This window comes from Siphonobacter sp. BAB-5405, assembly GCF_002872335.1.
Lineage (GTDB): Bacteria > Bacteroidota > Bacteroidia > Cytophagales > Spirosomataceae > Siphonobacter.
Map to the genome: position 1 here is coordinate 461,371 of NZ_NJAG01000007.1, position 57,671 is coordinate 519,041.

Here is a 57,671-nt window from a genome sequence, read left to right on the forward strand (position 1 = left end):
CGCAAAAGCGGGATGCGTAAGCCCCGATTCCACGATGTCCTTCAGGGCATAGGGCTTGGCAATGGTTCCTCCCCGCATGCCCGCTCCCGGAGCCACCTCGTAGCCGTGTCGCTCAGAGCCTTTATATTTTTTGTTAATGTCCAGATCGCCCTCTTCCCGTAGCCAGGCCACGTAGCGATCGACATCTTCTTTCGACATTTCTAAATCCAGTGCCTGTTGGTCGATGGCTTTCGCCACCAGTTCCGTCAGGTAGCCCCGCATATCCGCGTGAATTTCGCGGGCTCGTACTCGTTTGTTGGCCAGGGCTCCGCGGTTACTCTCCGAATACTGGAACCCGGCTTCGTTGAGATTACCGAAGATTTCAACGGGTATTTTCAATTCCCGGCAATATTGAACCGTGAGGTGGTGATGGTGAGGAATGCGGGCCGCACCGGCATTGAGGTAGTACCCTTCGTCGAACTGGCAGATTTGTTTTTCACCCCCTAGTTCAGTCTCGGTGGTTCCTTTCCGGATGGTCCAGATTCGGCCCCCTACCCGTTCGCGGGCTTCCAGTACGACACAGTCGTAGCCCAGCTTTCCCAGTTCATAAGCGGAAGCGAGTCCAGCCAGTCCGGCTCCGAGGATAATAACTTTTTTACCGTTCGGCTTTTCATTGCGGGCTAAGTCAAACGTCTTGGCCGGGGCTTCCGGAAAAAAACCCAAAGCCATCATCGCCAGGTAACTGTTACCCGACTTTTCAATAAAATTTCTTCTGGTCATAGGGGAAAGAAAGGTTAGGACTTGAAAATAGTATCCGCCCGGTACGCAGCCCATGATCAAAATCAGCGTTTGCGTTGATCCAATCGTTTAAACGTACCGGGCGATAAGTCCCTACCAGGGTCAGGACACTACTTTAGTGAATGAATCCGTAAAGGCTTTCATTTCGTCCATGGTTCCGATCGAAACCCGGCACCAGTGCTGTCCGTCGAAGAACCAGTTTCGTACCATTACGCCTTCCTGCATGAGTTTTCCGGTCAGTTCCGTACCCTTCATATTAACCGGGAAGAGCATAAAGTTGGCGTACGAAGGAATGACCTTGTAGCCAGCTTTCGTCAGGAAATCAGCCGTATACTTTTTCGATTCATTCGTTTTATCGAGCACCATTTTCGTATTCTCGGCATCCGAGAAAGCCGCCATAGCTCCCATGATCGTAGGTAGCGTGAGGCCAAAGCCGTTCATCGTATACTTGGAAATATCCTGTAACAGTTCGGGTTTACCCAGAGCATACCCTAAACGCATCCCGGCAAACGCATACAGTTTAGAGAGCGTCCGTAGCACGATTACGTTTTTACCTTCCTTGATTTTATCCACCATACAATCCGTTTTCGGATTGGTGGCGTAATCGATGTAGGCTTCATCCACCAGTACGGTAACCTTTGGTGAAACCTCGTCGATGAACTTCCGCAGCTTATCCGCAGGCAACATGTTACCCGTCGGGTTGTTGGGGTTACAGATGTAGACCAGGCTGTGTTTGGCGGGATCGATTTTCTTCGCCATCGCGTCCAGGTCGTACTGGTAATCCGCCGTGAGCTTTACCTTTTCCATGGGGTAACGCTCGTCATTACTCGAGATGTAGCAGGGATCGCCCACCATGATCGTACCCTTCTGAGCAAAGTGCATCAAGCTGGCATTCAGCAATTCCGTTGAACCACAGCCCAGTTTAATATAGCTTTTGGAAGCTCCACCCCAACCGCCGCCGCCGGCCGGACTTTGGGGCATGGGAATACCGTCTTTCTCAGAAATCGCTTTGTATAGATCCATCGTAGCTCGCATCGCATACCGGTTGGCTTCGGTTAGGGAGCTATTGACAGCCGTTTTCGTTTTTGCCGAAAGTCCCCAGGGGTTTTCGTTGGCACTCAGACGGGCTTTTACCGCTGCTGGCGGCATGGAGTCTGCTAGCAGGGCCGCCCGGAATTCGTGGGACAGGTCCATGTACAATTCATTCCGGGCTGCCGGATCTGCATAGGCCTTTTGCAGAAGAGCGGGTAATGCGGTTGCTCCTACCGTCATGGCAGCGGAGTTTTTGAGCCAGTTACGACGATTCATCTTTCGTAAGCGTTTGATGGTTTTGTGGTATGCGAGCGACCTGAATGGGACTTTAGAAAGAAGTAGTAGAAAATTTTACCATGCTTCTATTTTAATGAAAAAAATTTTCCCTTTCTGAGCATAAAATTAATTATTCTTTGGGAAGTATGCAACTAGCCACTGCTATCTATTTTCACTAATTTATGGTTTTTGTCGACCAAAACAGCCTTTTCACAAACCTATTATTCGCTATTTTCAAAAAATAAATCCCTAAAAACCCATTTTTAAAACCTTAAAACCAGAAAATCTACAAAATAGACATAGTAACCAGATTGAGTACCAAATCCCTACCTTTGCCGTCAGTATGAAGCCTATCTTAGTCATTAAATTTGGTACGGCCAGTCTCACCAAAGTAAACGGTGAGATCAATGAGGCCACAATTCTGGAAATTGCCCGTCAGGCCGCTCAGCTTCACGATCAGTATCGGATTGTACTGGTTTCTTCGGGAGCTGTGGGTGCCGGTAAAGCCTATCTGCAGAATTATCGGGGTGAACTCTCGCAACGTAAAGCGGCAGCCGCCATTGGCAATCCCCTCCTGTTGGGTTTGTACACGAAATACTTTGGGGCATTCGGGATTCCGGTCGCCCAAAGTCTGTGCGAACGAAGCCACTTTGCCAACCGCTCGCAGTTTCTGCAACTCAAGCAAACCTACGAGACCCTTTGGGAAAACGGGGTGATTCCAGTCGCTAACGAAAACGACGTAGTATCGGACCTGGAGTTAAAGTTCTCGGATAACGACGAGCTGGCGACTTTACTCGCTGCCGGACTCGGAGCCGATACGTTGCTATTCAGCACCTCCGTAGGCGGTTTACTCGATCACGACGGAGCCATCGTTCCCCGCGTCGAACGTATTGATGAAAGTATACTGGGACTGGCGGATACTTCCAAAACGGCCGTTGGTCTGGGCGGTATGGTTTCCAAACTCAGCTTCGCCAAACGGGCCGTACGCATGGGCATCCGGGTGGTCATTTTTGGAATCCATACACCAGAAGGCATTCTCAACGCTTTGAAGGAAGAAACGGGTACCGTTTTCACCCCCGAAAAGGTATCCCTGAAAGCCCGCCATAAATGGTTAGGCACCGGTAGTCTCATCGCCGGACAGCTACGTATTGACGCCGGAGCCGTAAAGGCCCTACGCGATCGGCGGAGTTTACTAGCCGTGGGTATTCAGGAGGTTACGGGAGAGTTTGATCGCGGCGAGGTCATTGAAATCCGGGATGAAGCGGCTCAGGTAATCGCCGTAGCTAAAGCCCGGGAATCTTCGCGGGTTGTGGCAGAGAACCTGAAAACCCAGAATTTTGAAGTCGCTCACGCTGACGATATTGTTTTACTGTAAGGAATCCTTTTGCTGATTCCTACGCCTTAAATCCTCATTTGCGATATGTCTGCCTCGGATTCCGAAATTCTTTCCATCGTTCCTCAACTGGCGGCTACGCACGCGGCGGCTCCGGCCCTGCGTCGACTGACGGACGCTCAGAAAGCCGCTCTGCTCCATCGGCTGGCGGAGGTTCTGCTTGCTCATACGGCTGCCATTCAAGCCGAGAATCAAAAGGACCTCGAACGCATGCCGCAAAGCGACCCGAAATGGGATCGGTTGCTACTGACGGAGAACAGAATCGAAAATCTGGCTCAAAGCGTACGGGATGTAGCCCAACTAGCCGATCCGACGAATCAGATTTTACTGGAACGTACCTTACCCAACGGACTGCACCTCAAGAAAATCGCGGTCCCGATGGGCGTAGTGGGCGTTATCTACGAATCACGCCCCAACGTAACGATTGATGTAACCGCTCTTTGCCTGCGTTCGGGGAATGCCGTAGTCCTTCGCGGGGGCAGCGATGCCTGGCATACGAACCAGTATTTGGTAGGGCTGGTACATCAGGTATTGCAGGAACAAGGCGTTCCGGTTGAAATCATTACGCTGTTACCCACCGATCGCGAACTGATGAAAGAACTGCTGACGGCCACCCGTTACGTGGACATCATCATTCCGCGGGGTTCGGAGCAACTCATTCAGTTTGTGCGTCAGCACTCGCTGGTACCAACCATCGAAACCGGAGCGGGCGTCGTTCATACCTATGTACACGAGGAAGCCGATCTGGAAAAGGCTCGCGACATTGTCGTAAACGCCCGCGTATCCCGTCCTTCGGTTTGTAACTCGCTCGATGGTTTACTCGTCGATCAGGGCATTGCTTCGGCCTTCTTACCGATGCTTTGTCAGGATTTCGAAAAATGGAATGTCGAGATCTACGCCGACCCGGCTGCGTATTACGTGCTGGAAAAAACGGGCTATCCGCAACTATACCACGCTCAGGACGAAGATTTTGGTAAAGAATGGCTCGATTATAAAATTACTATCAAGGTAGTAACGGGACTGGACGAAGCTCTGGAGCACATTCGCACGTACTCGTCGCGTCACTCGGAGGCCATTGTTTCGGAAAACCCGGACGTCTGCCGCCGTTTTCTGGAAGAGGTAGATGCTGCCGCCGTATACGCCAACGCCTCTACCCGCTTTACTGATGGGGGTGAATTTGGCCTGGGTGCTGAAATTGGCATCAGTACGCAGAAGCTGCACGCTCGCGGCCCCTTTGCTCTGGAAAAGCTGGTTACCGAAAAATGGATGATCGAAGGCACTGGGCAAGTTCGCTGGTAACACCTTCTTCTACCAAACGCGGCGGCTGGTTATGACCAGTCGCCGCGTTTCGTTTTCAGACAAAGGTTATATTTTTTGACTTGGGTATCAGAGAGCATCCAGATTGGAGCCTTCTTCCTCCTGCAGTTTGTCCCGGGTATCTTTATACGCTTCTTCGATGGAATGTGATTTGCGTAAGTCACTGGCTTTTCGCGTCAGATCGGCCAGTGTTTCGTAGTGCTTGCACAACACGTCGAGTTCATCCTGATTCAGACTTTCTACTCCTACCAGTCGGTTACTCGCTCCCTTGGTCGCGGCAATGAGTTCATTCAGTTTCAATTGGATCGATACTGAATCTTTATTTTGTGCTTTCTGGATGACGAACACCATCAGAAACGTGACAATCGTGGTAGAGGTATTAATGACCAGTTGCCAGGTTTCGGAGTAATGAAAAAATGGCCCGCTAATGGCCCAAACAAGGACAACACCCAGAGCAATTAGAAAAGCCCATACGCTACCCGTGGCTTTCGTTACCCAGGATGAAAATTTTTCAAATGGCGTTTGCTCGTGCGATAGCGGGAGCGGACTCAGGGCGGGGGATTGCTTTTTCATGACGTTTGGGGCTATCGAGGTCTTGAATTGATCTCGGTTGATAAGCTTCGTAAAAAAATAAGCCGCCTGAACGCAAAAGAGCCTCCTTCGATGAAAGGAGGCTCTTTTTTAATTTCGTTTTTATCTAAATGTTCAAATAGCGTAACAAAAGATCCAGTCGATCGCGGTCCGTCGTATCGAGTGCTTCCGTCGTAAAAACTGAATCAATGACGTAATTATACCGTTCAAAGGTAGCAATGACCGCTTTGATATCGCGGCGATTCAGCTTTAGCGTCAATTTACCCGGACGATCCGTCTCATAATCCCCACTGTGGAAATAACTACTCACTATTTTCACATCATTCGATTCAATCAGCCGACTCACTTCACTCATGGAGTAGTCCCGATCTTCCACTTGCAACACCAGTACCGCTCCCTCTTCCTGCGTACCTAGTTCGCTTGCAAACCGCCGTAGCAACTCATTCACCGAAATACTACCGGCAAATTGCTGTTCTTCGTCTACCACGGGTAACACTTCCAGCTGATACAATTGGGCAGTACGTAGCAAGTCGTACAAGTGTTGATAAGGTTGTACGGTTACCGTTGCGTATTCGGGTTCTAATTCAGCCAGTGAATCTTCTTCGTCAGCGTTCATTAAACGCTCTTCCGAAAGAATGCCAACGTACGTTTCCCCTTCGGCTAAGGCCAGCTGGGTTATACGGAATTCCTGCATCCAATCCAATGCTTTTCCCACGGTGTCCGTTGGCCGTAATGTCGGCAATAAGGGGTCAATCAGTTCTTCAGCAAGCATAAGGCCATGGGTTATTGACTAGTGAATGCGATGGTCCGGTTTACTCAATACGTTACTCGTTTAGATACGTCGACAGATGGAAGAGAGCAGTAATTAGTTTTCTACGAGTACCAGTTCCTTGGTACGCTTCAAAAATCCGGCCAGAATCTGGTTGAATTCTTCCGGGTGCTCCATCATCGGAGCATGACAGCATTTATCGATAAAGTACAACTCCGTATTTGGAATCAGACGATCAAATTCGTGAGCTACCGTTGGAGGCGTAATGGTATCATTTAATCCCCAGATGAGCAACGTCGGTACCTGAATCTGCGACAAATCTTTGCCCACGTTGTTGCGTTGAGCCGACTTGGCAATCTGTACGATACTCATACACTTGGGAATGCTGTTCGTAATCTCAAAACACTCCTCGATCAGTTCGGGTGTAGCCACGTTCGGATCGTAGAAGGTATAGGAAACCCGCTCGCGGATGTACTCGTAACTACCGCGTTTGGGATAACTACCACCCATTGCATTTTCAAACAATCCAGAGCTACCCGTCAGCACCAGCCGCTTCACATTCTCGGGATTTTTGATGGTATACAACAAAGCAATATGGCCCCCCAGAGAGTTTCCTACCAGCGTAAGGTCGGTAAGCTTACGATCCTGTACGAATTTTTCGACAAAGGCCGTTAATCCTTCCACACCGGCTTCCCGCGGGGGCATTTCATAAACAGGCATCAGCGGAATAATCACCCGATACTGATCTCTGAATGTATTAATGACCGCATCCCAGTTGGACAAGGCTCCGAACAGGCCATGAAGCATCATGACAATCTCGCCTTGCCCTTCGTCGATAAACTGATAGCCGTCTTCTTGTTTAATTGAATAGTTCATTTCACGGATTAAGACAATCGTTGAGGCAAAATAAAGCAATTTTTCTTTGAAAGATTCAAAACGAAGAAACTGCTTTTTTTCGTATTCTATCGAAAATAGCCAATTCGTCTGGGAATGACAAAAAGATTGAATCGTAGATTTGTTAAATTTTAGGGTAAAATTCTCCCTTTTCGCTTATGCAACTTCCTGATTCCCTGCTTTCCTCCTTAGAAGAAGAAAGCGGTTTTAATAAAAAAAAATTCCTGGAGGCTCACGAAAAGCCGGCTCCGGTCTCGATTCGTATTAATCCGGTAAAAAAAATAAGCCCTCCCGCTGGGGCCACGTCCGTACCCTGGACCGACCTGGGCTTTTACTTGCCCGAACGGCCCGTATTTACCCTCGATCCCCTGTTTCACGCCGGTACCTACTACGTTCAGGAAGCCAGCTCGATGTTTCTGGAAGCCTTCTTCCGGCAGGTCATGGAAGAAGAACCACTGCGGGTACTCGACCTGTGTGCGGCTCCGGGCGGCAAGAGTACACTCCTTTCCAGTCTGCTCAGCGACGATTCGCTACTGGTATCGAATGAAGTCATCCGGCCCCGTTCGGGCGTACTGGCCGATAACCTGACCAAATGGGGTCGCATTCATTCCTTTGTTACCAATAACGATCCCCGTGACTTCCAGCGTCTGCCGGGCTTCTTTGATATTGTCGTGGTAGATGCCCCCTGTTCGGGTTCGGGCCTGTTTCGCAAAGATGCGGCGGCTATTACCGAGTGGTCGGAAGAAAACGTGGCCCTGTGTTCGCAGCGTCAGCAACGTATTCTGGCCGACGTATGGCCCACGCTACGCGAAGGTGGGGTACTGATTTATTCCACCTGCTCCTACTCCAGCGAAGAAAACGAGCAGGTCCTCGACTGGCTCCGTTCGTCGTTTGCCTGTACTTCCATTCCCTTTGCGGAATCGTACGAGGGGATTGTCGAAGTACGTACCGAACAGGATAATTACGGCTATCGCTTCTGGCCTGACCGGGTGGAAGGCGAAGGGTTCTTTATCGCGGCCTTTCAGAAAACGGAAGATCAAGAGGACTATCCTTTTCGGAATTCTTCGGGTGGAAAGAATAAAAACCGCCGGACTGAAACGGCTGCCTTTACGCCCTGGGTGGACGATTTGTCCTCGTACGCATGGATCGAGAAAAACGGCGATTACTTTCTGATCAACCCCGAACATCGTCCGGAATTTGAAGTAATCAGTCAGAATCTGTACTTACGGAAGGCGGGCATACGTTTGGGCAAGCTGGCCGGACCGGACCTGATTCCGGATCACGAATTGGCCCTAAGTACTGTGCTTTCCTCCGACGTTCCACGACTTGAGGTATCACGGGAGGATGCTTTACGCTTTCTAAAACGCGAAGATTTTGCGTATGAAACGTCTCAGAAAGGCTGGCATCTGGTTTCATACCAGGGGCACGGCTTGGGCTGGGTGAAGGTATTGCCTAATCGGCTAAATAATTACCTGCCCAAGGACTGGCGAATTCTGATGGATATTCGGGAGAATTAAATCGACCTCTATCTCCACAAAAAATCCCGTCAGTTCGTAGCTGACGGGATTTTTGATTATAGTAAAAAGCTATACGCTTTGGCCCTTCTTCACGTACAGAGCCAGATGTCGGTAACGCACAAACAGCGTAACGGTCAGGAAAATCATCCCGTAGGTTCCTTTCCAGAACAGGACTTCCAGCATCACGCCCGCTACCAGAAAGACCATTGCCGCGATGAAATAGTACATCAGCCAGCGGGGTTTCCGCGAGAGTAACAGTAGAGCCGGAATATTGAACGGATTGGTAATGAACATGCTGTAGTTCCAGTCGGTAATGCCGTGTTGGGTACCGAACCAGAGCAGCGTATGGATAATGCCGAAAAGTCCCGTAATAAAGAGAAGTGTACGGTCGAACGTACCCCCGGCTTTGATTTGTTTCCGACGTAAGATCAGAATCAGCAAGGGCGACGCCATCACCAGCCAGAACGCCGCAATCCAGAGAAAACTGGTTGGTTGCGGTTCCGCCTTGAACAGCGTGTTGGTTTGCAGGACCAGCTTTTCCTTTTTGCCATCGGGCCGTACGATCTGGGCTCGGTCGAAAAGTCGTAATAAGTTGTTGGGAATGTACGCGGCCTGTTGCATCGTCGTAATGCGATCGATGGGATAACCCAAAGCCAGGTTTAATCCCACGCGGGACCAGGGGCTGTCGGTCAGGTAATCATTCATCCAGTCCCGGTACGATCGGCCTACTAAAAAGGCATCCGTCGAGTCGTAACGGATGGTTCCCTGAGCTGCTTCGTATACTTTATCCCGGGGCCGCGTCGAGCAGTTGTCGTAATAGGGTCGGTACTGGTAGGTTTTATTCTGGGGCAGAGCGTTGAACTCCATCAGTTCAAACAACCGCTGTTTCTGCTCAGGCGTGAAATTCATTACCTGTTCTATGACGCCCCGGTTTTCCGATTTCCAGTACTCCAGCTGGCTGTATCGCGGGTCGGGATAATCCAGCGGTCCGGACGACAGTTGGTACGGCAGGTTGCCCCGCAGGAAGTTCCAATAAAAACCAGACGCCCGGAAATCGAAGGTTCCGTAGTTATAGACCTGATCTAGGCCCAGGACCGGGTCATAAATCCAGATGGCGGTATGTCCGAAAAAGGTATAGATGTCGGTACCCGGACCAACCGTTAGCAAACTTACCTTCGCCTGTGGACTCAGTACCTGAGCCTTGGCCATGAACGAGAAACTAAGCAAACAAAAAAGAAGCAGACGACGCAAAACCATGGTACAGGATTTGGGGCAAAAGTATGAAAAGAACTTATTTTTCCAGTCCGGCCACAATCAGTACAAACTCGCCTTTCACACGGTCGGCATTCTGGGTGTAATGCTGGATGAGTTCGGTCAGAGTACCGCGTACGGTTTCTTCAAATACTTTGGTCAGTTCCCGGGAAATCGAAGCTTGACGCTCGGGTCCGAATGCCTCGGCCAGTTGTTCAAGCGTTTTGACAATTCGGTGTGGCGACTCGTAGAAGACCATCGTCCGCTCTTCTTCTACCAAGCTTTTAATTCGCGTCTGACGACCTTTTTTCTGAGGCAGAAAGCCTTCGAACGTAAACCGATCCGTGGGCAAACCGGAGTTGACCAGAGCCGGCACAAAAGCCGTTGCTCCGGGCAGGCATTCCACGTCAAGACCATTTTTGAGGCATTCACGCACCAATAAAAAGCCGGGATCCGAAATGCCGGGCGTACCCGCATCCGAAACCAGAGCCAGCGTTTTTCCGGATTGAATCATCTTCACTACGCCCCCCGCTGATGCGTGTTCATTGTGGGAATGGTGAGCCATTAGCGGCTTCTGGATGCCCAGGTGTTTGAGTAACTGTCCGGTCGTACGAGTATCTTCCGCCAGAATGGCGTCCACACTTTGCAGTACTTTCAACGACCGCAGTGTAATATCATCCAAATTGCCAATTGGCGTAGGAACCAGGTAAAGTTTCATGGAAAAGTTTTCCGTTTTCAATGTACTGTTTTTAGTCTGCTCGTTTGTTCACCCTCTCCATCTGAAGAGCATATTGTTCAATCCGTGAGGATGTAGTTAGCTTAACCCTCCTGCCTTTCAGGACGGTTTCACTCCTTTCACAACGAACCTGACTACCAACGCTTACAACAATTGATCAATTTCTTTCGCCATCTGGCGGTCTTTTTCCGTCACCACATGCCCTGCGTCGTGCGAAGTCAGTGCGATGGTCACCTGGTTGTAGGCGTTAGACCAGTCGGGATGGTGATTATGCTTTTCAGCAATGAACGCAACCCGGGTCATAAAGGCAAAGGCCTCAGAAAAATCGTTGAATTCGAAGCTTCGTTGCAGCTGATTTTCTTTTTCTTCCCACATGATTGACAAGTGATTTTAGGACAAACATACAGGCTCCCGACCGGGCTTTCCCAGCAAGGTGGCCTAATTTTTTAGACAGTCTGTTTCAGAAAATACATTTGCCAACCATCAACGCTTGAGTCAAAAGACGATCTGTAACCCTTTAAACTGTCAGTACCATGGATGAATACACCACCGAAACCGAGGCAATCAACGCATTAGCAGCCAAGGGTTATACGGAAAGCTTCAGTATTGAAAATGGAGCCCTGAACTATGCGTCATTAGGGATGGTTCTGCACCCCGAAGATTTTGAAGTCGTAGAAGCGTACCGTTTTGAAGGCATTACCGATCCAGGTGATATGTCAGCGGTATACGCGATTGAATCAAAAGATGGCAAAAAAGGTGTACTGGTCATGGCTTACGGTCCTTACTCAGAACCCCTTTCCGCCGATTTGATTCAAAAACTGGACATGCGAAAAGGAGCTCTGGGCGGCAGTGATGCCATTGGTCAATAATGACACCGTGCATATAAACGAAAAAGGAGCCTCATGAGGCTCCTTTTTTTGTTGCATAGCCTGGGGCTAAACGGGTAATTTTTCGGAGGAATGTAATTTCCGTAAATCCAGCTCTCCTTCCCATTTGGATACGACAGCCGTAGCCACGGCATTCCCAATCACGGAAGTAGCGGAGCGTCCCATATCCAGAATCTGATCGATTCCCAGCAGTAAGGCCAGCCCTTCGATGGGCAGGTCGAACATGGTCATGGTCCCGGCAATGATGACCAGCGAAGCACGGGGAACGCCCGCAATTCCTTTACTACTCAACATCAAAGTAGCCAGCATGGTCAGCTGTTGGGCCGTAGACAGGTCCTTTCCGTAAGCCTGAGCGATGAAGGCCGTCGCAAAGGTCATGTACATCATCGAACCGTCGAGATTGAAAGAATAGCCCAGCGGCAGTACGAAGCTGATGATCTTTTCTGAACAACCGTATTTCTTCAACGCCTCAATGGTTTGCGGCATGGAAGCCTCGGAACTTGCTGTACTGAACGTCAGCAGAGCTGGATCTTTGATCAGACCTAAAAGCTTAAAATACGGGATTTTATTCACCAGACAGATGATCCAGAGCACGACGAATACGAAGAAGGCCAGTCCCAGGAAGAAACTAAAAATCAGATACGCGTATCCGGCAAAGATGCCCAGACCCTCGGTGGCTACTACCGCAGCGATGGCCCCAAAAACGCCAAATGGTGCGAAATTCATAACGTAGGAAACAATCTTGAACATCACGTGCGACACGGCATCCAGACCTTTCACCACGACCTTACCCGCGTCACCAATGGCAGCAGTGGCAATACCGAAGAAAATGGAAAAGACTACAATCTGCAGAATTTCATTCCCCGCCATCGACTCGATGATACTCTGCGGAAAAATGTGGTACATGAATGATTCGAGGGAAAATTTCTTCGCTTCAATACCCGTATCGGTGCCCGTAGCCGGTAAGGGCAACTGCATTACTTTTCCGGGTTTGAGTACATTGACGACGGCCAGACCCGTCAGGAGCGAAAGTATCGTAGCAAAAAGGAAGTAACCCAACGTTTTGCCACCAATCCGGCCTACCATTTTAAAATCGCCCAGTTTGGCAATCCCTACCACCAGCATGGAAAAAACCAGTGGTCCGATAATCATCTTAATCATCCGCAGAAAAACCTTGCTGATGATTTGCAGGTTTTTGCTCCAGGTAGCCAGGGTTTCCTGATCGGCCGGGCTGCCCGAATCGTAGGACATATGTACAATGTATCCCACGAGAACGCCTAACACTAAACCGATAAAAATTCGCCAGGTAATGGAAAGTTTCATAAAGAAAATTCAGGTAAAACAACGATGGAGTCTTCGCCCACTGGGTAAAGATAGCGGGTCCGACAGCCAGAATTTATCACAGTAAACGGGTATTTTTCGCAAAAAGTACAAAAAAACTCGTCAAACGAAAGCCCTTTTTAGACCAATTCGTTTGAAAGTTACCCGCTTTCTCGTAGAATTGAGACTTGATTTCAGTCCACTTTCTTCACTGCCCTTATTTACTGTTGTATGCCTGCAAAACTACCACTGGAAGCTCAGTTGGAAGGTTTCTTTTTACGAACCCTGCCGACCATTCCCTTCAACGTTAAGGAAATTTTCGTACAGATCATGCCTTGGCTGGCCCTGATCAATGGGATACTGGGGCTGGCTTCGGTCATTCCCGCTTATCAGAACTCGTTTGCCCGTTCCTATGGGATGACCTCATCCGTATACCTCGATGTGATTGGAAACATCATCGAGTCGATCCTGATGCTCTTGGCATTTAGTCCACTGCGTATAAATCGCCGCAAAGGCTGGAATTATCTGTACTTCTCTGTACTGGTTGCCGTTATTTTTAATGTTCTGTCAGCCTTACTTAATATGCCCTGGGGTACGGGCGGACTCATTTTTGCCCTCATTTTCGCGGCCGTTGAACTCTGGATTCTCTTTCAGATTCGCGAACGCTATTATTAATTACTCGCCTGTGTGCGTACGAAATCAGCCCCTGCTCACGTGGATTCAGGGGCTGATTTGTGTTTTATGCCGTTTGTGTAGTTTCTCGCAGCGAACCTTTTGCAATCGTGCAGTTTTGTAAGTATCCTTTGACCATCCACAACGTTCCCTTGGGAATTGTATATTTTACATTCATTTCTCCGCTTGTCCATCAACTTACGATCCGAATGAGTCAACCCTTACTCGAAGCCCGTCATGTGGTAAAACGTTACGCGAACCACACGGCTCTTAACGATGTATCGCTTTCCATCCCACAAGGCTGCATTTTTGGTTTACTGGGTCCAAACGGGGCCGGAAAAACGTCACTCATCCGTATCATCAATCAGATTACTGCTCCCGATGAAGGTGAAATTTTGCTGCACGGCGAACATCTGCAACCCAAACACATTGCCGACATTGGCTACCTGCCCGAAGAACGCGGTCTGTACAAGAAAATGAAAGTGGGTGATCAGTTGATTTACCTGGCCCGCCTGAAAGGTCTTTCGCAACGCGAAGCCACGGAACGACTCAAGCAATGGTTCATCAAGTTCGACATTCGCGACTGGTGGGATAAAAAGGTGGAAGATCTCTCGAAAGGCATGGCTCAGAAATGTCAGTTCATTGCTACCATCGTCCACGACCCAAAGTTGATTATCCTCGATGAACCTTTTTCGGGCTTCGATCCGATCAACGCCAACCTGCTCAAAGACGAAATTCTGGAACTAAAAGCGAAGGGGGCTACCATCATCTTCTCCACGCACCGCATGGAATCCGTGGAGGAATTGTGCGATCAGATTGCTCTGATCAACCGTTCGCAGGTCGTGCTGAAGGGTGACAAACGAGCCATTAAGCGGCAATTCATGGATCAGACCTACACACTTGAGTACCTGGGTTCTCTGGCACTATCGGAGCATTACGAGCTAATCTCGTCAACGGAAGTGGAGCCGGGCGTATACCGCTCACAGGTTCGTATCTTGCCGGGAGGACACGTCAACGACTTACTCACCCAGTTGATTGCTCAGGTAGAACTCAAGCAATTCAGTGAGCATGTGCCTTCGTTCAATGACATTTTTATTCAAGTCGTGGGTGAAACGCCAACCCAAGCCTTAATTCCTTAACCGATCCTGTTATTATGAATAAGATTTTATTAATCCTCCAGCGAGAATACCTGACCCGGGTTCGGAAAAAATCCTTCTGGATTACAACGCTACTTACCCCCATTCTGATTACGGCCATCTACGCCATTCCGGCCCTCTTGTTTTTTGCGGGTAGCGACCAAAAGACTGTTGAAATTATTGATGAATCAGGACTGTTTCAGCAACGCTTCAAAAACGGAAAAGACTACCAGTTTGCTTTCAAAAAAACGCCCCTTACCAAAGCCAAAACCGATTTAAAAAGCAGCAAGGTAGCTGCCTTGGTATTCATTCCCCGCGACATCATTGATCATCCGAATGGCTTGCAGATTTTCTCCGAAAAGAACGTAAGTCTGAGTCTGGAGAACGATATCGAAAGCATTGTACAAAACGAAGTACGGAACCAGCGGCTCAAGCGGGCGGGTATTGACACCCAAGTCATTGAAGACAACCGGGTAAATGTCAACGCCGAAACCTATAGTCTGGAAGAAGGGGAAGAAAAATCCAGTCATGCGGGCGTAGCTATGGGTTTGGGCTATGTCGTATCCATCCTGCTGTATTTCATTGTCTTCATTTCAGGATCGCAGGTAATGAATGGGGTCATCGAAGAAAAGAGCAACCGGATTGTGGAAGTGATTGTCTCTTCGGTACGTCCTTCGGAACTCATGCTCGGGAAAATCCTGGGTGTGGGACTGGTCGGCTTAACGCAATTTTTACTATGGATTGTACTCACGGTTTCGATTTCGAGCGTAACCTCTACCCTGCTTAAATCCAAACTGGAAGCGAAAGCGAAAACCGAACTCAGCAGCAAGGCTAGTCAGCAGCAGGTCGAAGCCGCCGTCAAGCAAATGAGCGAAGCCGGGCCGGGCTCGAAAGTGATGGGCCTCATGGATTCCATGGGTACCCTGCCCTGGGTAAAAATTCTGAGTCTGTTTTTATTCTATTACCTGGGGGGCTATTTGTTCTATAGCTCGCTGTTTGCGGCCGTCGGTTCGGCCGTCGAGAGTCCGCAGGAAGGGCAGCAACTCATTTTCCCGGTTACCATTCCGCTCATCATCAGTATGATGCTCATGAACTTTGTCGTGAATGAGCCCGATAGTAAAGTAGCTTTCTGGGCGTCCATTATTCCCTTTACCTCACCCATCAACATGATGGCCCGCGTACCGTTTGGGGTGGAATGGTGGGAATTAGGCCTGTCGATGGTCTTACTAGTCGTTGGCTTTGTGTTTACCACCTGGCTGGCTTCGCGTATTTACCGGGTGGGTATTCTGATGTATGGGAAAAAAGTAACCCTGAAGGAGCTATCGAAATGGGTGTTTTATAAAGCTTAAACTGGTCTGCTTGGTGGGTCTTTCGTTCGTTATCTGAGGTTGTTACAGATGAATCTTTGACAATCCATCCGTCAAAGCGGTTAGCTAAGATCATCCTCATACAGGTACGAAATGTGCGTTTTCAATAAATATCTTTTTCGAAAAGGCTAAAGCCTGAAAAAGAATCCTAGCGGGTAAGGTCTTTACACTCTGCTGGTTACTGACCCGCAAATGTCGGTATAAACCTTACTTCTCAAGGGAGCTTAACAGATTTTAACGCCTCCTGCCCCCTGGGTCGGAGGCTTTTTGCTATTTTTGGCTGATCTTTTCCCTACAACCATCACCCGAATTAGATTATTTAGCATAAAACTACTTCATGAAAAATTTCCAGCGGATCAATAACCTACTGGGTTGGAGTGTCTTCGCCATTGCTTTATTCACCTACGCTATGACCGTCGAAGAGACGGCCAGTTTCTGGGATTGTGGTGAGTTCATTGCCTGTGCATTCAAATTACAAGTCCCGCACCCACCGGGAGCCCCCATCTTTTTGCTGATTGGCCGGATGTTCTCGCTGCTGGCCGGTAGCGATGTAACCCGGGTCGCCTACTGGGTAAACATGATGTCCGTACTGGCGAGTGCCTTTACGATTCTGTTCATGTTCTGGACGTTAACGATGCTGGGACGCAAAATCGTAGCGAAGTCGGCGGATACTCTTACGCTTGGCGAGTCTATTGGTGTACTGGGTGCCGGATTAGTCGGTTCATTGATTTATACCTTTAGCGATACGTTCTGGTTTTCCGCCGTGGAGGCCGAGGTATATGCCATGTCATCGTTCTTTACTGCTTTGGTATTCTGGGCGATGTATCGCTGGGAACTTATTGAAGATGAATCAAAAGCCAATCGCTGGATCATTTTAATTGCCTATCTGACGGGTCTTTCCATCGGTATTCACTTGCTGAACCTGGTAACCTTGCCCGCTCTGGCTTTGATCTACTATTTTAAAAAGAAGCAGAATCCGACGCTTATCGGCGGTATTGTGGCCTTGATCATTGGCGTAGTCATCCTGGGAATCATTAACGCCGGTATCATTCCGGGTATTCCCGCCATGGCCTTTTCGATCGAAAAACTCTTCGTTAACTCCTTCGGGCTGCCCTACAACTCGGGTGTTATTTTCTTCGTCATCGTGTTTTTCGGAGCCGTCATTTATGGGGTTTGGTTTGCTCAGAAAAAGAAGAATCCCGTGTTGAGTACGGCCTTGCTTTCGCTGGCTTTCGTACTGATTGGCTATCTCTCCTATACCCAGGCTCTGGTACGGGCGAACTACAATCCGCCCATCAATGAGAACAATCCTTCGGATGCCATCAACTACCTCAGCTACCTCCGTCGCGAGCAGTACGGTAGTCGCTCGCTGACGTACGGACCGCTCTTTACGGCTCGCGTTACAGACATTCGCCGTGGCGATCCGATGTACAAAATGGAAGGGGGTCAATATAAAATTTATGACTACAAGCCCGAGTACGTTTGGGAAAAAGATCAGCAAATGGTATTGCCCCGTTTATGGTCGCAACAGCCGGGTCACGCTCAGCTGTATGCCTCAATTCTGGGCCTCCCCCGCGATCCCAGCGATCAGTCCCGGTTCGTAAAACCCACCTTTGGACAGAACATTGGTTATATGTTCAGCCGCCAGATGGGCTTTATGTACATGCGATACTTCATGTGGAATTTCGCGGGTCGGGAAAGTGACTACGAATGGGCGGACTGGATGCCTCGTCTTAGTAATAAGGCGGCTCTGCCCGAAAGCATCAAGAATAATAAAGCTCACGATAATTTCTATTTCCTGCCCTTAATTCTGGGGCTGCTGGGCTTCTTTATCCAGTTTACCAAACGCGAAAAAGACTGGCTTGTCGTGGCGATCAGCTTCCTCATGACGGGTCTGGCACTAGTGGTGTTCCTGAACTCCCCCCCTACCGAGCCCCGCGAACGGGATTACATTTACGTAGGTTCGTTCTATTTCTTTGCTCTCTGGGCTGGATTAGGCGTACTGGCCTTACAGCAGTTCCTGAGCAAAGTTTCCAAGAATACAGTTACTGCCGGCGTACTCGCCAGTGTACTTTCCCTAGGTGTACCCGTGATGATGGGCACGAAGAGCTGGGACAACCACGATCGTTCGAACCGCTGGCACTCGGTAGACTTTGCCAAAAACATGCTGAGTTCCTGTGCTCCCAATGCCATTTTGTTCACGGGTGGTGATAACGACACCTTCCCGCTCTGGTACGTACAGGAAGTGGAAGGGTTCCGCACCGACGTTCGGGTGTGTAACCTTTCGCTGCTGGGTACGGACTGGTACATTGATCAGATGAAGCGGCAGACGTACGAATCCAAACCGCTGCCGATTACACTCGAAATGGACAACTTCCGGACGGGTATTAACGATCAGATTCCGTTTTCGGAAAACCCGAACGTGAAAGACGGTATTGACCTCCAGGAATACATTCAGCTGGTGAAACAAAACAATCCCGCAATTCAGGTGCAGACGACTTTGGGACAGATGAACGTATTACCTTCGTCCATCTTCTCGCTGAAGCTGGATACGACGAAAATTCGTCAATCCGGCCTGGTTTCCAAAGAGTTTGAATCCTTACTGCCTGGCGACCGGATGAACTGGAATTTCGGTCAGAACGACATCACGAAACCCGAACTGATTCAGCTTGACATCATTGCTCATAATAATTTTGAACGTCCGGTATACTTCGCGTCTACGCTGGGTTCGCAGAGTTACCTGGGTCTGAAGGAATTTTTGCAACTCGAAGGATACGCCTACCGACTCATGCCGTTCAAGGTACCCGGTGCCCGAGATGGCTTTGTTAACTCTGACATTATGTACAAAAACATGATGACGAAAATGGCCTGGCGGGAAATGAACAATCCGAACGTGTACTATGACGAAACCTATCGGGGAGCCCCGACGGTATCGGCCCGGATTGCATTCTACCGACTCGCTACGCAACTGATTCAGGAAGGTAAACTGGCTGAAGCGAAAACGGTACTGAATCGCTGCCTGGAGGCCATTCCGGATAAAGCCATTCCTTACGATCAGATTTCGGTAAGTTTCATCGGACCACTGATTTCGGTCGGCGAAAAAGCGAAAGCACTGCAAATGGCGGAACTGATCATGAAACGGTCCGACGAAAACCTGAACTACTACATTGAATCCAATGGCGACAGTCAGGATATTCGGGTCAACCTGTATCAGATGAATCTGGTTGTCCAGCAATTGCACGATGCCAAACTCGAAGCAGAGGCTAACAAATACGAAGCCATTTTCAACCGTCAGTATCAACGTTTGGGCAATCGCCTCGACGATGGTAGCGGAGCTGAATAATTGCTTTGTTCCCAACGAGAAGCCCGTCTTACAAGACGGGCTTTTTTGTGTTTTTAGCCTAGGCGAAAGGTGCCAAAAGAGGATCCTTCTCCTTATCAAACCTCAATCTAATTGCCTTCAAACCAAGTTTTTACGAAAAAGTACCCGCAAGTCCTGAACGGACCGACCCGTAAATACACTCACAATCTGGTCAAGATTTTCAAACAAGGGTTGGGAGAATGGAATTTTCTAGTTATCTTAGAATGTTCCTTAACATGAAAACCAATAGACGTACCCAACTTTAGTATAGTATCGATTCGTACACCAAAGCTTGCTTTGTCACGCATCAAACCGGGATTACGTTTGCCATTACACCCGTTGCCTTATGATGGAACAACCTGAATTCGACGACCGCCCGGAAGCCACCCATGACTCTGTGAAGCGATTCGAAAAAATGTTGCAGAACCGGGAGGATTCGTTCTTCGATCTGGATACGTATGAACAAATCGTCGAACATTATTTAGAAGAGGGAAAATTAGAAGATGCTTTAAAAGCCTGCGAATACGGTTTATCTCAGTATCCTTACTCGTTGGAATTGATGCTGAATCAGGCCCAGATTATGGCCAATTTTCAACGGTACGACGAAGCCCTGGATTTGCTCGAACGTGCCGCCCTTTTCAATCCCCACGACTTAGATATTTTTTACTTACGCAGCACCGTGTATGGGCTTATCGGCGACTATGAGCATGCCATCGAGATGCTCAAGGAAGTCCTCGATTACGCCGAGGAAAAAGATGAAGTGCATTACCACCTGGGACTGGCTTACCAGCAGTGGGGGAAATTTGAAGAAGCCATTGAGCATTATCAGCAAGCCGTACACGGTGACCTGAGTAACGAAAATGCTCTGTATGAACTAGCCAACTGCCTGGACCAGCTGGGCAAGCTTGAAGAGAGTCTGCCGTATTACCTGGCTTTTACCGACCGCGATCCTTCTTCGTACAACGCCTGGTATAATCTGGGTATCGCCTATTCAAAGCTTGAACGCTACGAGGAAGCTGCCGAAGCCTATGAGTATGCCACGTACCTGAAGAAAAACTTCGCGTCAGCGTACTATAACCTCGGGAATACGTACATGAATCTGGAGCGGTATCAGGAAGCTCAGGAGGCATACGAAAAAACGCTCAAGTGCGAAGAACCGACCCCCGAGACGATCTGCTGCCTGGCGGCCAGTCTGGAAAAACAGCTGAACTACGAAGAGGCCATCAAACATTACAAAGAATCCATTCAGCTCGACCCGCTTTGGGACGAAGGCTGGTACGGCGTCGGTGTATGTTTGTACGAAATGAACAAGTGGTTTCAGGCCCTGCATTTTTTGCGGAAAGCTTTAAACCTTAACAAAAAGAATGCGGACTACTGGCTGGCCGTTGCCGAAACCGAACAGCGGATTGGCAATGCCATTTCCTCCGAAGAAGCATACCGGGCTGGCGTAGAAGTAGCCCCCGAAGACGTAGAGATCTGGGTAAAATGGTCGATTCTGTATTACGAACAGGGCGATTTTGAACGAGCGACTGACATCATCATGCAGGCTCTGGATGAATGCCCCGATGAAGCAGAATTATACTACCAGCTTACGGTTTACCTGATTCACGCCGGTAAGTTCCGGGAAGCCTTCTTGTATCTGGAAACGGCTCTGACACTCAATTATGACATGCACATTATGTTGTTTGAGTACTTCACGAATCTGGAAACGCAGAAAGCACTGTACAAGATTATTGAGCAGTATAAAAAAGAATAAGATTCTTTTTATTAAACGCAGAAGACCCGGTTATAGACCGGGTCTTTTTTTATGCAGTTTTCTAGCAGAGCAACCCCTATTGCATCTACTTCGAGCGGAAAGGTGAGGCTGAGTACCAGAGCCACAACAATCCATGACTCCATTCATGTTACTAAGCGAGTGTTTTGACCTCTATCCTGATTTAATTCAAAATGGCCAAAACAGACAAAATATACACACAATTTATTCGATAATTCCGCTGTTTTGATTATTTTATATAACCAAAAGTTAATATATTTACACAAATATCAAAGCCATGAATTTTAATCGAGCGAGCGAAAAGTTGCAAATTTTAGCCGATGCTGCCAAGTATGACGTATCCTGTGCGTCCAGCGGTGGTAATCGAAAAAATACGAACAAAGGTTTGGGCGATAGTAAGGCCAATGGCATTTGCCACAGCTTTACGGAAGATGGCCGCTGCGTTTCGCTGCTCAAAATTCTACTGACCAATCACTGTATTTACGATTGTGCCTTCTGCGTTTCCCGGAAAAGCAATGACATTCAGCGGGCAGCCTTTACGGTAGAGGAAGTCGTAGAACTCACCATTAATTTTTACCGTAGAAATTACATTGAAGGCCTGTTCCTGAGTTCTGGTATTTTCAAGAATGCCGATTATACGATGGAACGTCTGCTTCGAATTGTAAAAAAACTACGGCTGGAGGAACGTTTCAATGGGTACATTCACTTGAAAACAATTCCCGGAGCCAGTGAAGAACTGATTCAGGAAGCCGGTCTGTACGCTGACCGGATGAGTATCAATCTGGAGATGCCCACGGAGGCGGGTTTGAAAACGGTAGCCCCCGAGAAAAGCCACGAAGACGTTAAAAAACCCCTGCATTTCGTCAACCAGCACATTCAGGCATATAACAGCGACCGGAAACTTGTTCTTTCGACGCCCAAGTTTGTACCCGCGGGTCAGAGTACGCAGATGGTCGTTGGAGCTACGCCCGAGTCGGACCTGGAAATTATGGCTACGGCCGATCAGTTCTACAAAGCCTATAATCTGAAACGAGTGTATTACTCCGGTTATGTCCCCATTCGGCAGGATTCGTTGTTACCGAGTATTGGAACGCCCCCACCCATGGTACGCGAGAATCGACTCTATCAGACCGACTGGCTTATGCGGTTTTATGGCTTTCGCGTGGATGAAATTCTTGACGATACGCATCCCAACCTGGATCCGGAGATTGATCCTAAACTAAGCTGGGCTCTTCGCAATCTGCACGTGTTTCCCGTTGATATCAACACGGCTGATTACCAGCTTATTCTGCGGGTTCCGGGCATTGGTGTGGGTTCAGCTAAAAAAATCATTGCGGCCCGACAGTTTGGTAAACTCCGTACGTATCAGTTACAAAACCTGGGTATTGCTTATAACCGGGCTAAGTACTTCGTTCGGTGTGCGGATTCTCCGTTTGCTTCCAAAGACTGGCAGGCGACCCAGATCAGGCATTTTATTCTCTCTTCAAGCCAGCATAAACGGCAGTCTCCCCAGCAGCTAACTCTTTTCTAGATGGAAATCTACGTATTCGACGACACTTTCGAAGGTTTTCTGACGCTGATCTTCGACTGGTATAATCGAAAGCCGGGTTCCATTACCGTTAGCTCAACCAAACAGTATCACCCACAAGCGTTTAGCCAGACGTATTTCGTAGTCACGGATTCAGAGAAGGCTACGCGGGTCGCTACGGGACTTCGGAAGCGATTGTCTAAAGAAGCCTGGCGAGCCCTTTACTGCACCTTCTTATCCGAACGCCCTGAGGGCTATGAGCATCTGTTTGGGTTTGCAGTTTACGTATTTAGTGGCATAGTACAGGCCGAAAGCAATTATGGCAACGAGCACGTGCTTTTTGTACATCAGATGGCCCGTAAAGTCGAGCGGGAAAAACATCATATGGAAGCTTTCATACGTTTTCAGCAAACGCAGGATGGCATGTACTACGCTCCGATCGAGCCCAAATACAATGTTTTGCCTTTACTGGCTGGCCATTTTCGTGATCGTTACGCGGATCAGGCCTGGGTTATTTACGATCACGTACGCAGGTACGGGTTGTATTACGATCTTCATAGTCTTCAACTGATCACACTGGATTTCCAGCAGGGAACCAACCTCGAAACGCCAGCCCGCATTTCGGAAGATTATCACGAAGAAATGTATCAGTTACTCTGGAAAGATTACTTCAGGAGTACCAATATTCCGGCCCGTCGAAATTTGAAACTTCACGTCCGAAACTTACCCCGTCGCTTTTGGAAATATCTAACTGAAAAACAGGTGTTTGATTAGTTTCTTTATTGTAACTCATTAGAGATAATTACCTACACCTTATTGTATTATCCATCAGATTTTAAAAAAGTCTTATCTTGCCAACAGGAAACACATTACGCTTTTCCTAGTTAATACCTTTAACCCGACTCTTTCGTTTAGGATATCTTTCCAAAGAAATCTTTAGTATTCTTATGGATTTAAAAACAACGCCGTCTTCCTCGCAGAAAACGCTGGTTTATCTTGTTTGTGGCGTACTGGTTTTCCTCTACCTCTTTTTGCAGTATTATTATATTTCTCCCTATCCTTTTGGTGATGATCTGCCCAGCATTTATCGATTCTTATTAGAAGTACAACAGGCAGATTCATTCGGTGAAAAATTGAAATTAATTTTCACAAACGGTTTCGTTGAACATAAACTCTTATTTTTTAGCCTTTTTATCACGTCCCTGTACGGACTTATTGGGAAAATATCCTTACCCTTATTTGCGTTGGGTGCGGGCGTAGTCTGGTGTAGCATTTTCTTTTTTTACAAATACTGGCTTCCCTTCATCCGGGTATCGTCGTACTGGTTAGTAGCCATCGCACTGGTTCTCCTGTCCTTTGCTCCGTATCAGGCTATCTTCTGGACTATGGCCGCGTTACAGCATTTTTCTGTCACGTTCCTCTGCTTTTTAACTATTTATCTTCTTTGTAAGCCAGCGAAGCACAACCTAACTTTTTTTCTGCTGGCTACGTTAAGCGGTTTTTTTTGCACTTACTCTTCCGGTAATGGAATGGCCGTTTGGCCCGCGGGTTTTCTGGCTCTGGCTCTGCAAAGAGAAATCAAATTTGCACTTGGCTGGCTACTCAGTTCGGCGGCTGGCATTGGCTCCTATCTGTATAGCATTGCCCTGAACGAAACGCCCTCGGGCAGTAAGCTTTCGCACGTATTCGAAGCGTTATCCACCAAAATCGTCAATTTCATCGCTGGGCTGGCGGGAGCTTCGTACTTTAAAAACGACTCTCTGGATTTTTCGGATGGTGAGCCGCCTCTTTCCTTCACTTACTTTTCTATTTACCTGGGTTTTCTACTTCTGGTTTTATTTCTGCTCGGCTTCATTCAGGCGTATCGGAAGCAAAACCGGGGACTGATTGCGGTTATTTCGGTTTCCGCTTTTATCGTCATTACTTTCGCATTTGTTGCTTTTGGCAGGGCTTCTTCGCAGGAATTATTTGTCATCTTTAAAAGCCGTTATTACACCTATTCGGTTATCGCCATCGCCAATGGTCTGTTTTGTCTAGCGTACCTGTCCCGGGAATTTCGTTACCAGAAAGCGGTGCTTTATGTAGGTATGGCGTATAGTGTTTTCTTCTGGGGATGCTGGCTATTTAACTCCTACACCAACCTGTTAAATCAGCGAAATATCTTAGACCTTGGCTATCTGAATTTCACGAAAACCGGACAATGGATTTGTTACCAGCCCACCTTCTTTTACGAGCGATTTTACAATACGTTTTTTTCTGAACACCAGGATAAACTTGTACAGTTACCTACGACAGATCTCCACACCGCCTTTCAAAATAAGCAAGTAACGGATGCGGTTTTTTCCCCCTGTTCAAACGTACGCATGCAAGTGATGCACAACAAGCCGGGTTTCGTCAATATGCGGCTCTACAACGGTGAAGCACCGGCCATTCACAATCGAAAAGAAGGATATGCCATTGCAATGGTCTCGCAACAGGACACCTTTCTTTTGTATACGACGCTTTTACGAAATTCCGTTAAAAAACTCCTGACGACCGGTCAGCCTACCCGCAAAGGCTATACGCTTGACATTCAGCTCCGCCAGAATAGCTTCCCCAAAGGATCGTACGAGCTGCATCAGTTTTATTTCAAAAACAAAGAGGGCTTTTATAATCCAAGAAACGAAGGTACCATCACACTTTAAGCTTAAGCCCTTAACATCTCCAGTAATTGATCGGTCCGAATATCCCGGGCACATTTAAAGTGTCCTTGCGGACAGGACTTGTATCCGTGAATACCACAGGGCCGACAGGCCAAGGCTTCAGGCACCTCTATCACCTGCGAACGCTCAGCTAAGGGTCCAAATCCGAACATCGGCACGGTTGAACAAAAGATGGCGGCTGTGGGAGCATTCACGGCCGAACACAGGTGCATAGGTCCGGAGTCGTTCACGTAGTTCATCACGGCTCCCTGCATTAAAGCAGCGGATTCCAGCAGACTCAGTGTACCGGCCAGATTCTGTACCTGACTGCGGCCGGCAGCCTGCTGAATGCGTTCGGTCAAATCCTTATCCCCCGGTCCGCCCAGCAAATACACGTGCAGAGAAGCCGGTAGTTGTTGAATCAGATCCACCCATTTTTCTTCGGGATACTGTTTGGTAAACCATACCGACGACGGAGCCAGACAAACGTAAGGCGTTTGGGTTGGGAAGGAAAGCGTTGGCGGATAGAGCCGGGGACGGAATACGCGTTCATCGGTAAACCAGGCAATTAAATCCGTGTTTCGTTCGACTTCGTGCGGACCGTCGAACCGGTGTTTAATTTTGCGGGTGAAAAGAAAACTCAGGGGATTTTTGTCAAACCCTACCGTTGTTTCGGCTCCGGAAAAAGCCGTCAGAAATCCCGTCGTGGCAAATCGCTGCACGTTGATAACGTAGGTATACTGCCGTGAACGAATGCCTCGCAGCAGTTTCCAGAGACTCGCGTATTTGCCTTCTTTTTTATCCCATACCAGCGTTTCGTGCAGATACGGGTGGTTTTTCAGTAAGCTTTCATTGCCCCGCCGTACCAGAAAATCAATTTCGGCCTGCGGGTAATGATGGTGAAGCTTTTCGAGTAAAGAAGTCGCCAGAATTGCATCCCCAATAAAAGCCGTTTGAATAACCAGAATCTTCATCCGGCAAAGGTCGCGAAGAAATCGGCAAAGCCCATAAGCGTACTTTGGAATTTCGGTTTCCGATCTCCCGCCGGACTATCATTAGTTTTTGATTTTCAACTGCTTAGGATTTCCGCATTATATTTGTAAATGGAATACATTTTACCTAAATTTTAATCCGTTCAGGACCTGGATGCACTGAAAATTTTCGGTTGTCCGAACGGATTTTAAAAAAGTTATATCAACATTTTGCTGCATTCTCCGTTACTTTTGAGTATCGAAACTCCGCTAAACTCTTCTTTTCGAACGCTTGTATGCTTACAGTGAAGAGATGTTGGAATGAAAGAAAGGCTTTCCTTTCGCGGCGAAACGTGCACTGATTATCGATGGAAGACTACCAATTACATACCATGCCTAACGGCATACGGGTGGTACACAAACAACTTACGCATACGCAGATTGCCCACGTGGGCATCATGCTCGACATTGGTTCACGCGATGAACAGCCACACCAGCAGGGACTGGCTCACTTCTGGGAGCACATGGCCTTCAAGGGCACCGACCGTCGCAGTAACCTACAGATCATCAACCGCCTGGAAAATGTTGGGGGTGAGCTGAATGCGTACACAACGAAGGAAAAAATCTGTTTTCATGCCTCCGTTCTGACCGAGCATTTTGATAAGGCTCTGGACTTGCTGGCGGACATTACCTTTCATTCCGTCTTTCCGGAGAAACAGATTGAACGCGAACGGAACGTAATTCTGGAAGAAATTTCCATGTATTACGACTCGCCGGAGGATGCTATTCAGGATGATTTTGACGGACTCATTTTTGAAGGCCATCAGCTCGGAGCGAACATTCTTGGCGATGCCGAAAGTCTCAAACGGTATAAAAAAGAAGATTTTCAGACCTTCATCGCCCAAAATCTGGATACGGAGAAAATTGTGGTATCGTCGGTAAGCAAGCTGCCTTTCAAAAAGGTAGTAGACCTGGCCGAACGCTTACTCAAGGATATTCCGGCCAGCAAAACCAACCGGGTACGTCAGGCTCCTACGTTCTACCGACCTCAAACGCAGGAAATGAGTCGTAACATGACTCAGGCCCAAATTGCGGTAGGTCGGCAATCGTACGCCCTCAACGATGAAAAACGGCTCCCCTTCTTTGTACTGGTGAACCTGCTCGGTGGTCCGGGTATGAATTCCCGGCTCAATTTGTCCGTACGGGAAAAATACGGTTTGGTATATGGTATCGACGCCCAGTATACGCCGTTTACGGATACCGGTTACTTCGGTATTTATTTTGGCACGGAGCCACGTCAGCTTAACAAAACCTTTTCCCTCATTCATAAGGAACTCAAAATCTTAAGGGAAAAGCAGCTGACCAGTCATCAGCTACACGTGACGAAGCAGCAATTAATGGGCCAGCTGGCCATGTCCGAAGAAGGTAATATGAGCTACATGCTGATGATGGCTAAAAGTCTGCTCGACATGAATCGAATTGAGTCGCTCGAGCACCTCTTTGGGCACATTAAGGCCATTACTTCCCAGCAACTCTGGGATCTGGCGAACGAGATGTTTACGATCGACCAGTTCAGCTACCTGAGCTTCCTGCCTGAGAATTGATTTACGAAAGTTGAGAAAGCTCAGGCGGATTTCGGCAACTATCGTTAACTTGTGAAAAGGTTTACCTATTCGATTGATACTTAGTTTATGCATTTTATAGTTCCAGAAATAGAGGCTTATGCGGAAGCTCATACCAGTCCGGAGCCCTCATTACTGAAACGGCTGAATCGTCAGACGCACGTCAAAATCCTGCATCCCCGGATGCTATCGGGTCATTTTCAGGGCCGTATGCTTTCCATGATCTCCTGGATGATCCGGCCGCGTGTGGTACTGGAAATTGGAACGTATACCGGCTATTCAGCTTTGTGTTTTGCCGAAGGACTTGCCGAAGGCGGAAAAGTGATCACCATTGACATCAAAGCCGAACTGGAACCCTTCGTTCGGGAATTCCTGAACGAATCGGATTACAAGGATCAGATTGACTACCGGATTGGCAACGCCCGTGAAGTCATTCCTAGGCTCGACGAAACCTTTGATCTCGTATTCATTGATGCCGACAAACCCAGCTATGCAACGTATTACGATTTGACCATCGACCGGGTTCGTTCCGGCGGCTGGATCATCGCTGACAATGTACTCTGGAGCGGGAAAGTGGCTCAGGCGGGAGCTAAAGTAGACAAAGACACCCAATGTCTGCTCGACTTTAATGCCAGGGTACAGCAAGACGACCGCGTCGAAAACGTTTTATTACCGATTCGGGATGGATTGATGGTCGTTCGCAAAAAATAATTTTCCATTTTTACCCCATTAAATTTCCCTCCGAATCTTCCATCCATCGTAAGTCATCGCTTAACCATATCAACCATGATTAAAGGTATCATTACTGTTGCATTTAGTTTAGCCGTGAACGTTTCTGCTTCTGCTCAACTCTTTCAGGTGCCTTCCCGAGTGACGTTCAGCAACCTAAACGTAAATTTAGAACCCGGTGCCCGCGACATCGTACAGACCGATGTCTACGCCCTGCTGGCCAACCGTACCACCATCAATACCCGTCTGGATCGGGCAGTGCTCTATTTCCCGATTATTGAGAATATTCTTTCGGAAGAAAACGTACCCAACGATTTCAAATATCTGGTGTTGCAGGAAAGTGGCCTGGCTGCCGATGCGGTATCTACATCCAATGCGGTTGGTTTCTGGCAGTTTAAGAAAGAAACGGCTACGGACTACGGCTTACGAGTGGATGACGAAATTGACGAGCGTAAAAATATTCACGCTGCTACCCGAGCCGCTGCCCGTTATCTCAAAAAAAACAACGCAACGCTTAACAACTGGATTTCGACGCTCTACTCCTATTATCTGGGCCTGGGTGGCATTCGTACCCTGGTACCTGCTTCTTGGAATGGAGCCCGGGAAATTACGCTCGACGAAAAAACGGACCGGTACATTCTCCGTTGCCTGGCTCATAAGCTGGTTTACGAAAACGAATTACGCGGGTACCGTTCGGCCCAAACGCCTTTTTACGAATACAAAGCCAGCGGTGGTAAAAGCTTTACGCAAATCGCCGACCAACTGGGGGTAGATGAGGTAGAACTCCGTCGCTATAACCGTTGGGTGGGTGGCTCTAAAATCCCGCAGGACCGCGACTACGTCATGCTCGTCGTGGTGAATAATCCTTCACAGCCCGGAGTGGCTTCGGCACAAGCGGGCCCCGCTACGGTCGCTCAACAGAGCAATACAGCCAGTCGTCCGACTACGACCGCCGTTCGCCGGACGAAAATTAAAGAACCGGAATTCCCGGTATTACGCCGCATTACGCCGACGAGCCGTCGCCAGTCCAACGGCCCCATTTTCTACGAAATCAACGGGAAAGATGGTATTCTGGCTCAGGAAGGTGATACGTACCAGAAGATTGCGGAACGGGCTGATATTCGTCCCAGTCGCTTCCTGACCCGAAACGACATGGAGGAAAGCGATGCGATTCAGGCGGGCAAGGTGTATTACATCCAGAAAAAAAACAAGAAAGCCGCGGTTGCCTATCATACGCTACAGCACGGACAAACACTCTGGGACGTTTCGCAGATGTATGGCATTCGTCTGTCGTTTTTACTGAGAAAAAACCGGATCAAATCGGAGTCCGAAGCCGTTCAGCCGGGCCGTGTTTTGTGGTTACAGAAAACCCGTCCCTGCAAAACAGCCATCGAGGTAGTACCGCTGCCCGATCCGGAACAACCCAAAGAAGCAGAACAACCAGCCATCGAAGTAGCTGCAAAACCCGATACAACGACCACCCGACCGCCCGAAGTAACCGTTAGCGTACCAACCACCACTACGCCGCCCCAGCGAAACTCGGGTCGGGTGGTACTGGTCGATGAAAACGGTCAGGTGGTATCCGGTAACCCTTCCGCGAACCCCTCGGCACCAGTGAATCGGCCTCCCGTCACGACAACACCGGCCACACGTCCGGCCACACGTGAACCTCAGGTAGCTACTACGCCACGTCCGGCTCCTTCGCGGAACACGTATCCCGTTACGCCCGGTGAAGCGGATGCTCCGGCTCCCACTACTCCTTCGCGTCAGCCCGTTACGCGTACGGAAAGCAAAGGAAACTATCACGTTGTAGAACCTGGGGAGACTTTTTACGGTATTGCCCGGAAGTATGACCTCAAACCCAGCGACCTACGGGATCTGAACGGAATGACTTCGTATCCTGTACTGAAAACGGGTGACCGGATTCTGGTGAAAGGTACGCCTGCTGCCACAACTCGCCCCGCAGATAAGCCTGCGGCCGTAGCGGCAACAGTAACCCGACCTGCGGCAGCGGCAACTTCGTACCACACGGTAGAACCGGGTGAAACGTTCTTCGCCATTGCCCGCAAGTACAACCTGACGCCGGAAGAACTTCGTGACATTAATGGCCTGACGGAAATGCCCCGGGTAAATGTCGGCGATCGTTTTGCCGTACGTTCCGGCGTACCTCGTCCCAACCGAAGCAGCAGTTTACCGGCCAATAGTTCCGACAATAGCTGGACGTATCATACCGTAGAACCGGGCGAAACGCTGTTTGGTATTGCCCGGAAATATAAGGTATCCGCGAGTGATCTTCGTCAGTGGAACAACCTGTCAGCCGAGGGAACGATTCAGTCGGGGCAACGTCTGAAAATCAGGAACAAATAATATTTGACGGTTCGAAGGAACGGACCACCCAGTGACACTGTTAATTTTGATAGCGGGAATTTTTTCCCGCTATTCTTTTTTAGTGGACGAACTCCCACAAAAACGAGCATGATACTCATTGATAATACCGTCATTTCGGATGACATCGCAGATCAATATTTCGTCTGCGACCTGCTTAAATGCAAAGGAGCCTGTTGTGTGGAAGGCGACCTCGGTGCTCCCCTGGCTACCGACGAGCTAACTAAACTAGAGGAAGTATACGAACAGGTGAAGCCTTATCTCTCGGAAGATGGCATTAAAGCCGTGGAAGAGCAGGGCTTATACGTGGAAGACTGGGAAGGTGATTATTCAACACCCGTGATCGAAGGCCGTGAATGTGCCTATGCCATTTACGATCAGAAAGGAATTTTGAAATGCGGGATCGAACAGGCGTATCTGGATGGTAAGATTACCTGGAAGAAACCCCTTTCCTGCCACCTCTACCCCATCCGCGTTACGAAGTACGATCAGTATGATGCCTTGAATTACGACCGCTGGCACATTTGTTCTCCCGCCTGCGAACACGGAGCTGCCCTGAAAGTACCCGTGTACAAATTCCTGAAAGATCCCCTTATCCGGGCCTACGGCGAAGCGTGGTACGAAGAACTGTGCCGGGAAATTCAGGATAAACTGGAAGCCAGTCAAACCAACTAGGTACTCGCTATGGCTTCCGATGCTTTCCAAGATATTTATGAAGTAGTCAAGCTCATTCCACCGGGACGCGTAACCAGTTACGGAGCCATTGCCGAGTACCTGGGTTCGAAGGGCGGTGCCCGATTGGTGGGCTGGGCCATGAATGCCTGTCATACCATTCCCGACGTACCCGCCCACCGTGTGGTTAATCGCAATGGCGTACTGACCGGAAAGCATCATTTCGGTGGTAATCGGATGCAGGAACTCCTCGAAGCCGAAGGCGTCCGAATAAAAAATGACCAGATCCAGGATTTTAAAAACCTGTTCTGGTCACCGAAGGAAGAATTGCTTTAATTCTTCGTTTTCAGTTTGCGGTTTACCGTTTTCAGTTAAGATACGCAGAACAGAAGCCCTGATACGCAAGCAACCCGAACGTGTTGAACATTCGGGTTGCTTTGTTAAAGGTATATGAGAACCTTTAACTGAAAATTGCAAACTGCTTAAACCGCAAAGCTTTCGCCGCAGCCGCAGGTACGTGAAGCATTGGGGTTGTGGAAGACAAAGCCTTTGCCGTTGAGTCCGCCGGAGTATTGTAACTCGGTACCGGCCAGATACAGGATCGATTTCTTGTCGATCATCACGGTTACCCCTTTATCTTCAAAAATCATATCTCCCGCCTGGGGTTCTGAGGCAAAGTTCAGATCATACATCAGGCCTGAACAGCCGCCGCCTTTTACAGCTACGCGTACGCTGAAGTTTTCGGTCAGGCCATCCTGCCGACGCAGTTCTACAATTTTTTCAGCAGCTTCTTGAGATACGGTTACCATAGTTTTATCAATAAAAAGAAGAGATTCTCTTCGATTGTTGGTTTCTTCGGACAAATTTACTCCTGAAATCGGAACAGTGGTTAACCGGAATAGGTTTCTTCAGTACCTAAATTTCATTCGTTCACCCGCGTGATTCCGGTTCGTATCCGGTGAATCCTCAAATCTGTACGTTCCTATGCATTACTACAATCACGTCATAGAAACCATCGGTAATACGCCGCTGGTTCGTCTCAATAAAGTCACCAAGGGTATTCCCGGTACTATTCTGGTAAAAGTGGAGTACTTCAATCCCGGCAACTCCGTCAAAGACCGCATTGCCCTGCGGATGATTGAAGACGCGGAAGCAGCCGGTATTCTCAAACCCGGCGGTACCATCATCGAAGGTACTTCGGGCAATACGGGTATGGGGCTGGCTCTAGCCGCTGTAGCAAAAGGTTACAAGTGCATCTTTACGATGGCCGATAAGCAGTCGCAGGAGAAAATCAATATTCTGCGGGCCGTGGGAGCGGAAGTCGTGGTATGCCCGACAAACGTGGAGCCGGACGACCCCCGGAGTTATTACTCGGTAGCCAAACGCCTCAACCAGGAAATTCCGAATTCCTTCTACCCCAATCAGTACGACAACCTCTCCAACACGGCGGCTCACTACGATACTACCGGACCGGAAATCTGGACGCAGACGGGCGGCGAAATCACGCACTTTGCCGCAGGTGTAGGTACGGGCGGTACGATTTGTGGTACGGCCAAATTTCTGAAAGAGAAAAACCCGGACGTAGTAACAGTGGGCCTGGATACCTACGGCTCGGTCTTCAAGAAGTACAAGGAAACGGGCGAGTTCGACCCGAACGAAATTTACCCATACCTGACCGAGGGTATTGGCGAAGACATACTGCCCAAGAACGTCGATTTCTCGCTGATCGACCACATTCTGAAAGTGACGGATAAAGATGCGGCCATTATGGCCCGTCGGCTCTCGCGGGAAGAAGGTCTGTTTGTGGGCTGGAGCTGCGGTACCGCCGTGTACGGAGCCCTGGAATACGCCCGCGAGCATTTGAAGGAAGACGACGTGATGGTGATTCTGCTGCCCGACCACGGCACGCGTTACCTGAACAAAATTTACAACGACAACTGGATGAAAGATCACGGATTTCTGGAAAGTCGTTCGTTTGCTACGGCTCAGGATCTGATTCGTATTCGTCCGCGTAGTCGAACCCTGATTTCTTTGCCCCAGCAGGCCCGGGTGAGTGAAGCCATCCGCTTACTCAATCGCGACGGTATCAGTCAGATTCCGGTGGTAGACGAGTCCGGTAGCTTTGTGGGCAGTATTTCCGAGTCGACGATTCTTTCCCTGCTGATTCAATCGCCCGACATCAAGGAAGTCCCCGTGCAGGAAATCATGGAGAAGCCTTTCCGCTTCGTGGGTCTGCACGACACCATCGACGTACTGGCCTCGCTCATCGACAAGGATAACAAAGCCCTGCTCGTTCGCGACGAAAGCAACGGCATCCACATCATCACCCAGGCCGATTTGCTCCTGGCGATGACGAACTAGCGTACTATTTACAACCCATTCTGAAAAGGAAGTGAGTCTTCTCGCTTCCTTTTTTAGTGTTCAGCAACGAATACCATCTACCAAAGGCAAAAGTTATTAAAAATTTTCCCGGAGCCGAAGCTTTGAAAATGAAGCATCTACGCGTTAAAACCTATAAAAAGCCCATCCTAAAAGCATTTTTTTTCACGACCCCTCTTGACACAGGCCCTAAAAACCCCTACTTTTGTGCTCACAAACAGAGGGTTGGCGGAGTGGTCGATCGCGGCAGTCTTGAAAACTGTTGACTGTAACAGGTCCGGGGGTTCGAATCCCTCACCCTCTGCAAGGTTACCCAAAAGCATCTGATTTAGATCACCCAAGCCCGAAAAGCTTGGGTTTTTTAGTGTCCCTACTCTACTGACGCCCAGCTTTTTAGCTTTTCAGTTCACCTTCAAGTCACACCCTTTTTTTCGAAGTCACACCCCTTTTTCTTCGAATCCTTCCTTTTCCCATACCAAAAGACAATATCTTGGAAGTGGCCTTACCGGGCACTATGCAAGATGAAGTACACTAGAATGGAAATTCAGTTCTTCCGCCGCTCAAGCAAAACACCCGGTTACGCTACGTTGTATTGCCGGATCTCAATGGATAATTCAATGGTTTGCCTCGGCACCACCGGCGTGAAGATCCATAAAGACGATTGGAACGGCCATACAGTGAAGCCCACTGATCCTTTAAGCTCTTTTAAAAATGAAAAAATCCAACTCATTCGCGGCAAGATCAATGCGATCTACAACGATCTGTACCGAAGCGGCAAGCCCTTTACCGTACAGACCATTAAAAAGAAATATCTCCGGTCAGGGGAAAGTATCACCTTCCTTTCGGCCTTCCAGCGTTGGCTTAAACAGGAAAAGGGAAACGATCCATACATCACTTCCAGCACGCTAGAAACGTACGATAAGGTACGAAAGAAAGTAGTCGATTTTTTGATCGAAGAGAAAGAGTTAAACCTACCACTAGAGCTTTTCGACGTTGAACTCTTGAAAAAATACCGGCGGTGGATGAAGAAAAAACACCGGCACGAAGACAGCTATATACGCAAACATAGCCAGGTCATTAAGCAGGTGACGAAATGGGCACCTGGGGCAAAGTTGGCAGATTTTGACCCCTTACAGGGATTCCGGGTACCGAATGAGAAATCAAAAGCTCCAGTTTTCCTGACGCCCGAACAATTTAATCAGCTGAAAAACCATCAGTTCAGTAATGTACACCTTCAGGAAGTGGCAGACGTGTTTATTATTTACTGTCGAACGGGCTTCCATTACGCGGATTTGAAGGCGATGGCCGCCCAGGCTTCCGTGAAAATTAAACAGGGCGTAGATGCCACAAACTGGATTTACCACAATCGTATAAAAACCGACGTTATGGCCAAATTACCCGTTTTCAAAGAGGTATTGCCGATTATCGAAAAGTACGGGGGCTGGGAAAATTTGCCCATTAAGGCGAACCAGACGATGAACGACTGGCTGAAACTCATGGCGGCCGAACTTAAATTCCCGGAACCGTTGGCTTCGAAAATATCCACGAAGACCGGCCGGAAAACGTTTACGGATTGGTGCCTGAATTCCCTGGGAATGACGGAAGACGCCGTGAAGGTGATGCTGGGAAGGTTAACCACCAGGGGGCTGGAAGTGTATGGGCGTCCAGATGAACGCCGGGTGGCCTTAGAACTGGGCCGGGTGCGTCAAAAACAGTATGATAAGATTGATTAATTAACCCTTAAAAATCAAGTCCTGGAAGGCCAAAAAAAGGTGGCCAGTCATAAATTTACTGGCCACCTCGGGCTGAAGGTTATACATATAAAACAAAGGTTGAACTATGAAAAAGTAAAAAGGTTGGCATTGGCCAACCTTTTGTTAATAAAATCTCTACCATTTTTTTGCTAAAAAATCAAAAATTTTATCAAACCTTTTTAGCGTCTCTTCCTTAAAAACATATTTTTCATTAAAATATAACATATTTTGCAAAGAACTATTGAATTTACTTTTATCATAAGCCTTAGCTTTAGAATCAAATTTTTGAGTAATTTCTATCAATTCATTGGAATCAAACAAGCTTTCCATATAACTCGTATATGACGAATCGATATCCAATAACGTAACTATTTTATCTTTAATATCTACACCGTATTGCTTAATATATTCTCTTTTAGCTTTTTGTCCTGCTTGATCTCCATCTAATAAAATAATAAAATCCCTTCCCCAAGCTAAATACATTTTTATAATTGACTTATTAGAATTAGCTCCATTACCTGGATAAATATATAAATTATTGTACTTATCTTTAAAATTGATTTTATCGAAATATTTTAAAGTATAGTAATCATATTTACCTTCAACAATAATAATATTAGGAATTTTTTCTAAATAACTTGGTTGGAATTCTAATGTATCTAATATTGGTTGAAAATAATCTGTTTGATTGGGATACTTGGAGACAAATTGTTTATAAATAAGTGCTTCAACTTTTGTATTATTAGTTAGAAACCCTAAATCGTCATCTGTATCTAATTTCCTATTCTTAACCACATAAACGCCATTTAACCATTCTGGATTTATTAAATGATGGCTATGAGTAGTATAAATCAATGTAGAATTAATCACCAAATCAGAAAACGTCGAGAGAAGCTTCTTTTGAGCAGTAGAATGCAGGTTTGATGCGGGTTCATCAAGTAAAAATAATACATTATTCATATTATTTCTCCGATATTTTCTAAACTCTGTAAAAAGTAAGAATGTAAAAAACCATTTAAAACCAAGACTTCTTTCGTTAATATTAAACTTACTAGATCCTTCCCTTAATTTAAATTCTAAATAATATCTTGGAGTTGCTGTAAACATTTCAACTTTATATGTAATAATTATTTCTTTAAATGTACTATTGAAAAGTTTTTCCCAAACTGAAAAAACCTTATCCGTTACTTTAGCACTCATTTTATTAAGAGTCTCATCTAATGCTTCAATATTTGATGGCATTGGATCTTTTATACGATTCAATATATGGTCTTTTATATTCAACTGACTATCAATTAGTTTTAATATATTTTCAATAACTTCTATATAGCTTTCATTATTAATATTGGCTAACCCTTCATCATCAATATATATTTTTTCAGGGAAATCAAACAGAAAGTCAGGATAGTACAATATTTGAGGCACTAAAGCTTTATCAATATATCTCACTAGCTTCTTCCAATCTTCTGATGGATGCTCAATAACTACTTTTTTATCACTTCCAATCTTCCTTCCTTTGAAATTAATAAGATAATTTCTTGATTTACCTTCAAAATTTGAATTCTTAAATTTAATCACCATTCCTAAGCTATGCTCATTGATATAATCAAAAGATGCAAAGCCTAACGTTTTTGCATACGTTTGGAGTAAAAAATTATCATTATCGCTCCATTTATATTTCGCATATACGGAAACTTGTGCATTGAAGTTGCTTTTTTTTGATTTTGGTATATACTTATGAGCTTCAGAATCTTTAATTGATGATCCTAGCAAAGCTATAGCTTCTAAAATTGTAGTTTTGCCACTTTCATTAAGACCTATTAGCGTTATAACATCTAGCGGATTTTCGTTACCTAGATTAATTTCCACATTCTCTATGCCTTTGAAATTCCTAATAACAAACCTTACGTGCTTCATAACTTAAATTGATTTTGACTATAATTATAAATATTAATTTTAAATTTTCCATAATTCTACTTCCACCGGAATAATCTTTTGGTTTGTCTTCAGGGAAGCCTTCAGCGATCCCACCAGGTAGTTCACGCCTTTGATGTGAACTTTGTTCCGGAAGCTAAATACGGCCATATCCGCCGGCGTCAGGTAGATGGTTTTTCGGATCAGGAACGTATTTTCTTTGAAGCGTTCAAACCGGGAAAAACTCTTCCCTGGTAGGCTGTTTTCTCCCTGCCAGAAAAGCGATCGGTTTTCCGTTTGGGCCGTAGCCGTAGGTACCTCGTTCACCGGGTCATTCCAGAATAGAACCTTCGGCGTTCCCTTCGTATTACTATCCTTATTATTCGGGCTGATCCCTGGCTGGCTGGTGATGGCCAGCCCCGTTTCGGTATCGATCAGGTACGTAGAAAAACGAGATTTGATGGGTAAGGTAGATCCGCCTTCGTTGGCCGTGGTTTCCTTGGTGATGTACTTATCCATGTGCAACGGAATCGGCTTCAGCAAAGCGTCGTTTCCGTCGATCTCGTAGGAAAGCTCCAGGCGGTTGACCGTTTCCGGAAGTTTGATATGGGCCGGATTGGCCTTCGAAGTCCAGTCCAGCAGGGTGGGCAATTTCAGGATATCTTCCGCAAAATCTACCGTACAAATCCGCTTTCGAACATCGAAATCCAGATACAGATTAAAAAGCTTCCGAAGCTCCAGCAAAAGCCCGCCGGCCGTGACTTCCGGAAGGTGATTCTGAACCTTGATTTCATTGGCTCCATCTAGGGAAAACAGGTTTGCCAGAATGAGACGCGTCATATCGGGATCCGTGAAGTAGGATCCATCAAACCGCCAGCCCACCATTGGCCAAATTGATCCAAGAGCCAGTTTACGAAAAACATGGGTACCCTGGCCACCTGGGAACCCACTTCGTTGACCTGACCCGAAAAGCCTTCCACGGGCTGGTTCCCGTAAAAGCCTGGATTCAGAATTGTAGGAAAACAAAAGGCTTCAGGCGATACTATTTCCGTGGCAGGAATAGCCAGGGAGCCGAAATCAATCTCTGATAAATTGATCGTCTGGAGATCTCCGAAAATGTTTCCCAGATCCTGGGTGAAATACATCGACCAGCCGGCGGCGTTGGCTTCGGTTATCTTCACGTAACCGCGTTCTACCAGCTGGGAATCCACGTACTTTTCGCAGTAAAAACGGCGGTTCTTGTACCCTACCTGGGGATTATAAAAATGACCCATGATCCGCCGGTTTAGTGGCGTATCCGGAAGCGTAAATCCGTAGACCCGGCTTCCCTGGATCGTACTAAAATCCAGTAAGGGGTTAAACTTTTCGAGGGTGATGGCCATTCCGGGCGATAACTCCACGGAATGGCCTTCGATGCGAATTTCCAGCATTACTTCAAATTTGAGTCGCCAGCGACAACGTTGATCTGATTCATTACGTTTACAACGTTATGAACCGAAACGCTTAGATCTTTGGATGCAATCCTACCCAGTAGGCCGGTTTGGCCTTTGCTTTCATCTAGTAGGGCGTTAAGCGTCGTTGAAATGATGCCCAGCTGATCCACGGTCGCTTCGGTATTATCTCCGATGATCCCCATCATTTCCTGGCTGGCCTGGATCTGTTCGTTTGTGGCGGCCACGGTTCCGGACGGATCCCCATCGGCCCCTGGCACGTACACCCCATCAGCAGGTACGCCACCCCCATAAGAAGCCGCCGCCGCCGCCGCTTCGGCTTCCGCCTGGCGTTGCATTTCTTCGGCTTCAGCCTGAGCGGCCGCCGCCTGGGCTTCGGCTTCCTTCGCGGCCTTTTTGGCCTTTTTGGATCCAAAAAGGTACATACCCCGTTGAGCGTAGGGAGTTTCCTGAACGGATCCGATACCACCATCCCGGAAGATCTTCGCCCCATTGCGGTGAAGGCTGGAGTGAAGAAGCATATCGATCACCTTCCCGTTGTTTTTATACGTATCCCGCGAAAGGATCATAAAGGGCTCATCCCCTTCCATTTCTCCAACCTCCTGACCACTGACGCGATCCACCATTGAAATTCCTGCCTGGCCGTAGCTGGATCCGTGACGGGATCCGCGAACGACGCCGGCATTTTTTACGTATGAGGCTCCCCCCTTTGCAAAGCTGGGCGGCTTCTGGGATTTGATGATCCCGATCTGAATGGCGGCCATCGCGGCCGATACGCCTACCCCAATGAGGCCCAACGGGAAACCCATAATGGCCATACTTTTCAGGGCCGCCTGGGCGGCGTTTACCAGTGCCGAAGCGATTTGCAGGGTTTGTTCGCGTTTGAATGCCTTCAGTTTTTCGGCTTTCACGCGTTCGTCAGCGTCGGCATCGATTTCAGCGATCCCCTTTTCGTACTCCTCTTTGCTGATTGTACCGGCCTTGTACTGGGCATCCCAGCTTTTTAGTTGGGCCTGCTTTTCCTTTTCAATCTTAGCCAGCTGGCTTTCCAGGAACTTCTGGTTTACCTGCTTCAGGGAATCAATCACCTGGGAGCCTACTGCCAGGGTTTCCTGGCCCTTCTGGGCAAAGTCCTGAAGCTTTTGATTATTGGCGGCCGCGTCGTTCTTCAGTTTGTCACCCAGGAAACCCATGAAAGCGGAATAATCCCCCTGCATAAGCCCGTTAATGGCTCCGAAAAATTGTTCCGTGTTCTGCCGGCGGCGTTCCAGGTGTTCCTGATTAAGGGCCGTTTTTTCGTTCTGAAACTGGATATCTCCCGCCTTCAGCTGGGCACGTAAACGTTCATCAATCGCGTGCTCTGCTTTCGCCCTGGCGTCGGCGTCGGTGATCAGTTCCTGATTCTTCCGCTTTTCTTCATCGGCTTCATCCTGAAGCTTTTTCCGGTTGTATTCGTATTCTGCCTGTAGCTTCTGTTTTTTCGCCTCCAGAATAGCCTGGGAATTATTTCTGGCCAATTCCAGATTCAGATCCGCATTCGCCACCGCCGCTTTGAACTGGGAATCAAAAAGGGCATCGTTTGAAGCCTTTTCCTTCTGACGTTTTTCCTCGTTTTTACGAAGATCATTCTGGCGTCCTTCCTCGTTTGCCGTGGCGATATCCCGCTGAAGCTTTTCATTAATGAGCTTCAAGGCTTCCGCTTTCTGGGCTTCGTCTAGTTTACTGCGTTCGATCTCTGCTTTTTCGCGGGTTGCCTGGGCGGTCAGTTCAGCCACTTTCCGATCGCGATCATTCGTAATGGCCGCAATCCGGATCTTTTCCATCTGGGCTTCCAGGTCGGCTTCTTCCTTCGCTTTCTTATCTCGGAATTCCTTTTCCATTGCCGCCTTCTTCGTCTCATACGCCTGGTTAGCGGCGTCTTCCTGTTGACGCTTCAGAAATTGGGAAGCCTGGGATTCTTGGATCCGTTGGATCTCTTTATCCCGATCGAAAGCCAGCTGGGCCAGTTTACGCGTTTGCTCGTCGGCAATGGCTTCAATGCTGGCCTTCCGGATGGCTTCGTTCGCGTCCTGATTCGCCTTCTTTTTATCGTCTGCAACCTTCTGGGCGTGCTTTTGAGCTTTCTGTTCCTCTTTGCTCAGATGCTCGGTGTTGTCCGTGGCCATTCCCGCCAGTGCTCCCTTATTGGCCGCCGCCTGGTGACCGGCCGCCGCCTTCGCGGATGCGTTCGCCTGGCCGGCTTTCTGATCGTTGTGAGCCTTATCACCGGCCAGATCCGCCGCCCTGGCTTTCGTGGTTTCAGCGTCGTAAGCTTTGGTGAACGACGTACCGATTTGCTTTCCGGCCTGCGTAGCCTTATCCACCAGCTTATCGATGTGAAGAAATTCAGCGAATGCCTGGCCCACCTTCATCACGGTATTAATACCGGATGCAATCACATTCCACAGGTTTTGAACGGCCGTACGGATGGGCTGAATGGCCACACCCAGGGACTCCAGCCCACCGATGAAGAAAGAAGCGATGGCGGATCCGATCGATCGCAGGATCGAAACCCCGGCGGTCATATTATCCCATAAAGCCGAAAGGGCGGATTTTATAGGGGTAAGGTACCCGGCCAACGGGGATAGGGTTTCGGATATCCAGTCGCTGAAGGTATTCCATAGATCCGTCACGACGCCGATTCCAGTCTTCAGGGCGGCCCATAATCCGTTTACGATGCCCCGGAAGGTTTCGCTGTTATTGTAGGCATACATCAGACCGCTGGCCAGAAGCGTTAACGCGGTAATGATCAACCCGATCGGGTTGGCCTTCATGGCTACGTTCAAAGCATTCTGGGCCACCGTAACGGCACTGGTGGCAATGGCCCGCCCCTTTTCAGCGGCCGCCAAGGCCAGCGATGCCGTGGCCGCCGCGATGGCCTGAGCGTTAAACGTTACCAGACCGATGGCCAGCAGTGCCAGGGCGGCCTTATTGTCATTAATGAATTTTGGGGCCGCTTGGATCGTTTTAATAAACGCGACAAAGACCTCCCCTACTTTCAGGACAACGGGAAGCAATGTCTGGCCGAAACTCAGGGATAGGGCTTTGATTTCCTTTCCCATCTTCGCCATTTCGGCGGCCGCGTTGGTGTTCTTTTTGTTGAATTCATCCGTTAAACTGGTACCCTTCCGCATTTCTTCAGCGGCCAGTTTTTGCTTATCACGTACCAGATCCGTCTGATCCTTCAGAAGGCTCATCACCTTTGTGGCCTCCTGCGACTTAATACCCAGATCATCCAGGCGTTTAGTTACCTGATCGGTAGGAAGGCCGCGTAAACTTTCAGCAAGTTTGAGAAGGAAAGTATTCGGATCCGTATTGATCAGCTTCTTCATTTCCGTTTCAGAAATGCCCAGCTGCTCGGCAAACAATCCCGTAGCTTTTGCCGCTCCTAACAGGATATTAGACAAACCACCCGATGCAATTTCAGCCGTTAAACCCAATTCCTGGAAGGCGGCCCCTAAACCCATCGTTTCGCCGATCTGGGGGGATAGATCGCCCAGCTGGCCCATCCTTGCCGTAAAGTCAGCTACCACGGGGGCCGTAGCCGATCCGGCGGCCCCTAATGCGTTTAACGCGGATCCAATATCGTTGATGGCTTTGCCCGCTTCCAGATCCTTCGTTTCCTTGAAAAGCTTTTGAAGCCCTCCAATAGTCGCCGCTACTTCTTCCGCTCCACCCGAAAATTCGTCACCCAATGCCACCACGGCACGATCAACGGATTCCACGAAGCCCAGTACTTCGTTTTTAGCGATGCCCAGCTGACCCGCCACCACGGCGATATCTGCCAGATCTTCAACGGCCGTACGCGTATCGATCTTTTGGATACTGGCCACGAGTCCTTCTACTTCCTCGGTGGTCATATCGGTGGCCTTCTCAATATCCGACATGGCGTCAGACATTTCAACGGCCGAATTCACGGCTTCCTTTCCGAACTGTACCACTTCCTGAATGATATCTTCCAGACTGAAGGCCGCAAACGTTCCCAGGGCGGCTTCCTTCACGCGAGTCCAGGAAAGGGCGTTTTTGTCGTTCGTATCCCGGAGCTCATCCATTTCCTCGTTTACTTCCCCGATCCGTTCATCGACTTCGGCGATCTCCTTCATTTTGGCCACCCATTCGGCCGTACCTACTTTCAGATCCTTCAGTTCTTCATTCAAAAGCTTACTTTTCGCCTGAAGCTGATTCATGGAAGCGTCGTTCAGGTCAATGTTTTTGACCATCGATACCATTTCCTGATTCAGTTCTTCCTGGCGTTTCTGTAGCTCTTTGTAGGCGTCAGAATTCTCCAGGGCTTCCTGTTTGAGCCGGGCCATTTCTTTCCGGACTTCCTCCATCCGGGCTTCCGTTCGGCCGATCTCGTCCATCTTGGCGATCCATTCTTCAGATCCTGCCTTCAGGTTTTTTAATTCTCCATGCAAATGGCGGCTTTTTACCGTCAATTCTGTCATGGAAGCATCGTTGATATCGATGTTGTTTTTGAAGGATTTTAATTCAGCATTTACTTCCACCTGGCGGTTTTTAAGCTCCTTCCAGGCTTCTGACCCGACTTCGCCGGCATCCTTCATCCGTTTGAGTTCGTCGTTGATTTCTTTAGATTCGGCCTTCAGCGATTTCAGGGTTTCTTCCCCTTCCGTTCCATCGATCACCAGCTTGATCCGCGATACTTCCGTTTGATTCATGGCTATAAAAAATATGGCTTCCCTGCAAATTCAGGGAAGCCATAAGCCTATCATAGGACGCTGTTTACTCGGTTTTCTCCAGATCGTCGGCTACGATTTGCGTAACCATTTGAGCGTAACGGGTGCCTATTTTCTTGGTGGCCTTCGATACCGTTTTGACTTTACTCATATTATACCAGGTGCCTTTAAATTTCCGTTTTACTGAAGGCTCCTTGATTCGGTTAAAGACCAAACCCCAGGCGATTCGGGAAACGGCCCGATTAACGGTCGGCATCTTGCCTTTTTTATAGCCAGGTACGTAAGCAAACTTATCAACCCCGATTAAATTCACGTAGTCCTGCATTACTTCCACCGCCGGAGGGCCGTTTTCGTAATAGATGGATTTGAGATCTTTTAAACGCCCGTAGTCTTCAAAATCGATCGTTCCTTCTAGGTTCGCTTCTGAGATGATATGATACGTAAAACTATCTCTCAACTTCCCCGTAAGCACTAACCCTTTCGCCTCTAACGCACTTTTAAAGTCCCGGATCGCATCCTGAAGGATTTCTTCCAGTGAAGGCTGGAGCTCTTGAATAATCGTTTGCGGATCAGCCATTTTATAAGTCAATTACCTGAATGAAAAGTTTATCCCCAGACTTGAAGCCGCCGGCCGCCAGGATTTCCGGGAAGTCGTTGTGGGTATAGCCATCCTGATTGAGTTGGGAATTAGTACGTTCAAACTTCAGCTGACCATTTACGTACACGCGGTACGTCTGGCGACTGCCTGGGGTGCCATAGGTTCGAAATCTCCACCAAAACTGATTCCCTGCGATCGGGAAATTCAGATCATTCGTATTCTGGGGAAAAATATAGAATCCACCCGCCCCTTGAATATCCCAGCTATTTCCCATCGTCTGGCCTTCGCCGATATAGAATAGGGCCACTTTCGTGGGATCTGAAGCCCGGTAATGGAAATGGCCAGCGGGAACTTCCCAATCGTATAATTCGGGCTGGAGTATACAGGTACCGCGGATGTTGGCGTACTCCTGGGTATTCAGGCGGGCGTATTCGGCTTCCGCTTTGGACTGGGCATCTTCCTGGCTTAGTTCACTGCCAAACAATCCGGCGGAAACTGTGATAGTTGCCGGGCCGCCTACCATGCCACCGGTACAGTTCTTACGGGTATAGGTACCCGCCCGGGTGATGGCATTGTTCAAAAACGGCGTTGTTTCGCATTCGGCCGATTCGACGGGCGGAATGTAGCCAGGCGTACCTGGTACGTTGGCTTTGATGGAGGATCCGGGTACTTTAGAATTATCATCGATGTAGTACTGTTCCAAAAGCGTGGCCGCTTTCTTTCCGGTACGCTTTCCATTTCCATCCAAAAGACACGCCATCGCTTTCACCCGCCAGCCGGTGGCCCGAACGGGTAAATTCGAAGGATTCGGTAGGGCTGAAAAATTGGTTTCGTCATTGGCATAGCGGAACGTCAGGGTACGGCCGATCAGATCTTCATCGTCTACTTTTCCCCGCAAACTATCCGTGGCCGGTACCAGGGGAATGAAAGCCCGATCCGTGACCAGGTAAGCTTCTTTCGTCAGAAGTAGATCTTCCAGATACCGAAGCTGTTCCTTCGTTAGCCAACCCGTGGCCACCGTTAGTTCTCGTTCACCCGTTACGGTATTAATTACGGTTTCTGAGTAACTAGGCAGGTATTCCCAGCCATTGAAACGATCGGAAAGAAAGCGGCTTACCTTCAGGTTTTCATCCCCTTTTCCGACCAGGTACAACGTATCATAGCCCCCCAGGGAATTGGCAAAGATCACAAAACGCACGTTCCGCCGGTATTCCTGCTCCAGTCGGTATTCCCTGAATTCAGAGATCCGTTCATCCTTTTCATTGGTCAGCCATACGCGGTACGAAACCACGATCTTTTCCTTCTGATCCAGCCCCAGGGCAACCGGCCCCACCGGCACGCAATGAACCGCGAACGGGTACACATTCATCAAGGCTTCATTACATCCGCTTTCTTCGGATCGATCATTGTAACGCACCTGGTAGCAAACACGCAAATTTTGCGGAACGGGCGATGTATTGGTAAGAAAGTACAGGAATTCAGGCTGGGCTGGGTGTATCGTCTTGACAACCGGCGACCAGGTTAAAAACCGCCGATTTTTTCCCAGAAACTCGGTGAAGAAAAGATCCTTATACGCGGAATAGTCGCGTTCATTGATTCCCGCTTTGATGGCATACTGAACGGGCTGGGTAAAGGAATAAATTTCTTCGTCGTTGTTTTCGATCGAAAGAATGCAGTAATACGGCGTTACCAGGTTACTCAGAACAGATATTTTTCTTTGCCCGAATTCGGGGGCTTGCCGCTCCAGTAAGGCTTCCAGCTGTTCCTGAATCTCGAAGAACGCACCCTGAAATAGTACGGTGGATCCAGTTTTGGATGGCGGGATTTCAGCCCCTTCCAGCCGGATCAGTTCTTCAAACTGATTGGATAAATAGGATCCGGGAAGCATCACGGTACAGAAATAACGAAGACCAGATCGATCTGGGTAAGCCACTGGATCAGCGGCCTCGATATTCACGACGATGGGATTCAGTGCCAGGCGTGCCGGCAAGTACGAAAGGATGGCCAGCTTATTCATACAACTAACAGGGGGTTAATGTTAAGTTCCAAGGGGATTTCCATACGCCAACCGTAGTGCGAATCCATCCATAGCTGGTTTACGGCTTCTTTTTTTATCTGGTTCCAGTCGAAGTTCAGTTCCCCGCGTTTGCGATCCTTCTTCATTTTTGCCTGAAGGGAATGCAGGATCTGAAGACTTTTCGCATACGCCTGAATCTGGGCGTCAAAATCGTCCAGATCCGCATGGATCAGTACTGTAATGCCGGTATGGTAGATTTCATTGAAGTGGCTGGCGTCATTATCCAGGGATTGAATAATGGGCTGTTCCAGCCATACGAAGGGGTAAGCGAAGCCAGGCTGGGAAACAGCATAGGTAGCCCCCTTTTCTACAGATCCGAACGTGAAGAAATTTACGTCCGGATGGGCATCAGCCCAGAATTTAAAGTAATTGATGTACGAAACGAGATCGCCGGATATCATAGAATGAGATTTTTTCTATGAAATATCCGGCGACAAAGTTCTCTCTAGTAGGACAGCTTTTATGACTTTTTAGGTATTAAGTCGGTAATACTTTTTATTAAAGCATTGTTGTTTTCCTTATCAACTTTGGATTTTTCTATATCTAAGGTAGTTTCACCTTTTTTCAAAATAAAATTTCTCTCTGCTTTTGAAAAATCATTCAATATATTTGATATATCTTTCTTTTCTCCATAAGCAATTGCTAATTCCAAGGCAGTTAACTTCATTTCAACACTCGTCAATTCATTTTGATAGTATTTAATATCATTAAGCGAAATTTTATAGAGCCTTAAAAAGAAATAAGCAAATATCTCAACGAAAACAACCAAAGACAATCGTGGAAGAAAACTAAATGCTACACTAATTTTATCTGGATTATTTAAATTAATATTATTAGTGTAAAACCAAAGTAAACTTAATGCCATCATAGTTATAATAACTCCAATAGCCAAGTTAGAATTAGCTCGTCTATCTAGTTTATAAATTTCATTCCTTATCCTTAATTTGATCTCATCTAAAGAAATGTAAATTCTATTATAACTCTTTGTTTTTACATTAATTAAATCTTCTGATATATGCTTTTTTAAACTTTCAATAAAAGAATCGTCAATTTCACCTTTTATTTTGTATATAATTTCTTGAGATAAAGCTTTCCGCTGTTCTTCATCAATAATTGGTTGATTTATCGAACTATCAAGATTAGCTTGATCAATGTTAGATAATATTTTTTCTTGATTACCATTAAGAAGCGTAAGAAGTTTTAAAACGTCATCTATTGAAGCTTCACTAGCTTCTCTTAAAAAATCCATTGTTATGTGCTTACCATCTAAATATTTCAGCAACAAATAACCAACTGGAATAGCAATAGAAATTGCTGCTAATAAAGCCCCATATGGACTTTCTGAAAATTTAATAAATGGCTCAGTTAACCATACTAAAAAAGTAGTTTTTTTTTCAGAATATGATCTAGATAATGTATATAAACTAATCAAACCTACTAAACAACCCAAGAAGTAAGGAATAATATTATTCCAATTAAAACCTTTCATAAATCTAAAGTGTGAATTAAGACAATTAATTATTAGCAAACATATTATATTTTTTTATTTTCATACTACTGTCTTTAAGAAAAATCCAAATTGTATGCCCGTTTTGCTTACATACCTTCTCGAAGTCGCCAAAGGTGCCTGATTTGGCTACTTCCATGAGTGTAGTTATTAAGCCTTCACCGTTCTGATACAGCGGTTCTTCTTCGCTATCATCATCGGAATAAACGTCCCGGTATTGTTTCAGGAAATTGCTATTCATCCATTCAAAGTAGTACAGCATACCCATCACGACGCCAGCGGGCAAATTGCCTTTTTCGAACTGGCTGGCCCGCTCCTGAGCGATTACGGTATTGTATTCTTCACGGATATCACCATTCCATTCCGTCGAAGTTTTGAAAGCTTGAAGATCTTTGCGTTCCGGGCGGCAAAGCGTGGCCACCAGCTGATAGATGGCTTTAACGTTCGGATTCTTTTTCCTTCCAAAGGCCAAATACTGAATGTTGGCCATCGCAATTTCAATGGCAGATGTATTGGCGTAGCCAGGATCCGGAAGAATGTACTTCACTTCCTGAAACAAAAATGAAGTGAAGGGTTTCTTCTTAATTTCTTTTTGTTTCCAGATCCAGCTGGTTAACCTAGCTAAACGAAGTCGGTCTTCGATTTCTAGGGAAAGCGTAAGTTTTGCAGGGGCATTGAGAATGGAAAGAATTGTTTTCCATTTGATTCGAGCCCGTTCCCCCACCCGAAGGCTATCCATATCTACCAATCGAAGCGGTAAAAGCAGAAGAAGCTGTTCTGAAGTACATTCTTCCCAGGATTCGGGCACCTGAAAAGTTTGGGTTCCTATTTGTACGTTTCTCATCGGAATGCAGTTGAAATTTTCCAAACCACTATTCCCGCCGTACCTAATCGCCACAGCCAGACTTCCCACCGGGCGGCCCGCTTTTCCTTACGTTCTTTCTCGGTTTCCTGGTGGCTTTCCATCAGCGAATTCGTAAGGGCTAATTCCTTTCCCTGGCTAGTACGAAGGGAATTCTCCAGGTTGTTGTTTTCGATCTCACAGCCCTGAAGCCGGCCGCGTAGATCTACCACTTCCCGCCGGGCCATATCACCCTTCACCAGATCCTGGTGGATTCGTTTTACGTTCCGGATATACTCCGAAGTAATGGCGGAACTATCGGCGGTACCGCTCGTTGATTGCCCGCATAGATTCCATATCGGTAAAATGGCTAATAGAATCCAAAGCGATCTTTTCGCGAAGCTTGTAATTTTCTTCATGGGCTTTCAGGATCTGCTGATCCTTAAGTTTCAGTTGTGTGGTGTAGTTGATCGAATCCTGGTAAGCCGTAGCCTTTTGAGCCATCCGTAAAAGTTCGGTACGTTCATCCTGGCATCCCTTCAATTCCAGGCCCTCTAACCAGGATGTAATCAGCCAGGATACAAAAGCCAGAAGGATGGCCCCGACCACTTCAAAAAGAAATCGGCGGCCATCCTTCTGAACAAATGCAATGAGGGAAATGAGGCCCTTCATTACTTCCTTTCCTGCTTTGCCTTCAGAGCGTCAAAATCTACCGTGAAGCTGGAAACGGCGGCAATTGCCGCACCAATCCAGCCCACGATCGTACTGGCCTGAGCTATCAAAGCCGGTACACCGTAGCCGGCGGCCGCCAGGTTTTCCTGGAAAATCGACAATCCACCCACCAGGGCGGCCACGATGGCCCCAGCGTACATCAGGGGTTTAAAAAACTTGGAAGTGGGGGCTGTCAGCCGCTGGGCAATACTCAAACTTGGATTCATAAAAGTGGAATTGAAAGGGTTTGAAAAGGTACTGGGGTACTGTCTTGATCAGGCACGCCTGGGGGGTTCTGTAGGTGGCTGGGGTGGTGGGTATGGCCCTACCCTACCATATTTCACTGGATCTTTCAGATGTACCCGGTCATGTTTGGGCCATTCAGGTGTGGAAGATCCAGCATATCGTTTGGTTGGCCTCCAACCGTTAAGGGCGATCATGCCGGAAAAGATGCAATGCCAGATAAAGGCTCCCAGAATCATGAAGGCGATACCGTCCTTCCAGTTCATGGCTTCGATCACTTCACTATTTGGCATTTTTTAAAGCCTTTAAGGTTTCAAAGTATGGGGTAATGTGATTGACCATCAGCTTTACGTCGCGAAGCCGCCGGCGTACCATGTACACCCCGCCCACGGTTCCCTTTCCGCCCGTGGTATTAAATCCGATGGTTTGGATGTATTCGGCGTCCGGATCCCACGATCGGGAAGCGTAGCCTTCGACGTGGCTTTGAAAAAGGCTTACGCCATCCATCAGCTGGGGTTTCCTGCCGGTTCGCTGGTTTCCCCTGGCGGATCTCCGGTAGATGATTTTGGATTGATCACTAAACCAGCTGAAGACCGCCCCAGGGGCCGCGATGGGAAGCCTTACGCCATTGGCCAGGTGGCACCAGTAAAGGCCCGATGCACAGTAGAAAGCATTTTTTGGAAGTAGGATCGCCTGGTTATACTTAGTAATATCCCGATGATCATTCCGGTTTGTCCGTTCCCGAACGTGTAGCTGGCTTTTCGCCGTATCGAAAACCGCCTGGCGAAGGGCGTCTTCCGTTTTGAAGTTAATGGAAGCCCCCACCCAGACTTTATTTTTGGTGGGGGCTTTCGTTTGTGCTAGGGCTTGACCAGGTGCGATAAAGCCAAGTAAAGAAAGAAGCCCAAGATAATAGAGCCGGTAAATTTGATTCGTTCCCATGCGGTGATTTCCTCTTTAAATTCTTGCCAAATATTCCGCCCGTATCCGAAAATCGGTAGGACGTAAAATCCGACAAAGGGAACCACTAAAAGCACCATAATCAGGGCCGTAGGAAGATCTGAAAACTGAACCAGCTTTTCAAAGAAGAACTTCTGGATCGACGTTTCATCGTAGGGCTGAAGCTGTTTATCAAACGGAAGCGATTTATTCATTTCCGTGATCTTCGCCTGATAGCCGGTGAAAGAATTGTAACACAGGAATAAAGCCAGCACAATACCAATAATCTGATAAATGGCCATTTTTCCGTGGGTAAATTGCCACCAGGGCGTTTTTTCGGCTGGGGCGACTTCGGCCGGGTTCATGCCCAGCTGGGCGGCAATTTCGCGGGCCTTATCTTCATCCTGGCCAGCGAGTAACAAAAGGCGGCGTTTTTCGTCCGGATCCGTGGTCTGGCGGGCTTCTTCCCGGAAAAATTTAGCATCCTTCAAACGGCCATCATACTCTTTGAGTAGCTGGTTTTCCTGCTCCATACGGTCGCGTTCCCGTTGCTGGGCTATTTGCTCCAGGCGGGCGTTTGCCTGGGCGGCCATTGCCTGGGCTTCGGCTTCCTGAGCGGCCAGATCTGAAATTTTGTTTAAAGGAATGACGGGGGATCCTTGTTGATCAAAAGGTAATGCTGACATGGCTTTGAAAACATTTAAAGGGGTTTATGAAAAGAAAAGGGCTTTGCCGGTCGCGTAAAGCAGGTACAGGAATAGACCCACGATCAGCAAAAGGGCGATGGCTCCCACGCCCACGGCTGGCCACCACAGAGCGGCCGTAACCGTAGCCCAGGGTAATTCTGCAATGGCCGTGATTCCGAAAAGCTTCAGCGTGACCAGAACGCCCGTAATCAGGGCTAAAAAAAGAGTTATTACCAGGATCGTGGTAAAAAACCGGATTAAGTGCTTTTGCATTAGTAAAGTGCGAAATGGGGGTTTCTGGGATCGTTTTTCGGGCGTCGGTTTTTCCGTTCGTTGGGATCGGTATACAGTCCGGAACTGAAGTATTCCGGAAGGATCGTAGCCGATGCCACTTCATTCATATACCGCTTCAATTCGGCCGCTTTGTCGTTGGCCACGTTCATCGATTGAACCATGATCGCATTCAGCCGCGTGGTACCCAGGGCGTCTTCGTTCAGGATCCCGTCGGTTTCTGATACCAGGCGGAAATCAACGTTCAGATTCAGGTAGGGAACCGCCTGAGCAAAGCCAAACTGTACTACCATTTTTCTGCAAAGGCTAAGTACCTTCCGCTCTTCCGTGGTCAAACTGGAGCCTGGCGTTTTCAGCTTTCCCATCAGGGCTTCGTACAAGGCTTCGCCGATCACTGGCTGAATGAATTCTTCTTCCGCCTGGTGATAGTATCCCCGAATGTTCAGATAAAGCCGCCGGCTTCCCTGAAGGGCGGGAAAGTAAACCGTGGCTTCGGTAGCTGAAGCAATCATCCGCCCACGGTTTTGGGTATACGCTTCTGAAGTTTGCCAGGTTGGGAATTCGGATTCGAACTTTTCCAGGTATTGTAAAGCCCCTTCCAGATACCGATCGGCTTTCGCGGCCGCGTCCTTGGTGGCCGCCACATACATCCATTTACCCATCGCCTGAGTTTGGGAGGGTGTAGCCACTGAGATCCCGATATCACCAATGGAAAGTACCAGCTGGGGGAATCCGTCTACGTAAGCAAAAAAGGCCAGTGCCCGCTGAAGCATTTCGATCAGTTGCTTCTGTTTAGGGCTGGGAGCCGTTACCGTGGTTAACTGATCGTAAAGCTCCCAGCCGATGGCGGGAATGATGTACGAATGTTCCGCCCCAGCCACAAAGGGTTCCCAGGTTGCCCAGTTCATCGTTTTCTGAACGCCGCCCAGGTGTTTTTTTACGGAAGCGATATCATTGATCAGCATCTTCTTTTTCTTCAGTTGGTGGTGAAGCCTTTTTATTTTGCGTAGTTCCCCCTGGTGTCACGTCGTAGGTATACAGGGAAATGTTCCGGATATCAAATCGAGTTTTCGTATTCCACCCGTTGATCTGTTTAGCCACATAAAGCAACTGAAGTAAAATCAGACGATCGGCGGGCGTTAAAAACCCTTGCTGGTAATTGGCCGCCGCTTCCAGTTCTTTCCCGGATCCGCCTAATTTGCTACCCGTGGCCACGCCACTGAGTACCGGGATGAAGCTATGGCCGGAAGATTGTACTTCATTAGCCGTATTGAATAGACCCGTATACGCATCATCCGACATCGGATTTTTAATCGGCGTTACCCGAACGCCTGGATACTCCTTCCCCCCTATCGTTTCATTTTTGTGGAACGTGAATAGAACTTTTTCAGCGTTATCGATACCGGCGAACGTATCCCCCATTTGCTGAAGAACTTCTTCTTTCAGTGCGTCCTTTTCTTCCTGGGTAGCATTATCCTTTTCAAAATAATCATCCGGGATGGAAATATGGTACTTGATATTGTAGCCATTCAGTAACCCATTCTTATGGAATTCAGGGATCATATTGGCCACCGTCATCCAGGCTTCCGTACTCCACCAATCGGCAAACGAATAGAAATCCTGACCTGGGATCCGCTCTTTGATATGAAGAATGGAAACGGGGAATTTGGTAGGGTTCGCTGGATCATACGCTGGGATCTTCTGCGTATCGGCATCCTTGAAGTCAGACGTTCCAAAGTTTGGATTGATCAGAAACATCGAAGGTTTCGATTCCTTCTTCTTCAGCTTCCGGATCCGCACTTTAAAGGCTGATATCACTTCAATAGCCGCCAGCTTTTTATTCGTATCCAGGGTAAGTTTTACAAAGCCGTTACCGCTGAAGGAATATTCCAGGGCAAGCGTAATAAATTCAATATCAAAATTCACCTGATCCCGCCAGGTATCGAATTCTTTAGAATATACTTCTTTGTAAAGAGTTTTTCCCGTCCGGTCGATCTTCCCCTGGTGGGTGTAGACACCCCATCCCACTAGAAAATTCCGGCGGGCTCTGATCAGTGGCCAGGTGTTCGGGCTTGCCGTGGCCAGCTTGTGCATTCGGGCCAGCTGATCATTTTTCTTTCCCCAGGGAACGTAGGTATCATCCTCATTGCCGGTCGAAGTTTTGCCTGAATACGCGGAATCCTTTTCGCCGAAGGTTACCATCGCGGCCGAAGCCCCCTTCACCCGTAAGGCGTACACGTTGCTGGCCAGCTTTCTAAAATGCTTCTTCGCCATGATCAATAATTGTGAAAGATTTTATATCCGTTAAAGCCCACCATCAATTCCACTTTGACTTCAAAGGGGTGTTTCTCTAGCTCGTCGTAAAGAATGAGCACGCCGGCTTTCGTCATGTTTCGCTGGATGGAACTTAGATCCTTCTTCTCCAGACTTTCCGGATCTTTCACCTTTGTGGGATTCTTTTTCACCTGCTCTTTGTAGCAGTAGGATCCATCCAACTTTCGAAACGCCAGGGAAAAGACAGTCCCAGCCTGTTGGATTTGGTGTAGTACGGTTTTGAGGGTGATTTCTCTGGCGTTGGTTAAGTCCATTCCCTTGTTTGTAAATGACATTACAAGGATAATCGACCGTTTTCAGGGGGTATAGGACGGGTTTTTCTACGAATTGCCAGGGGTAAAAACAGGGTTTTGCAGTGAAGATTTGAGTTAACAATCTGTCAACCAATCTCTTAATACCCTGAAAAGTAAATTTCGATGGATTTCAAACACGATTGACTCGCCCGCCCTTTACCGGGGGCGGCAATTGCCATCTTCAAAATGGAATATAAAAAAGGATCCTGGGGGGGTATGGCCCGCCAGGATCTGAAAGAATCTGTCTTGATTTGCAGCGGATGCCCCTCTTTATCTGGATCTATGAATGTAGATGTGGTTGCGTTGGCCCTGCCGGCTGTCGGGTAGCTGCTTCTTATACTTGCCCCACACCAGGTAGTCAAGGGCATCGGTGCCATCGGTGGCGTACTCCCTTCCGATCGTCACGCGTTCGCTCTTCTTGTTCTTCTTGAAGTCGCCTTCGACGGGTGCCTGTTGCATGGCAATGATCAAAGGTTTGTTCGTGTTCTTATTGAACCGAAGCCTTGTCGTACGATCGGACTGTTCAGAGAGTAAGTGATTCATCAGGATGTACTTATCCTTATGACTGGGATAGGTGAAGCGGGTGTACTCCCTTCGTACCTTCCACCCTGCCTTCTCCAGTACCTGGCAGTACTGCTCAAAGAAGGGCCGGTTCTCTACGCTGGTGGTGGCCGATGTAGACTTCCCACCTGGATCCCCCCATACAGCCACCTCTTTCTTTGGGTGATGCTGGAAGCGGTTCACAAAGTGATCAGCCAACTGTACCACCAGGTTCTTATCGATGCCAGGCGTGGGCTTCTTGAACTGGCTTTCAATGATGCGTAGTTCCGCCCCTACTTCCTGGGCTACGATCTGCCAGCAGATAGCCGCGTTAAAATCCAGTGATGTTTCCAGTAGTATATCTTCCCGATAATCATTTGACTTATGCAGGTGAAGTTTTGTCTTATCGTCAAATTCATATCGATAGGAAAGATCAAAGCAATGTTTCAGGGTAGAGAAGCCAAAGTAAAAGCCATCTGGCCGCTGGCTGGTACGCTTATTCCATACTTCCACATCCAGGGTAATCGGATCCAGCAGGCTTTCCAGGTTCTTGTAATACCCTTCTGGTAGTACGTCCTTATTATCTTCCCAGGTACTTTCCAGGAATAGGAATTCGGGGGGTGTTTCCTTCAGCTGATCATTCGTCCAGTTGGAGCGGGTAGATACTTCTTCCTGCCACTTACTTTCCGTTTCGTAGATCCACATACCCTCACTTGTCCAGGCCGCTGAAGAAAAATCGTAATAGCACAAATGCAGGGGATGCTGGGAAAAATTTGCGTAACGGTTAGCCCTTTTTGCCGGTAGAATTACCGTGTTCATAAACTCCTGTTTCAGGGTGGCCGATTCATCCGCCAGCACGCCATCGGAGTTAATACCCCGCTGACTATCCGGCCGATCCTGGCTTACCAGCTGAAGGGTGAAACCGTTAATGAAACAAATGCAGTATTGCCACCCTCTTTTCCCTGGGCTTGAATAGGGCTTCAGCCATCCGTCGGGCGGTTGCTGGCCAATCACGTAAACGCCCCAGGGCGTGGCCTTCGAATACTCGACGTACCCCATTCGGGCCAGGGCGTTCTTTGCTTCCGGAAGTACGATCAGATCCAGCTGAACGTACGTAAGCCCTACGAGCACAACCTTCGCCCTGGGAAGGTTTTCAAACATTTGACCAATGACATTGCCCAGGGTAGTGGTTTTCCCACTACCCCGCCCGCCCTGGAAGGTCTTTCGTTTCGCCCGCGATCGTAAGAATTTGATCTGTTTGGCGTTGGCGTAGATGTGTCGTACCTGCTTACTCATCTTCCGCCATCCGGTTACTTTCCTTGAGAATATTGATATTCTGCTGGTACACGATCTTCACCGGCCGCGTAAAGGCGTCAGAATCCCATCCCACCTTCTCTTCGTCGTGAAGGCCATCCAAACGATCGGCTTTTTCCCAGGCTTTGGTGGCCGCGTCGATATCGCCCTGTTGGCGGGCCAGGTTGGAAAGAAGCCGAAAGTATTCCGCTGAAGCGATTTTCTTTCCCTGCTTATCGGCCGTTTTCACGCGGCCATAGATGTACAGGGATTCCGAAACGATGTAACGGGCCTGGCGTTCTAAAATGCCGTAATCTTTCATCAGCGTGGAAATGACCATATTATCCGGTCTTCCCAGGCTCATCAGAGACCAGGCTTTCCGGTATTTCTCCAGCATTTCCATACTTTCCCGATCCAGGGCGGCATTTTCGTAATAATAAGCCAGGTACTTATCCAGCTTATTTTCGTCTACCTTCAGGGCTTTTTGCATCCGCTGAAGGGCTGTAGTTTTTGCCATAAAATCAAAAGGGTTTCAGTATTCTGGGGGCGAGAATACTGAAACCCTTCGGGCAGTAACAGGACGTAAATATTTACTCTTTGGAGGAAGAATCTGAAGTATTATCCTTTGAATTCTCACTTTTCCCACCCACCGGCTTACCAACCAATGCGTAAAACTCAGAGGTATTTTCTTTTAAAATCTTATCAAGATCTTTCAAAATCACGGCTAACTCAAGTGCACGGCTAGTCATTTTCTCATCTTCGAATTTAAATATTCTAGGTATATAGGTGTCTTTGGTATACTTAATTTGCTCTAGCATTACAGTCGATGCATTCGTCCCAAATTTAGGCAATGAATTTTTAGGCTCTCGAGACAGCTTTTTACAGCATACTATAGAGTTTTGCAAAGCTTTAATAAGATTAAGTTTAACAACCTTTAGTGAAGGCTCATCTTCTGTAAGTGGAATTGCGATACTGTAAAACTTCACAGCGTGAAGGTTAAACTCCACTTCACCATATACATTAAATTTACTGTTCAGTGGGGTATTTTGAAACACTAAACCCATATTAATACAAAATTCGCTATTTAATTCTTTTATATCCTTTTTGGCTAAGTCAATCATTTCGATGACCTCTTTTTTCTGTTCTTCGTTCTGATTTTCAATACTTTGGAATCTAGATCTGAAGTAACCCCATGATATAAAACCTACTAGTGCAATTATCGTAGTTATTAGAAATTCAAAATGAGTGCCTTGTCGATCTACTGCCAATGCATAATAATCTTCCTTAGCTCTGAAGTAATACAATTCTTTATTTAAAGAATCATTAGTCTGCTTGAGTGCTTTAAACTCTTTTGAAAGCTGATTAATTTGATACTGTATAGAATCATTGCCCGTTTGTTGCTTTTGAGAATATCCCAATACAGGCA

51 protein-coding genes and 1 tRNA gene (2 of these 52 only partly in view) are annotated in these 57,671 nt (G+C 47.8%); 20 read left to right on the plus strand and 32 right to left on the minus strand.

Features of this window, described 5'->3' with window-relative positions; translation table 11 throughout:
- Positions 1 to 759: the beginning of a flavin monoamine oxidase family protein gene (locus BWI97_RS08475; RefSeq protein WP_102200770.1), read on the minus strand. 795 nt of this gene lie to the left of the window's left edge; only the first 759 of its 1,554 coding nucleotides appear in the window; its start codon is at positions 757 to 759; its stop codon lies off the left edge, out of view.
- A 120-nt stretch (positions 760 to 879) separates the two neighbouring features.
- Positions 880 to 2,085 carry a histidinol-phosphate transaminase gene (locus BWI97_RS08480; RefSeq protein WP_102200692.1) on the minus strand — a complete coding sequence of 402 codons (1,206 nt, stop codon included), beginning with the start codon at positions 2,083 to 2,085 and terminating at the stop codon, positions 880 to 882.
- A 343-nt stretch (positions 2,086 to 2,428) separates the two neighbouring features.
- Here BWI97_RS08480 and proB point away from each other — a divergent pair, with 343 nt between their 5' ends.
- Together proB and BWI97_RS08490 are read left to right on the plus strand one after the other, a co-directional pair.
- Positions 2,429 to 3,460: a glutamate 5-kinase gene (proB, locus tag BWI97_RS08485; protein WP_102200693.1), complete on the plus strand. Its 1,032-nt coding sequence runs from the start codon at positions 2,429 to 2,431 to the stop codon at positions 3,458 to 3,460.
- 66 nt (positions 3,461 to 3,526) lie between these two features.
- Positions 3,527 to 4,777, plus strand: coding sequence for a glutamate-5-semialdehyde dehydrogenase (locus tag BWI97_RS08490; protein WP_369826552.1), 1,251 nt, complete (start codon positions 3,527 to 3,529; stop codon positions 4,775 to 4,777).
- Positions 4,778 to 4,864: 87 nt separating this feature from the next.
- On the opposite strand, the gene BWI97_RS08495 is transcribed toward BWI97_RS08490, so the two are convergent.
- The 3 genes from BWI97_RS08495 to BWI97_RS08505 all read right to left on the minus strand — a co-directional run bounded on the left by BWI97_RS08495 (position 4,865) and on the right by BWI97_RS08505 (position 7,031).
- Positions 4,865 to 5,368, minus strand: coding sequence for a low affinity iron permease family protein (locus tag BWI97_RS08495; protein ID WP_094808429.1), 504 nt, complete (start codon positions 5,366 to 5,368; stop codon positions 4,865 to 4,867).
- A 124-nt stretch (positions 5,369 to 5,492) separates the two neighbouring features.
- Positions 5,493 to 6,158 (minus strand): CBS domain-containing protein, encoded by a 666-nt coding sequence (locus BWI97_RS08500; protein ID WP_102200695.1) that lies wholly within the window; start codon positions 6,156 to 6,158, stop codon positions 5,493 to 5,495.
- Between the two features lie 93 nt (positions 6,159 to 6,251).
- Positions 6,252 to 7,031: an alpha/beta fold hydrolase gene (locus BWI97_RS08505; protein ID WP_094808427.1), complete on the minus strand. Its 780-nt coding sequence runs from the start codon at positions 7,029 to 7,031 to the stop codon at positions 6,252 to 6,254.
- Positions 7,032 to 7,207: 176 nt separating this feature from the next.
- Here BWI97_RS08505 and BWI97_RS08510 point away from each other — a divergent pair, with 176 nt between their 5' ends.
- Positions 7,208 to 8,566 carry an RNA methyltransferase gene (locus BWI97_RS08510; protein ID WP_102200696.1) on the plus strand — a complete coding sequence of 453 codons (1,359 nt, stop codon included), beginning with the start codon at positions 7,208 to 7,210 and terminating at the stop codon, positions 8,564 to 8,566.
- 69 nt (positions 8,567 to 8,635) lie between these two features.
- Here BWI97_RS08510 and BWI97_RS08515 read toward each other — a convergent pair whose 3' ends face one another.
- From BWI97_RS08515 to BWI97_RS08525, 3 genes are all read right to left on the minus strand, one after another.
- The gene (locus tag BWI97_RS08515) at positions 8,636 to 9,817 is read right to left on the minus strand and encodes a DUF4105 domain-containing protein (RefSeq protein ID WP_158242718.1); all 1,182 of its coding nucleotides are present in this window, start codon (positions 9,815 to 9,817) and stop codon (positions 8,636 to 8,638) included.
- A 40-nt stretch (positions 9,818 to 9,857) separates the two neighbouring features.
- The gene (gene rsmI / locus BWI97_RS08520) at positions 9,858 to 10,535 is read right to left on the minus strand and encodes a 16S rRNA (cytidine(1402)-2'-O)-methyltransferase (RefSeq protein ID WP_102200771.1); all 678 of its coding nucleotides are present in this window, start codon (positions 10,533 to 10,535) and stop codon (positions 9,858 to 9,860) included.
- 162 nt (positions 10,536 to 10,697) lie between these two features.
- A complete protein-coding gene (locus BWI97_RS08525; protein WP_094808424.1) occupies positions 10,698 to 10,928 on the minus strand; it encodes a 4a-hydroxytetrahydrobiopterin dehydratase in 231 nt (76 codons plus the stop codon).
- A 158-nt stretch (positions 10,929 to 11,086) separates the two neighbouring features.
- Here BWI97_RS08525 and BWI97_RS08530 point away from each other — a divergent pair, with 158 nt between their 5' ends.
- The gene (locus BWI97_RS08530) at positions 11,087 to 11,422 is read left to right on the plus strand and encodes a phosphoribosylpyrophosphate synthetase (RefSeq protein ID WP_102200698.1); all 336 of its coding nucleotides are present in this window, start codon (positions 11,087 to 11,089) and stop codon (positions 11,420 to 11,422) included.
- Positions 11,423 to 11,488: 66 nt separating this feature from the next.
- Here BWI97_RS08530 and BWI97_RS08535 read toward each other — a convergent pair whose 3' ends face one another.
- Positions 11,489 to 12,763, minus strand: a complete 1,275-nt coding sequence (locus BWI97_RS08535) for a dicarboxylate/amino acid:cation symporter (protein WP_102200699.1) — start codon at positions 12,761 to 12,763, stop codon at positions 11,489 to 11,491.
- Positions 12,764 to 12,991: 228 nt separating this feature from the next.
- Between BWI97_RS08535 and BWI97_RS08540 the strand changes: the two genes are divergently transcribed.
- The 8 genes from BWI97_RS08540 to BWI97_RS08575 all read left to right on the plus strand — a co-directional run bounded on the left by BWI97_RS08540 (position 12,992) and on the right by BWI97_RS08575 (position 25,282).
- Complete coding sequence (locus BWI97_RS08540) at positions 12,992 to 13,435, plus strand: hypothetical protein (protein WP_102200700.1); 444 nt, start codon at positions 12,992 to 12,994, stop codon at positions 13,433 to 13,435.
- A gap of 206 nt (positions 13,436 to 13,641) precedes the next feature.
- Complete coding sequence (locus tag BWI97_RS08545; protein ID WP_102200701.1) at positions 13,642 to 14,571, plus strand: ABC transporter ATP-binding protein; 930 nt, start codon at positions 13,642 to 13,644, stop codon at positions 14,569 to 14,571.
- 14 nt (positions 14,572 to 14,585) lie between these two features.
- The gene (locus BWI97_RS08550; RefSeq protein ID WP_102200702.1) at positions 14,586 to 15,917 is read left to right on the plus strand and encodes an ABC transporter permease; all 1,332 of its coding nucleotides are present in this window, start codon (positions 14,586 to 14,588) and stop codon (positions 15,915 to 15,917) included.
- Positions 15,918 to 16,272: 355 nt separating this feature from the next.
- Entirely contained in the window at positions 16,273 to 19,278 is a 3,006-nt protein-coding gene (locus BWI97_RS08555) for a DUF2723 domain-containing protein (RefSeq protein WP_102200703.1), read from the plus strand.
- 364 nt (positions 19,279 to 19,642) lie between these two features.
- The gene (locus tag BWI97_RS08560; RefSeq protein WP_369679078.1) at positions 19,643 to 21,052 is read left to right on the plus strand and encodes a tetratricopeptide repeat protein; all 1,410 of its coding nucleotides are present in this window, start codon (positions 19,643 to 19,645) and stop codon (positions 21,050 to 21,052) included.
- A 295-nt stretch (positions 21,053 to 21,347) separates the two neighbouring features.
- Entirely contained in the window at positions 21,348 to 22,601 is a 1,254-nt protein-coding gene (locus BWI97_RS08565; protein ID WP_102200704.1) for a putative DNA modification/repair radical SAM protein, read from the plus strand.
- Positions 22,602 to 23,372: a TIGR03915 family putative DNA repair protein gene (locus tag BWI97_RS08570; RefSeq protein WP_102200705.1), complete on the plus strand. Its 771-nt coding sequence runs from the start codon at positions 22,602 to 22,604 to the stop codon at positions 23,370 to 23,372. It abuts the gene before it with no gap.
- A gap of 173 nt (positions 23,373 to 23,545) precedes the next feature.
- Entirely contained in the window at positions 23,546 to 25,282 is a 1,737-nt protein-coding gene (locus BWI97_RS08575; protein WP_102200706.1) for a hypothetical protein, read from the plus strand.
- Between the two features lie 2 nt (positions 25,283 to 25,284).
- On the opposite strand, the gene BWI97_RS08580 is transcribed toward BWI97_RS08575, so the two are convergent.
- Complete coding sequence (locus BWI97_RS08580; protein WP_102200707.1) at positions 25,285 to 26,253, minus strand: glycosyltransferase family 9 protein; 969 nt, start codon at positions 26,251 to 26,253, stop codon at positions 25,285 to 25,287.
- Positions 26,254 to 26,618: 365 nt separating this feature from the next.
- On the opposite strand from BWI97_RS08580, the gene BWI97_RS08585 reads away from it, so the two are divergent.
- The 5 genes from BWI97_RS08585 (at position 26,619) to BWI97_RS08605 (ending at position 31,994) form a co-directional block, all read left to right on the plus strand.
- Positions 26,619 to 27,854 (plus strand): pitrilysin family protein, encoded by a 1,236-nt coding sequence (locus tag BWI97_RS08585; protein ID WP_094808414.1) that lies wholly within the window; start codon positions 26,619 to 26,621, stop codon positions 27,852 to 27,854.
- 87 nt (positions 27,855 to 27,941) lie between these two features.
- Positions 27,942 to 28,583: an O-methyltransferase gene (locus BWI97_RS08590; RefSeq protein WP_102200708.1), complete on the plus strand. Its 642-nt coding sequence runs from the start codon at positions 27,942 to 27,944 to the stop codon at positions 28,581 to 28,583.
- 75 nt (positions 28,584 to 28,658) lie between these two features.
- Positions 28,659 to 30,968 (plus strand): LysM peptidoglycan-binding domain-containing protein, encoded by a 2,310-nt coding sequence (locus BWI97_RS08595; protein WP_102200709.1) that lies wholly within the window; start codon positions 28,659 to 28,661, stop codon positions 30,966 to 30,968.
- Between the two features lie 108 nt (positions 30,969 to 31,076).
- Positions 31,077 to 31,661 (plus strand): DUF3109 family protein, encoded by a 585-nt coding sequence (locus BWI97_RS08600; RefSeq protein WP_102200710.1) that lies wholly within the window; start codon positions 31,077 to 31,079, stop codon positions 31,659 to 31,661.
- A 9-nt stretch (positions 31,662 to 31,670) separates the two neighbouring features.
- The gene (locus tag BWI97_RS08605; protein ID WP_094808409.1) at positions 31,671 to 31,994 is read left to right on the plus strand and encodes an MGMT family protein; all 324 of its coding nucleotides are present in this window, start codon (positions 31,671 to 31,673) and stop codon (positions 31,992 to 31,994) included.
- 146 nt (positions 31,995 to 32,140) lie between these two features.
- On the opposite strand, the gene BWI97_RS08610 is transcribed toward BWI97_RS08605, so the two are convergent.
- Positions 32,141 to 32,467, minus strand: coding sequence for an iron-sulfur cluster assembly accessory protein (locus tag BWI97_RS08610; RefSeq protein ID WP_094808408.1), 327 nt, complete (start codon positions 32,465 to 32,467; stop codon positions 32,141 to 32,143).
- A gap of 175 nt (positions 32,468 to 32,642) precedes the next feature.
- Between BWI97_RS08610 and BWI97_RS08615 the strand changes: the two genes are divergently transcribed.
- The 3 genes from BWI97_RS08615 (at position 32,643) to BWI97_RS08625 (ending at position 35,770) form a co-directional block, all read left to right on the plus strand.
- A complete protein-coding gene (locus BWI97_RS08615; protein WP_094808445.1) occupies positions 32,643 to 34,019 on the plus strand; it encodes a cystathionine beta-synthase in 1,377 nt (458 codons plus the stop codon).
- A gap of 237 nt (positions 34,020 to 34,256) precedes the next feature.
- A tRNA-Ser gene (locus BWI97_RS08620) sits at positions 34,257 to 34,341 on the plus strand.
- 217 nt (positions 34,342 to 34,558) lie between these two features.
- Positions 34,559 to 35,770 (plus strand): phage integrase SAM-like domain-containing protein, encoded by a 1,212-nt coding sequence (locus tag BWI97_RS08625; RefSeq protein WP_102200711.1) that lies wholly within the window; start codon positions 34,559 to 34,561, stop codon positions 35,768 to 35,770.
- 156 nt (positions 35,771 to 35,926) lie between these two features.
- Here BWI97_RS08625 and BWI97_RS08630 read toward each other — a convergent pair whose 3' ends face one another.
- From BWI97_RS08630 to BWI97_RS08730, 21 genes are all read right to left on the minus strand, one after another.
- Complete coding sequence (locus BWI97_RS08630; RefSeq protein WP_102200712.1) at positions 35,927 to 37,708, minus strand: ATP-dependent endonuclease; 1,782 nt, start codon at positions 37,706 to 37,708, stop codon at positions 35,927 to 35,929.
- A 39-nt stretch (positions 37,709 to 37,747) separates the two neighbouring features.
- Entirely contained in the window at positions 37,748 to 38,545 is a 798-nt protein-coding gene (locus BWI97_RS28270; protein ID WP_233207783.1) for a hypothetical protein, read from the minus strand.
- Complete coding sequence (locus tag BWI97_RS28275) at positions 38,542 to 39,135, minus strand: hypothetical protein (RefSeq protein ID WP_233207784.1); 594 nt, start codon at positions 39,133 to 39,135, stop codon at positions 38,542 to 38,544. The genes BWI97_RS28270 and BWI97_RS28275 overlap by 4 nt, the downstream gene beginning before the upstream one ends.
- Positions 39,135 to 43,874 carry a phage tail tape measure protein gene (locus tag BWI97_RS08640; RefSeq protein ID WP_102200713.1) on the minus strand — a complete coding sequence of 1,580 codons (4,740 nt, stop codon included), beginning with the start codon at positions 43,872 to 43,874 and terminating at the stop codon, positions 39,135 to 39,137. Before BWI97_RS08640 ends, BWI97_RS28275 begins: the two co-directional genes overlap by 1 nt.
- A gap of 64 nt (positions 43,875 to 43,938) precedes the next feature.
- Positions 43,939 to 44,469 carry a hypothetical protein gene (locus tag BWI97_RS08645; protein ID WP_102200714.1) on the minus strand — a complete coding sequence of 177 codons (531 nt, stop codon included), beginning with the start codon at positions 44,467 to 44,469 and terminating at the stop codon, positions 43,939 to 43,941.
- A 1-nt stretch (position 44,470) separates the two neighbouring features.
- A complete protein-coding gene (locus BWI97_RS08650; protein ID WP_102200715.1) occupies positions 44,471 to 46,507 on the minus strand; it encodes a DUF5977 domain-containing protein in 2,037 nt (678 codons plus the stop codon).
- Positions 46,504 to 46,968 carry a hypothetical protein gene (locus BWI97_RS08655; protein WP_102200716.1) on the minus strand — a complete coding sequence of 155 codons (465 nt, stop codon included), beginning with the start codon at positions 46,966 to 46,968 and terminating at the stop codon, positions 46,504 to 46,506. The genes BWI97_RS08650 and BWI97_RS08655 overlap by 4 nt, the downstream gene beginning before the upstream one ends.
- A 59-nt stretch (positions 46,969 to 47,027) precedes the next feature.
- Positions 47,028 to 48,056, minus strand: a complete 1,029-nt coding sequence (locus BWI97_RS08660; protein ID WP_102200717.1) for a hypothetical protein — start codon at positions 48,054 to 48,056, stop codon at positions 47,028 to 47,030.
- A 25-nt stretch (positions 48,057 to 48,081) separates the two neighbouring features.
- Positions 48,082 to 48,918, minus strand: a complete 837-nt coding sequence (locus BWI97_RS08665; protein WP_102200718.1) for a hypothetical protein — start codon at positions 48,916 to 48,918, stop codon at positions 48,082 to 48,084.
- A complete protein-coding gene (locus BWI97_RS27630; RefSeq protein WP_158242720.1) occupies positions 48,915 to 49,334 on the minus strand; it encodes a hypothetical protein in 420 nt (139 codons plus the stop codon). Before BWI97_RS27630 ends, BWI97_RS08665 begins: the two co-directional genes overlap by 4 nt.
- Positions 49,231 to 49,587 (minus strand): hypothetical protein, encoded by a 357-nt coding sequence (locus BWI97_RS08675; protein ID WP_102200720.1) that lies wholly within the window; start codon positions 49,585 to 49,587, stop codon positions 49,231 to 49,233. Before BWI97_RS08675 ends, BWI97_RS27630 begins: the two co-directional genes overlap by 104 nt.
- Positions 49,587 to 49,853 (minus strand): hypothetical protein, encoded by a 267-nt coding sequence (locus BWI97_RS08680; RefSeq protein ID WP_102200721.1) that lies wholly within the window; start codon positions 49,851 to 49,853, stop codon positions 49,587 to 49,589. The genes BWI97_RS08675 and BWI97_RS08680 overlap by 1 nt, the downstream gene beginning before the upstream one ends.
- A 298-nt stretch (positions 49,854 to 50,151) precedes the next feature.
- On the minus strand, positions 50,152 to 50,694 hold the full coding sequence (locus BWI97_RS08690; protein WP_102200723.1) for a hypothetical protein: 543 nt from the start codon (positions 50,692 to 50,694) through the stop codon (positions 50,152 to 50,154).
- Positions 50,695 to 50,729: 35 nt separating this feature from the next.
- Positions 50,730 to 51,494: a hypothetical protein gene (locus BWI97_RS08695; protein ID WP_102200724.1), complete on the minus strand. Its 765-nt coding sequence runs from the start codon at positions 51,492 to 51,494 to the stop codon at positions 50,730 to 50,732.
- Positions 51,495 to 51,518: 24 nt separating this feature from the next.
- On the minus strand, positions 51,519 to 51,767 hold the full coding sequence (locus BWI97_RS08700; protein ID WP_102200725.1) for a hypothetical protein: 249 nt from the start codon (positions 51,765 to 51,767) through the stop codon (positions 51,519 to 51,521).
- Complete coding sequence (locus BWI97_RS08705) at positions 51,767 to 52,750, minus strand: DUF6712 family protein (RefSeq protein WP_102200726.1); 984 nt, start codon at positions 52,748 to 52,750, stop codon at positions 51,767 to 51,769. Before BWI97_RS08705 ends, BWI97_RS08700 begins: the two co-directional genes overlap by 1 nt.
- Positions 52,737 to 54,059 (minus strand): hypothetical protein, encoded by a 1,323-nt coding sequence (locus tag BWI97_RS08710; RefSeq protein ID WP_102200727.1) that lies wholly within the window; start codon positions 54,057 to 54,059, stop codon positions 52,737 to 52,739. Before BWI97_RS08710 ends, BWI97_RS08705 begins: the two co-directional genes overlap by 14 nt.
- A gap of 2 nt (positions 54,060 to 54,061) precedes the next feature.
- Positions 54,062 to 54,394, minus strand: coding sequence for a hypothetical protein (locus BWI97_RS08715; protein ID WP_102200728.1), 333 nt, complete (start codon positions 54,392 to 54,394; stop codon positions 54,062 to 54,064).
- A 288-nt stretch (positions 54,395 to 54,682) separates the two neighbouring features.
- Positions 54,683 to 56,248 carry a hypothetical protein gene (locus BWI97_RS08720; RefSeq protein ID WP_102200729.1) on the minus strand — a complete coding sequence of 522 codons (1,566 nt, stop codon included), beginning with the start codon at positions 56,246 to 56,248 and terminating at the stop codon, positions 54,683 to 54,685.
- Positions 56,241 to 56,762, minus strand: coding sequence for a hypothetical protein (locus BWI97_RS08725; RefSeq protein WP_102200730.1), 522 nt, complete (start codon positions 56,760 to 56,762; stop codon positions 56,241 to 56,243). Before BWI97_RS08725 ends, BWI97_RS08720 begins: the two co-directional genes overlap by 8 nt.
- 73 nt (positions 56,763 to 56,835) lie before the next feature.
- Positions 56,836 to 57,671 carry the 3' portion of a hypothetical protein gene (locus BWI97_RS08730; protein WP_102200731.1) on the minus strand. The gene runs 37 nt beyond the window's last position, so only the last 836 of its 873 coding nucleotides appear in the window; its start codon lies off the right edge, out of view; it ends in the stop codon at positions 56,836 to 56,838.

Bases quoted from the DNA above. Each gene is read 5' to 3' on its own strand.
- BWI97_RS08480 (WP_102200692.1), bottom strand. From the start codon at position 2,085: ATGAATCGTCGTAACTGGCTCAAAAACTCCGCTGCCATGACGGTAGGA.
- proB (WP_102200693.1), top strand. From the start codon at position 2,429: ATGAAGCCTATCTTAGTCATTAAATTTGGTACGGCCAGTCTCACCAAA.
- BWI97_RS08495 (WP_094808429.1), bottom strand. From the start codon at position 5,368: ATGAAAAAGCAATCCCCCGCCCTGAGTCCGCTCCCGCTATCGCACGAG.
- BWI97_RS08500 (WP_102200695.1), bottom strand. From the start codon at position 6,158: ATGCTTGCTGAAGAACTGATTGACCCCTTATTGCCGACATTACGGCCA.
- BWI97_RS08505 (WP_094808427.1), bottom strand. From the start codon at position 7,031: ATGAACTATTCAATTAAACAAGAAGACGGCTATCAGTTTATCGACGAA.
- BWI97_RS08510 (WP_102200696.1), top strand. From the start codon at position 7,208: ATGCAACTTCCTGATTCCCTGCTTTCCTCCTTAGAAGAAGAAAGCGGT.
- rsmI (WP_102200771.1), bottom strand. From the start codon at position 10,535: ATGAAACTTTACCTGGTTCCTACGCCAATTGGCAATTTGGATGATATT.
- BWI97_RS08525 (WP_094808424.1), bottom strand. From the start codon at position 10,928: ATGTGGGAAGAAAAAGAAAATCAGCTGCAACGAAGCTTCGAATTCAAC.
- BWI97_RS08530 (WP_102200698.1), top strand. From the start codon at position 11,087: ATGGATGAATACACCACCGAAACCGAGGCAATCAACGCATTAGCAGCC.
- BWI97_RS08535 (WP_102200699.1), bottom strand. From the start codon at position 12,763: ATGAAACTTTCCATTACCTGGCGAATTTTTATCGGTTTAGTGTTAGGC.
- BWI97_RS08540 (WP_102200700.1), top strand. From the start codon at position 12,992: ATGCCTGCAAAACTACCACTGGAAGCTCAGTTGGAAGGTTTCTTTTTA.
- BWI97_RS08545 (WP_102200701.1), top strand. From the start codon at position 13,642: ATGAGTCAACCCTTACTCGAAGCCCGTCATGTGGTAAAACGTTACGCG.
- BWI97_RS08550 (WP_102200702.1), top strand. From the start codon at position 14,586: ATGAATAAGATTTTATTAATCCTCCAGCGAGAATACCTGACCCGGGTT.
- BWI97_RS08555 (WP_102200703.1), top strand. From the start codon at position 16,273: ATGAAAAATTTCCAGCGGATCAATAACCTACTGGGTTGGAGTGTCTTC.
- BWI97_RS08560 (WP_369679078.1), top strand. From the start codon at position 19,643: ATGATGGAACAACCTGAATTCGACGACCGCCCGGAAGCCACCCATGAC.
- BWI97_RS08565 (WP_102200704.1), top strand. From the start codon at position 21,348: ATGAATTTTAATCGAGCGAGCGAAAAGTTGCAAATTTTAGCCGATGCT.
- BWI97_RS08570 (WP_102200705.1), top strand. From the start codon at position 22,602: ATGGAAATCTACGTATTCGACGACACTTTCGAAGGTTTTCTGACGCTG.
- BWI97_RS08575 (WP_102200706.1), top strand. From the start codon at position 23,546: ATGGATTTAAAAACAACGCCGTCTTCCTCGCAGAAAACGCTGGTTTAT.
- BWI97_RS08580 (WP_102200707.1), bottom strand. From the start codon at position 26,253: ATGAAGATTCTGGTTATTCAAACGGCTTTTATTGGGGATGCAATTCTG.
- BWI97_RS08585 (WP_094808414.1), top strand. From the start codon at position 26,619: ATGGAAGACTACCAATTACATACCATGCCTAACGGCATACGGGTGGTA.
- BWI97_RS08590 (WP_102200708.1), top strand. From the start codon at position 27,942: ATGCATTTTATAGTTCCAGAAATAGAGGCTTATGCGGAAGCTCATACC.
- BWI97_RS08595 (WP_102200709.1), top strand. From the start codon at position 28,659: ATGATTAAAGGTATCATTACTGTTGCATTTAGTTTAGCCGTGAACGTT.
- BWI97_RS08600 (WP_102200710.1), top strand. From the start codon at position 31,077: ATGATACTCATTGATAATACCGTCATTTCGGATGACATCGCAGATCAA.
- BWI97_RS08605 (WP_094808409.1), top strand. From the start codon at position 31,671: ATGGCTTCCGATGCTTTCCAAGATATTTATGAAGTAGTCAAGCTCATT.
- BWI97_RS08610 (WP_094808408.1), bottom strand. From the start codon at position 32,467: ATGGTAACCGTATCTCAAGAAGCTGCTGAAAAAATTGTAGAACTGCGT.
- BWI97_RS08615 (WP_094808445.1), top strand. From the start codon at position 32,643: ATGCATTACTACAATCACGTCATAGAAACCATCGGTAATACGCCGCTG.
- BWI97_RS08625 (WP_102200711.1), top strand. From the start codon at position 34,559: ATGAAGTACACTAGAATGGAAATTCAGTTCTTCCGCCGCTCAAGCAAA.
- BWI97_RS08630 (WP_102200712.1), bottom strand. From the start codon at position 37,708: ATGAAGCACGTAAGGTTTGTTATTAGGAATTTCAAAGGCATAGAGAAT.
- BWI97_RS28270 (WP_233207783.1), bottom strand. From the start codon at position 38,545: ATGACGCGTCTCATTCTGGCAAACCTGTTTTCCCTAGATGGAGCCAAT.
- BWI97_RS28275 (WP_233207784.1), bottom strand. From the start codon at position 39,135: ATGCTGGAAATTCGCATCGAAGGCCATTCCGTGGAGTTATCGCCCGGA.
- BWI97_RS08640 (WP_102200713.1), bottom strand. From the start codon at position 43,874: ATGAATCAAACGGAAGTATCGCGGATCAAGCTGGTGATCGATGGAACG.
- BWI97_RS08645 (WP_102200714.1), bottom strand. From the start codon at position 44,469: ATGGCTGATCCGCAAACGATTATTCAAGAGCTCCAGCCTTCACTGGAA.
- BWI97_RS08650 (WP_102200715.1), bottom strand. From the start codon at position 46,507: ATGAATAAGCTGGCCATCCTTTCGTACTTGCCGGCACGCCTGGCACTG.
- BWI97_RS08655 (WP_102200716.1), bottom strand. From the start codon at position 46,968: ATGATATCCGGCGATCTCGTTTCGTACATCAATTACTTTAAATTCTGG.
- BWI97_RS08660 (WP_102200717.1), bottom strand. From the start codon at position 48,056: ATGAAAGGTTTTAATTGGAATAATATTATTCCTTACTTCTTGGGTTGT.
- BWI97_RS08665 (WP_102200718.1), bottom strand. From the start codon at position 48,918: ATGAGAAACGTACAAATAGGAACCCAAACTTTTCAGGTGCCCGAATCC.
- BWI97_RS27630 (WP_158242720.1), bottom strand. From the start codon at position 49,334: ATGAAGAAAATTACAAGCTTCGCGAAAAGATCGCTTTGGATTCTATTA.
- BWI97_RS08675 (WP_102200720.1), bottom strand. From the start codon at position 49,587: ATGAAGGGCCTCATTTCCCTCATTGCATTTGTTCAGAAGGATGGCCGC.
- BWI97_RS08680 (WP_102200721.1), bottom strand. From the start codon at position 49,853: ATGAATCCAAGTTTGAGTATTGCCCAGCGGCTGACAGCCCCCACTTCC.
- BWI97_RS08695 (WP_102200724.1), bottom strand. From the start codon at position 51,494: ATGTCAGCATTACCTTTTGATCAACAAGGATCCCCCGTCATTCCTTTA.
- BWI97_RS08700 (WP_102200725.1), bottom strand. From the start codon at position 51,767: ATGCAAAAGCACTTAATCCGGTTTTTTACCACGATCCTGGTAATAACT.
- BWI97_RS08705 (WP_102200726.1), bottom strand. From the start codon at position 52,750: ATGCTGATCAATGATATCGCTTCCGTAAAAAAACACCTGGGCGGCGTT.
- BWI97_RS08710 (WP_102200727.1), bottom strand. From the start codon at position 54,059: ATGGCGAAGAAGCATTTTAGAAAGCTGGCCAGCAACGTGTACGCCTTA.
- BWI97_RS08715 (WP_102200728.1), bottom strand. From the start codon at position 54,394: ATGTCATTTACAAACAAGGGAATGGACTTAACCAACGCCAGAGAAATC.
- BWI97_RS08720 (WP_102200729.1), bottom strand. From the start codon at position 56,248: ATGAGTAAGCAGGTACGACACATCTACGCCAACGCCAAACAGATCAAA.
- BWI97_RS08725 (WP_102200730.1), bottom strand. From the start codon at position 56,762: ATGGCAAAAACTACAGCCCTTCAGCGGATGCAAAAAGCCCTGAAGGTA.